The following is a 55,038-nucleotide window of genomic DNA, read 5'->3' on the forward strand; positions in this document are numbered from 1 at the left end:
CCGGCTCCTGGAGAGCCCAGATCCGCCGCAAGGGGCAATACAGAGCTGCCTCGGGAAATCTGGACAGGGGCATAGGTGGATTTTCGGCCTGAACGCGGCATGTTCGTCGTGAACAGGAACGGTTGTGACGAGACGCATGTGCCGAAACACAGCCCGGCTTTCAAGGCGATCGACGTGATCGTTGCCCAGCGCGACGGATGCTCGGCTTCCTGGTCCAGCACCATCCGCACCGCGCGGCCGCGCACCTCAGGCGAGAACTCGTTCGTCGTCTTGCTCGCCATAGCCCCATCCTCTCGGAAGTTGGGGCCTCCGGCAAAGCCGGAGTGGTTCAGAGGGCCACTGCCCTATCCAAAACCGGGCGTTCGATTGTCCTCCTGCAGGTCACTACGCTCGCAAAACTCAATAGCGACGAAACATCGGCTCGATCCGGTGCGGATCGCTTGTCCGGGTGAGTGCGAGCGCGAGGAGGATGCGGGCCTTGTGCGGCGGCAGATCGTCGGCGCTGACAAAGCCGTTCGCGACGAGCCGGCTGGTCGATGGAACGCGGCCGGAACCGGCGCGCGTCGACTGGACCACGATGATGCCGCTGGCTGCGGCCTGGCGCAGAACAGCCGCCTCGGGCTCGTGGGTCTCCCCCGGCGCAAAACCTGCCGAGACGATACCTCTGGCGCCGGCCGCGATGGCAGCCAGTGCCAGTGCGCCATCGCCACCCGCACAGGCATGGAGAACGTCGACGCGCGGCAAGGCCTCGATATCGGCGATCGCGAATTCGGTATCGAGCATCCGATTGCGCAGGGGGCGGCGATGGAACGCGACCCGATCCGCATCGGCCCGGCCCAGCGGGCCATGGCCGGGAGACTGGAAGGCGTCCAGACGCGCAGTGGAGCACTTCGACACGTCCCGGGCGGAATGGATCTCGTCGTTCATGACGACGAGTGCGCCGAGGCCGGCGGCCTCCGGGCAGGCGGCGACGCGAATGGCATTGCGCAGGTTCAGCGCCGCATCGCTCGACAGGCCGTTCCAGGGACGCATCGCGCCGGTGAGGACAACCGGAATCCCGACTTTCACAGTGAGGTGGAGGAAATAGGCCGTCTCCTCCAGTGTCGCCGTGCCGTGCGTGATCACGATCCCCGTCAGCTCAGGATCACGATCGACGAGCTCACCGCACAGCAAGGTGAGCTTGCGCCATTCCGCGAACCCGATTGCGGTGCTGGAGACCGCGCTGAACGGAACGGCGTAACAGTCGGGGTCCCCCTCTGCGCGCGGGCACCGCGCCAGCAGCTCCGCCGCATCGAGCATGGTGCCGTTCGCATCGTAGTCCTGGAGGTCGAAGGCATCACGCCCGATGGCGCTGATCGTCCCTCCGGTGCCGATGACTGCGACGCGGCCCTTGCCCATAAGCCCCTCCCCTGGTTCGCAGCTCATCAGGCGGCAGCGTTCGCCCTCGCTGGCAGGCTGCCGCGTTCGGCGAGAATCCGCACGAAACGGTCGACGTCTTCGGCGAGGTTGAACAGACCGAACGAGACGCGGATACCGTCCCGCTCCGGTGAAACACGCACCTCTCGGCTGGTCAGATAGGCCAGCCACTCCTGCGCCGGCAGATCCAGCACATAGATGTGCGGCGAGCGTTCGGCACGGGCGCGCGGCCCCACCAACCGGATGCCGAGATCATCGATGCGTTCGATCAGGCGGTCGCCGAGATCGTAGAGATGCGCCTCGATCGCGGGCACGCCGACGCTTTCGATCAGTGCCAGCGAGGCATCGAGCGCGTGGATGTCGGGAAGGTTGAAATTGCCGATCTCGAAGCGACCGGCACCCGGCTTCAGCGTCATGTTGTCGGCTCGCGCGATGTAATCCCCCGGCGGCTTGGCGAGGCTGGACATCGCCATATAGGCCGGCTGCAGCTCGTCGAGATCCTGCCGGCAATAGAGGATGCCGAGGCCCTGCGGCACCAGCAGGCCCTTGTGACAACCCGAGCCGATCAGGCTCGCGCCGCTCGCCCTGGCGTCGAGCGGCACGACGCCCGTCGACTGCATCGCGTCGATGACGAAATAGAGGCCCTTCTGCGTGCAGAGCGCGCCGATCGAGGCGATGTCGAAGCGGTGTCCGGCGTGGAAGGTGACATGGGAGAGCGAGATCGCGCGGGTCCGCGCGTCGATATGGGGCGTGAACATCTCGGCCCGTGCGGTCTCGCCCGCCAACGGCACGAACCGCACTTCGACGCCCTTCCGCCGCAGGTTTAGGAAGGCATAGGCGTTGTTGGGATGATCGCCCTCGACGAGCAGCACATTGTCGCCGGCCGCCAGCGGCAAGGCATTGGCGGCAATGTTCATGCCTTCCGAGGTATTCTTGGTGAAGGCGATCTCGGAAGGCTGCGCACCGAGGAGGTTGGCCACGCGGGCACGGACCCGCTCGACACGGTCGAGCCAGACCGCCTTGGGCCCGGCGGTTTCGTTGCCCTCCTGATAGAAGCGCACCAGCGCATCGCGCACGCTCGTAGCCAGCGGCGTCTGGTGGGCGGAATCGAGGTATAGCATGCGCTCGGTCACCGGAAACTGGCGGCGTATCGCGGCGACGTCGTAGTGACGGGACATTGGTGGCTCCGAAGTGGCCAGGCAAGGCGGGACAAGCGCGCCGGCGACCGAGCTCGACAGCTCGTCACGCTCGAACCGGCGGAAGCTTGCCTCAGTCGGCGAAGGACGGGACGGGATGCGCGGCGGCGAGTGCCTGCAGCCGGCGCAGGCGCCCCGGGTCGGCGGGAGCGCCTGGACCGGCGCGCAGGATCGCGGCGACCTCCCGGCCGAGCAGCATCGTCTCGGCCGTGTCGAGACCGCGGATGGTCAGAGCGACGCTGCCGAAGCGGAAGGCGGTCCGCGGTTCTCCCGACCGGCCAGGCGCGCGCATGGCGTTGCCGAGAATGCCATGGGCGCCGAGCCCTGCGACCAGCTGCGGCTGGGTCCAGCTCTCGCCGGTATAGGCCATGACCATGTGGGAGTCGGTGCCGCCCGTGTAGAGCTCGATCCCGCCCTCCTCCAGGCCCGCGGCGAACGCTTGCGCATTCGCGACGACGTCGCGCATCAGCTGCGCGAAGGCGGGACGAGCGATCATCTCCATCTGCACGGCGCGAGCCGCGATCATGTTCGACGCTGCCGGGCCTTGCAGGCCGGGGAAGACTGCCGCGTCGATGGCGGCGCCGAAACGCTCTTTGGCGAAGACGAAGGCGCCGTTGCGCGGCCCGCACATCGTCTTCTGCGTCGAGGTGGTGGAGACGTCCGAGAACGGCACGGGGTTGGCATGGATGCCGGCGGCGATCAGGCCGGCGACATGGGCGATATCAGTGAAGAGCAGTGCCCCGACCTCGTCGGCAATCGCGCGCAGCGCCGCGAAGTCGATCTCGCGCGGATAGGAGGACGGGCCGGCGATCAGGACATGCGGCCTCGTCCTGCGGGCGAGGTCGCGGGCCTGGTCGAGGTCGACGATGCCGTTGCCTGTCACGCCGAAGGAGACGACCTCGCGGTTCGCTCCGGTGATGTGGCGCATGGCGCCGTGGCTGACATGGCCACCGGCGAGCTCGTCGAAGGTGAGAAGCCGCGCGCCGTCGGCCGGCAGGATCGCGCGCAGCACGGCGACATTGGCGATGGTCGAGGAGAGTGCCTGTACGTTGACGTATTCGGCGCCGAAGATCGCCTTCGCCCGTTCGATCGCCAGGTTCTCGATCGCGTCGAGCTGCTCGCAATTGGCGACACTGCGGCGGCCAGGCAGGCCCATCGGCGCTCGGTTGACGAGATGGGTCCCCTCGATCTGGCGCAGCCCGAGCGGCGCGTAGGAAGCCGAGGCGATCATGTTGAGGGATTGCAGCTCCTTCTCGCGATCCTGGTCGATCAGCGCGCTGACATCGGGGCCGAGTTGCCGGGCATCGGCATTGAAGAAGCCATGCCAGCCGGCGTCCGGGGACATGGCCTGCAAGGCAGCCGTTGAGGGGGGCATCGCATATCCTTTTCGAACTGAAGGGGCTCGCTCGCGACGCGGCGAGATGGAAGCGTGCGCAGTGTCAGTGCCGGAGCACGCGCGACAGGAAGGTCCGGGTTCGCTCATGCGACGGCCGGTCGAAGATCTCGGCCGGCGAGCCGACCTCGAGGATGCGGCCGTGGTCGATGTAGACGACGCGGTCGGCGACCTCGCGGGCGAAGCCCATCTCGTGGGTCACGATCATCATGGTCATGCCCTCGCGTGCGAGCTCGCGCATGACGTCGAGCACCTCGCCGACCATCTCGGGGTCGAGCGCCGAGGTCGGCTCGTCGAACAGCATGATGCGCGGCTCCATCGCCAGCGACCGGGCGATGGCGACACGCTGCTGCTGGCCGCCGGAGAGCTGGCCCGGGAACTTGTGAGCGTGCTCGCGCAGGCCGACACGATCCAGCAGGCGCAGCGCGATGGCCTTCGCCTCATCCGGCTTGCGGCCGCGGACGCGGATCGGCGCGATGGCGACATTGTCGAGCGCGCTCATGTGCGGGAACAGGTTGAACTGCTGGAACACCATGCCGACCCCCCTGCGGATCTCGGCCAGTTCCCTGTCGCCGCCGATCTCGCGGTCGGCCTGCGTCGGCATGTGGAAGCCATCGACCGTCAGGCGGCCGCTCTGGTACATCTCCAGGCCGTTGACGCAGCGGATCAGGGTCGACTTGCCCGAGCCGCTGGCGCCGATGACGACGAGGACCTCGCCGCGCCCGACATCGAGGTCGACATCCTTCAGGACATGGAACGAACCGAAGGACTTGTTGAGCCGGGCGATGCTGACGATCGCCTCGCGGGACGAAGCGGCAGGCAGGTTCTGGATGGCGCTCATCGCGACCCCCTTGCGAGATGGGCTTCGAGCCGGCGCGAGGCGAAGGTGATCGCCCCGCCGATGGCGAAGTAGACGGCGAAGAGGAAGACGTAGATCTCGTAGGTCCGACCGCTGTTCTGCGGATCGGCGAGGATCATCTGGCCGGCGCGCAGGAAATCGGTCAGGCCAATGATGAAGACCAGCGTCGCGCCGTTGAAGATGTCGAGGATCTGGCCGACCAGCGAGGGTACGACGACACGCAGCGCCTGCGGCAGGACGATGTCGACATTGACGGTCCAGCTGCTCATGCCGAGCGAGCGCGCCGCCTCGACCTGGCCCTTCGGCACGGCCTGCAGGCCGCTGCGGACGTATTCCGCGACATAGGCGGCAAAGAACAGCGCATAGCCGGCCATGCCGCGCAGCAAGCTCGGGATCGAGGCGTCCGGCGCCAGCAGCGGCACGATGATCCAGATCCAATAGACCACCAGGATCAGCGGGACCGACCGCATCGTCTCGATATAGGCCGTGCAGATCACGCGCAGGCTGGCGATGCGGCTCTGCCGCCCGAGCGCGAGCAGGATGCCGAAGGGCACGGTCAGGATCGAGACGGTGATGGTCAGCACGACGCTAAGCAGCAGGCCACCCCAGAGCTCGAAGCCCGGCGGCGACAATACGGCGAAGATCGCCACCACGCCGGCAAGCAGCCCAGGCAGGACGAGGCGCCTGGCGCTGGCCGAGCGATGGACGCCGACCCAGGCCGCGATGCCGAGTGCGGCACTGCCGGCTGTGAGCGCGCCGGCGCCTGCACCGACGACGGCTGCGGCAGATGCGGCGACGACGGCGCCGGCCAGGGCGACGACCGTCAATGCCGTTCGGCCGGGGCGGACCGAGAGGCCGAGGCCCGCTCCGAACATGGCGCAGAGCATCGCCAGGGCGAACCAGGCGCGCCAGAGCTGTTCAGCGGGGTAGATGCCGGTCATCAGCACCTTGAGGCTGCCGCCGATCACCTCCCAGCGTGCTTCGGCGAGCACCCAGACCGCAAAGGCGTAGAGCACCCAGGCCAGGACCGGGATGACGATCAGTGACAGCGCCGTGTCGAACGGCTTGGCGAAGAGATTGCGGTGCGCCCACCGCAGCGCGGCGGCGTTCATCGCGTCTCTCCCTGTCCGTTGATGCGGGCGTTGAGCGCGTTCACGCAGACGCTGATGATCCAGCTCAGGGCGAGATAGACCAGCATCACGATCACGACGCCTTCGAGGTTCCGCCCGGTCTGGTTCGAGACGGTGCCGTAGACGTTGAACAGGTCCGGAAAGCCGATCGCGATGCCGAGCGAAGTGTCCTTCGTCAGGCTGATATAGCGGTTGGCGAGCGAGGGCAGGACGATGCGGAAGACCTGCGGAAGGATGATGTCGCGCAGCGTGTCGGGGCGCGACAGACCAAGTGATGCGGCAGCCTCCCACTGCCCCTTCGGCAGGGAATCGATCGCGCCACGGACGATCTCGGCGACATAGGCCGAGCTGTTGACGGTGATCGCCAAGAGGATCGCAGTCATTTCCGGCGAGAGGGCGATGCCGCCTCGCGCACCGAAGCGGGTCGCGACCGGCAGGTCGAAGCTCAACGGGAAGCCGAGTGCGCCCGCAGCCGAGAGAGCCCCGATCGCGACGGCCAGGATAGTCAGCTTGCGCCGCATTCCCCCGACAACGAGCACGGCAATTGCCGAAGCGACGGCCGCGGCAAGCAGCGCCCAGGATGCAAGGCCCACGTCCTCGGATATCGCCAGGCCCGGCAGGAACACGCCCGAACGGCTGGCGATGAGGCCGCCGAACCAGTTCGAGGCGGCATTGGCCGGCGGAAAGCGCAGGACCACGGCGAAATACCAGAACACGATCTGGATCAGCAGCGGCGTATTGCGCACGCACTCCACCAGCGCGAAGGACAGGTTGCGCACCAGCCAGTTCGTCGAGAGGCGGCCGATGCCGACCAGCGTGCCGAACACCGTGCACAGCGCGATCGCGGACAGCGCGACCTTGAGCGAGTTCCAAAGGCCCGCAACCAGCGCCTGCGCATTGCTGTGGGACGGGCTGAACGGCTCCAGGATCGGCCAGACGCCGTCGAGCGACGGGACGAGCCCCTCGCTGAGGCTGATATTGGCGGCGTTCGAGAGATAGCCGAAGGAGAACTGGATGCCCTTGCGCCCCAGCGCATCACGGACCGCAAGGGCGAGCCAGATGGCGAGGCCGGCCACCACGGCCACGATCGCGGCCTGCAGAAGCCATCTGGAGGCGACCAGGAACCGGCGGCGTGTCGGGGCGATATAATGGGTTTGCGCGATCTGCATCGTCATGACCCGCTCTCCGAAGGTCGGGGCGAACCGGAAGGCCCGCCCCGGTTTCCCGGCTCAGTTCCACGGAGGCGAGTATTCGGCGCCGCCCTTGGTCCACGAGGCATTGGGGGTGCCGGCGCGATCGATGAAATACGGCGTCTTCGGCCCGAGATTGCGGTCGTAGATCTCGCCGTAATTGCCGACGGACTTGATCATCGACGCGATGAAGTCATCCGAGACGCCGAAGTCCTTGCCGAAGCCGCCCTTTGCGCCGAGGAATTTCTGGATGAAGGGATTTTCGTCCTTCAGCTTCTCGGCGAGGTTGGCCGAGGTGATCTCCCATTCCTCGGCCTGGAACAGCGCATAGGTCGCCCAGCGCAGGAGGTTTCGCCATTTGGAGTCGTTCGCGACGACGAAGCCGGCGAAGGGCGACTTGTCGAGCGTCTCCGACAGGATCGTATACTCGGACGGATTGGCCGAATTGCCGCGCCAGGCGGCGAGCGCCGACTTGTCGGTCGACATCGCATTGCAGCGCCCGCTTTGCAGGGCGGCGAACAGCTTCTCGAGGTTCTCGAAGGTCAGTACCTTCGTGCCCTTGAAGCCGCGCTGCCTGATGACACCGGCGAGCGTGCTTTCGGTGCCGGAGCCCTGCGTGGTGCAGATCGTCGCACCATCGAGTTCGGCGACCGACTTCACCCCGGCACTGGCCTTCACCATCACGCCGGTGCCGTCATAGAAATTGATCGGCAGGAAATCGATGCCGATGGCGGATTCGCGCACCGGCTTGACCGTGGTGTGCGCGAAGACGACGTCGACCTGTCCGGTCTGCAGGGCGTTGAAGCGGCTCTTGTCGGTGACGACGACGAAATTGACCTTGCTGCCGTCACCGAGAATGGCGCCGGCCATGGCGCGGCAGAAATCAGCGTCGAGCCCCTCGATCTTGCCGGTCCTGGTGTTGAGATAGCCGAAGCCCGGCGCGGTGTTGTCGGTGCCGCAATTCAGGACACCGCGCTGCTTGACGGCGTCGAGGACGGTTGCGGAGGCGCCGGTGGCCGCCAGCGACGCCGTAAAGGCAACCGCGGCCATGAGGCGTTTCGAGCAGGACATATGAATACCCCTCTTTTCGTTGTCGTTGGACTTGGTCGTCGCAGGCCGTCGAGATCACGGGCGAGGACAGGACCGGCGCCTTCACGCCGGACCCGGACTTCAGTCGCGCCATTGTCGCCGGGCGCATCTCCGGAGCTGCGGCCATCACCCTCGCAGCGCTCCTCCCGCTTGCGAGGCTTCGACCGTGCTCCGTGGGAAAGAGGCTACAGTCGGAAAACAATTCTGGTCTACTTAATTATCTTTGAGATATACGTTAGAAAAAATGTATGATTTGATCTCGAGGAAATGAGGAGGCTTGCGATGGATCTGGCGCGGCTTCGCACGCTTCGCGAGTTGTCCCTGCGAAAGACGATGGCCTCGGTGGCGGAGGCGCTGCTGATCTCGCCTTCGGCGGTTTCGCAGCAGATCGCCTTGCTCGAGGACGAGACGGGGATCGAACTGGTGGAGCGCCGCGGCCGGGGCGTGCGGCTCACGCCGGCCGGAGAACGGCTGGTCGAGCACGCGGGCCGCGTCATCGGGATCCTGGAAGAGGCGAAGACCGACCTCGCGGAACTCAAGAAGACCGTAGCCGGCGAGCTGCGCGTGGCCGCCTTTCCCTCCGTCGCCGCCTCGCTGATCCCGCCGACCATCCGCGCCATGGCAGCGCGCTTCCCCGATCTCGTGACGACATTCGAGGAGCTGGAGCCGACAGACAGTCTCGCCGCATTGCGGGCGTGGCAGACGGATGTCGCGATCGTCGACGACCTGACCACCTCGGCCGGCCTGCCGGAGGCGCAGGTCGAGAGGCTGCATCTGCTCGATGACGAACTCCATGTCCTGCTGCCGCCCGATCACAGGCTGGCCGGCGAACCGCATGTCGCGCTGCAGGACCTTGCTGCCGAGCGCTGGGCGCTCGACACGACGTCGGCGACCTATTCGAACGTGATCGTCGACGCCTGCCGGGATGCCGGGTTCGATCCCATCATCAATGGCCGCTGCCACAGCTTCGAGGTGGTCCGTGCCATGGTCGAGGCGGGCTGCTCGGTCTCGATCAATCCCGGGCTGCGCGGTCGCGACTATATCGGCACATTGCTGCTGAAGGAGATCCGGCCGGCGATCCGGCGGCAGATCTCCGTGGCGTTCCGCAATGGCGAACGACGCAATCCGGCCGTCGCCGGGTTCGTCGCCGAACTCCAGGCGGTCGCGGCGTCGATCGGCACTCCGATGCGGCCGACACCGCCACCTGGCCGCACTTCTCGGCCGGGGCGGATCATCGTGCTGGATTCGCTGCCATGATCAACGCTGCAGCAAACGCCGATGCCGGGGACACCCATTCATGAGCATCCTGGTGTGCGGCGAGGCGATCGTCGACCTGTTCGTGAGCCTGGACGATGGAAACATGCAGGCGCAACCGGTCCTGGGCGGTTCGCCATACAATGTGGCCGTCGGCCTTGCCAGGCTCGGCGTGCCGACGTCCTTCTTCGGTGGACTATCTTCCGACGTGTTCGGTGCGGCCATCCGTTCACGCCTCATCGCGGAAGGGATCGACGTCGCTCAAGCGGTCGAAACCGAGCGCTTGACCACGATCAGCGTCGTCGGGACGGACACGGACGAACACCCCGCCTACGCGTTCCATGGCGAAGGCAAGGCCGATCGCAGCGTTAGCGTCGCCGACCTGCCGAGGGAACTCGACAAGGATACCCGCGCCATTGTCATGGGCTCCTTCACGCTCGTCGTCGAGCCGGTCGCGAGCGCGCATCTTGCCCTCGCCCGGCGCGAGATGGGCAAGCGGCTGATCTCCATCGACCCCAACCTGCGACCGACGGTAACCCCTGATCTTGCCCGCTGGCGCCAGCAGTTCGCCGAATTCCTTCCCTGCGCCGACATTATCAAGGCCAGCGACGAGGATCTCGGCATCGCCTACCCAGGCATGTCCCATCGCGAGGTGACGGCGAACTGGTTTGCTGCCGGCGCCGCGCTTTGCATCATCACCCATGGTGCCAAAGGTGCGGTTGCCTGGCGTCCGGGGCGGGACCCCATCATCGAAGCGGGGCGACCGGTCGAGATCGTGGACACTGTGGGCGCGGGCGACAGCTTCCACGCGGCCCTGCTCGCGCGACTTGATCAATACGGCCTTCTGACACGCGAAGGCGTGACCGCGCTCGGCGATGCGCATGTGTCCGAAGTCCTTGCCTTCGCCGTGACCGCCGCCGCGCTGACCTGTTCTCGCCGTGGAGCCGATCCGCCGCGACTGGCCGAGATGCCGCCGAATGCAACCGCCCCAGGCGCAGCCGGTTAGAGATTGCCCGTTCGCCGCAGCCGGCAATCGCGAGGCAGCCGCGCGCCTCCTACGAGACGCGTTCTCGGGCACCGACTAAAGTGCGCTTCGGCTGGCAAGCTCCCAAACGACATCAGCAAGGACCTGTGCGCCGGCGGTCAGATGCTCAGGCTCCGCCCATTCGTCGGGGTTATGGGATACCCCGCCCCGGCACGGCACGAAGATCATTCCGGCCGGACAGACATAGTGCAGCTGGCGCGCATCATGGCCGGCCGCCGAGTAGACATCCATGGCGGGAATACCCCGGGCCGCAGCCGCTTCGGCAATCGCGCGACGAACCGAAGGCGCGAAGTTCAGCGAGGGCGAGTGCTGGATCTGCTTGAGCTCGACGCTGCACTCGCCTTTCAGTTCCTCGACGATGCGGCGGATCGCGGCATCGACCCGGTCGACCACGGCATTGTCCGGGTGGCGGAGATCGATGGAAAAGAAGGCTTCCGCCGGCACGACTGACGGGGCGTTCGGCGTGACCTGCAACATGCCGACCGTCAGCAAGGTGTCGGCCGGCTCCATGGCGGCTTCGTCGACGGCGCGGATCATGCGGACGGCAGCCATCAGCGCGTCTCGCCGATCCCTCCTCAGGGCGGTGCCGGCATGGGCTGCCTCGCCCAGGACACGAACCCGATAGCGCCGCGTGCCCTGGATGCCTGTCACGACGCCGACAGGGATGCCCGCCCGTTCGAGCACGGAGGCCTGTTCGATATGCGGCTCGACATAGGCCGCGATCGGCAGGCCGAACGCCCGCAGCGGCACATTGTCGTCGGCCGCGAGGATCGACGACACCGCCTCGCCGATGCTGATGCCGTCTGCATCGCGGATGGGTAGCACCGCTTCGAGCGCCTTGGTTCCGGTGAAGAGGTCGGAACCCGTCATGCCCGGTGCGAAGCGCGAGCCCTCCTCATTGGTCCAGGCCACAATCTCGACCGGGCGGAGCGGTCGCTCGCCACAGGCCATGATCGCCTCCGCCGTTTCCAACGCGGCGAGCACACCGAAAACGCCATCGAACTTGCCGCCCGTCGGCTGCGAATCGATATGCGAGCCCGCCACGACGGGGGCGAGCGAGGGATCGCGCCCCTCCAGGCGCAGGAACAGGTTCGCGGCCCTGTCGGTGAATGCCTCCAGGCCGATCGCCCTGCCCCAGGCGATCACCTGCGCGCGCGCCTGTGCTTCCTGCGGCGACAGGGTTGGACGATCGACGCCGCCATCGGCGCGGGCACCGAAGGCGGCCAGCGCCATATGGCGGAGCCAGAGACGCTCGCCATCGACAAGATCGGACAGAGGTTGCCTGATTGTCATGCTCAGTCGGTCCGCATGATCTGGGCCGGGTTGGCGCGTGGATCGCGCACGCCCCAGCGCCCGGCCTCGACCTGCGCGATGAACTCGGCGAGCAAGCGATTGAACAGTTCAGGCTCTTCGAGATTCAGCGTATGGCCGGATTTCGGGAACACGGCGAGGCCGCAGCGCGGCACGACCCGCTTCAGATAGAGCCCGGGCTGGATGCAATGGTCATCCTCGTCGCCTGTCATGACCAGCAGCGGCGCCTGCATGGCGCGGAACTCGGCCTCGAGATCGTAAAGCGAGGGCCGGCGCATCTGCACGCCGCGCATGGTGTTCGCCGCGCCCATTGAATCGTGCTGGCCGAGCCTCTCGGCAAAGAGCGCCCATCCGCGCGGATCCTTGTCCTGGAACTGCACGCGCGACGCGCCCTCGGCATAGGTCGGCGCGAAGTCCCTGGCTCCACGCTGCTCGAAGTTCCGGGCGACCTGCTCGGAGATGCCCTTGAAGTACTCCTCATGGAGCTTCTCGGCGCCGTACCCGGCCCCGGCGGCGACCACCGACAAGACGCGGCCAGGATGGCGCAACGCTGCATGGAGCGAGGCGAACCCGCCCATCGAGAGCCCGACGACATGGGCCTTGTCGATGCCGGCGGCGCTCAGCACATCGACGATGTCGTCGGCCGCCCGCGCCTGCGAGTAGCTTTCGACGTTCTCCGGCACATCGGACGGTGGATAGCCGCGCGCGGCAAAGGTGATGCAGCGATGCCGGCGCGCAAAGAAATTGAGCTGCGGCTCCCAGCTCCAGTGGCTGCCGCCGAATTCGTGCACGAAGATGATCGGCGTGCCGGAGCCGGCTTCCTCGTAGAAGAGCTTCACGCCATCGCTGGCCGTGGCAAGAGCCATGTCGCGTCTCCCCTCAGATCACGGAACGGCGCGAGGCGATGCCGCCATCGACGGTGAAGATCGTGCCCGACGTATAGCCGGAACGGTACGAGGCGAGGAACACGATCAGGTCGGTGACCTCGTGGATATGGGCCGGGCGCTTGAGCGGATAGCGTTGTTGCAGTTCCTCGTAGCGGCCGGCATCGCCGAGCCAGTCCGCGGCGCGCTTCTTCAGCATGTTGTAGATGCGGTCGGTATCGACGGGCCCCGGATTGACGCCCACCACCCGGATATTGTCGTCGAGCGAGTGGCCGCCCATGGCGCGGGTGAAGGCCATCAGGCTGGCATTGCCGGTCGTACCCGCGACATAGGCGGGATCGAAGACCTCGCCGCCATTGCCGATGTTGTTGATGATGACGCCGCCGCCGCGCGCCTTCATGCGCGGATAGAGCGCACGGGTGAGGTTGATGTAGCCGAAGACCTTGAGCTCCCAGCCGGCACGCCATTTCGCCTCGTCGACGTCCCACAAGGTGCCGCTGGGAATGACGCCGGCATTGTTGACGAGAATGTCGATGTCGCCGACGGAATCGACCAGGCGCTCCACCGTGCCTTCCTTGGTCAGATCGAGCGCATGCGCCGTGACCGTCACGCCATGACCGGCCTCCAGCTCGCGCTTGAGCGCATCGAGCCTGTCGCCGGACCGCGCCACGACATGGAGGTTGCAGCCCTCCTCGGCGAATGAGCGCGCCAGCCCCTCGCCGATGCCCTGGGACGCACCGGTGATCAGGACCGTCTTGCCCTTCAGCTTAAGATCCATCTTTGATTTCTCCTTTTACGAGCGCTGCGGCGGACAGGCCTGCTCAGAACAGTTTCACGTCTTCGTTTTGGCCGCGGGCCTGCTCGACCATGGTCGGCAGCAGGTCGACGAACTCCTCCACCCAGGCAGTCGGGACCGTGGTACTGATCTTGACGAAGCGGTCGCCGAAATTGGGCGTGTGGTAGGCGCCCTGGCGGATCATGATGCTGTGCTTCTGATAGGCGGCGACGAGCGCCTCCGGCTTCACGCCGGCCCGCTCGCATTCGAGCACGACGAAATTGCCGTTCGACGGAAAGACCGGCATGGACAAGCCCGGAATCCTGTCCGCAGCATCCTTGATCAGCTTCTGGTTGGCGCGCTGCTGCGAGAGGACCCCTGGAAACCACTCGGCCTTGATCCCTAGGCCGGCCAGCGCCGCACGCTGGGACAGGATGTTCGAGCCGAGATTGTTCGGCGGCGCGGCCGAAAGTTTCTCGATGATGTCGGGATGGGCCACGACCGCGCCGACGCGCATGCCGGCCAGGCCCAGCCATTTCGAGAAGCTGTAGATGGTCAGCGTCCGCTCGGGGTAGCGCGTGGCCGCCAGCGTGTGCTCATGGGCGAAATGACGATAGGTGCAGTCGTGGATCAGGTAGGCCCCGGCCTCGCGCGCGGCCGCCACGATGCCGTCGATCTCGGCCGCCGTGCAGGCTGAGCCGAGCGGGTTGTTCGGATCGACGATGTAGATGACCTTGGTCTTCGGCGTGATCGCCGCCTTCAGCCGCTCCGGCGCCAAGCGATAGCCGTACTCCTCGCCATAGATCGGAATCTGCGTGACCTTGGCCCCGACGGCCCGCGCGAAGGCCATCGGCCAGTTCCAGGTCGGGTCGGTGGTGATGAACTCGTCTCCCGGCCCGAGCAGGCTGTGGCAGACATGGTAGAGCGAGGCGACCGCGCCGTCGGAGACCAGCGCGGCTTGCCCGTCCAGGCCAAGATCGGCGACGATGCCGTGGCGCAACTCCTCGAGCCCCGCCGGCGGCGCGTAGATGTGAAACTCCTCGTCGCGGATGCACTTCTCCATCGCCGCCAGCACCGCGGAATGCGGGGTCGCGTGATTGGTGTTCTGCCCCATCCATCGCAGGCCGGCCGTGTTCACGAGCCGGTCGAAATGGGCATTGCGAGCCTCGAAGGATTTCATGACATCTCCGTGCCGTATCGCTATTTTGGTATAATGAAAGAGCTATTTTGGCTCCATGTCGCGAGTCGTTGCACAAAATTCGTATTCACGACAGCCCATAATTACGCCTTTCTGGCAAAATCGTATGCAAGATCATGTTTTTTGCATAATGTCGCTTGCGTCCCGCCGAGATCACGGTGATGGTTGTGCCTGTGCCGCCGACCGGGGCGCGCGATGGATCGAAGGGGAGACTTGGATGCTTGTTTCACGTCGCAGCGCCCTCAAGGGCTTCGGTGCCGCAGCAGCAGCGGCCGCAACCGGCTCTCTCGCCATGCCCGCGCTCTCGCAGGGCCTGAAGAAGGTCTCCTTCACGACCTCCTGGATCCCGGAAGGCCCGAACCTTTTCGCCTATGTCGCGCGCGACAAGGGCTTCTGGAAGCGCCATGGCCTCGACGTTTCGGTGGCGCGTGGCTCGGGTTCCGGGGCGGCGGCGCAGGCGGTCAGCGCCGGCACCTTCGATTTCGGCATGGCGGCCACGCCGACGGTGATCGTGCAGGCGGCGAAGAAGCTGCCGATCACCTGCATCGGCCAGATCAACTATGACGCGCTGATGGGGGTCGGCGTCCTGTCCGGCTCGCCGATCCGCGCGCCGAAGGATCTCGAGGGCAAGAAGCTGGGCGCCAGCGTGACCTCCGGCGAGTATCCGTTCCTGCCGCTCTATGCCGACAAGGCCGGCATCGACCTCTCCAAGGTCCAGATCCTCCAGGTCGACGGCAAGGTTCGCGAACGCACGCTGGTCGAGAAGCAGGTCGATGCGGTCTCCGCCTTCGCCACCAGCACCGTGCCGTCACTGGCGCCACTCGGCACCGACGTCCGCTTCATGCTGTTCTCGGCAGTCGGGATCGAGTTCTACGGCCAGTCCCTGACGACCCAGCCGGCCCGGCTTGAGCAGGACCGGGCGCTTTGCGAGGCCTTCGTCCAGGGCGCGATGGAGGCCATCCAGTTCACGATGACCAATTTCGACGAAGCGATCGACATCTTCCTCAAGGCCAATAGCGAGGTCGCGATCTCCTCGACCGGCAAGGAATATGCGCGCATCGGGCTTGGGCTGACGAACCTCACCAATCTCGTGCCCGAGGTGAAGCAGAACGGTTTCGGCTGGGCCGACCCGGCCAAGGTCGCCACGATGGCCGATCTCGTGATGAAATACGCGGCGGGTGAAGGCTCGGTGAAACCCGATGTCGGCAAGCTGTTCACCAACGACTTCGTCGGCAAGATCAAGCTTTCGCCCGCAGAGCTGGCGAGCGCGGAGAAGAGCGCCGCGCCGTTCCGTCGATATGTCGGTTCCTGACCGGCCAAGCGAACGAGGCGACCACTGATGCTGAGTTTGGCACCGAAGGCAGAGCTTGCCGTGGCCGAGACACCTCTCGTATCGGCCATGGATGTCCAGAAGACCTATTTCACCCGGCACTCGCCGATCCATGCGGTCGCCTCCGCATCCGTCGACGTGGCGAGGGGCGAGTTCGTGTCGCTGCTCGGCCCTTCGGGATGCGGAAAATCGACGCTGCTGATGATGATCGCCGGGCTGGAACGGCCGACGGCGGGCACGATCATGCTTGCCGGCGAGCCGGTCGCGGCGCCGCGCCGCGACATCGGCATCATCTTCCAGGACGCGACCCTGCTGCCGTGGAAGAGCACGCTCGAGAACGTGCTTTTCCCGATCCGCATCCTGCGCCTGCCGGTCGCGCAATACATCGACCGGGCTCACAGCCTGCTCAAGATGGTCGGCCTTGCCGGCTTCGAGCACAAGAAGCCGGGCGAGCTCTCGGGCGGCATGCGCCAGCGCGTCGCGATCTGCCGGGCGCTGATCCACGATCCCGAGATCCTGCTGATGGACGAGCCGTTCAGCGCGCTCGACGCCATCACGCGCGACCAGATGAATGTCGCGCTCTCGGAGATTCTCGAGACTTACCGCAAGACCGTGATCTTCGTGACCCATTCGATCCGTGAGGCCGCATTCCTCTCCGATCGGGTGGTGGTGATGGGTGGACGCCCCTCGACGATCATCCTCGACATGAAGATGCCCTTCTCGCGGCCGCGTCGGTTCGAGATCGAGGAAACCCAGGAATTCGCGCAGGTCTGCCGGACATTGCGCCTCACCATCGAGGCCGCCCACGGCCATGGCGAGGCTTCCGCGCGGCCGGAACACGGCAAGGCGAACACCACCGCCGGCAGCGTCATCGAGTGAGGTCCAGCATGGCAAAGGCCACCATCGGCACCGAAACCGGTGCCGCCCTCCCGGCTTCCGGAGCCAATCGCTTCCAGGGCGCCGCCGGTCTGAGCAGCATCATTCTGCCGCTTGGCCTGGCCTTCGTCGTGCTGGCGGCCTGGCAGCTCTACGTCACGATCTGGCAGGTCCCCTCGGTCATCCTTCCGTCCCCGGTCTCGATCGCGAAATACATCGTCGCGCGTTACGATATCCTGCTGACGCATGCGGTGCCGACAACGCTGGAATCCGCGGCCGGTTTCCTGCTCGCACTGCTGCTCGGCGTCGCGCTCGCCATCCTCATCACCTATTCGGACATGGCGCGCGAGGCGCTCTATCCGAACCTGATCTTCTTCCAGCTCATCCCCAAGATCGCACTCGCGCCGCTCTTCATCATCTGGCTCGGGGTCGGCTCGCAGTCGCGCATCGCGTTTTCGGTGTTCATCGCCTTCTTCCCCGTGGTCATCGCGACGACCGCCGGCTTCCTGAGCGTCGACCGGGGCATCCTGAGACTATGCCGCTCGCTGACCGCCACGGAATGGCAGGTCTTCACCAGCGTGCGGTTTCCGATGGCCCTGCCTCACATCTTCAGCGGCATGAAGATCGCGATCACGCTGGCCATCATCGGCGTCATCATCGGCGAGTTCATCACTGCGCAGGCGGGGCTGGGCTATCTCATCATCTTCGCGACGGCGCGCGCCGATACGGAGGTGTCGATGGCCGCCATCGTGGTGCTTTGCATCTGCGGCCTGCTCCTCTATGGGCTTGTGGCTCTCGCGGAGATGGTCGCGAACAGATTTTATTCGGCAGACAGCCGGTGAGGCGCTGAGCGTGATGGCGCGAGTGAACGGATCGATGACGCCGGAAGAGCCTGAATCGCTTTCGGCCGGAGTGGTCACCCGCCTCGAGGAAGAGATCCTCAAGGGGATCCGGAGGCCGGGCGACAAGCTGGACGAGCGCCAGCTCGCCGAGCAGTTCGGCATGTCGCGCACGCCCGTGCGCGAGGCGCTGCAACGTCTGGCCGCCAGCGGCCTCGTGGTGTCGCGCGGACGCCAGGGGCTGCAGGTCTCGCAGATGTCGCTCGCCGACCTCCTCGACGCGTTCGGGGTCGTGGCCGAGCTGGAAGCGTTCGCCTCCTCGCAGGCCGCCCGTCGCATCCAGCCGGAACAGCGGGCTCGTCTCCAGGCCGCACACAGGGCCTGTGCCGATGCCGCCACGGCTGAGGATGCAGAGGCCTTTTATGCGGCCAATCTCGATTTCCACGAGCTGATCGCCGCCGCGAGCCATAACCGCATTCTGCAGGACGAGCTGCGGCGGCTGACACTCAAGATCTCACCGTACCGCCGCACCATCACCTACCAGCCCGGGCGGATGCACTCGTCCATCCCCGAGCATGAGCGCGTCATGGAGGCGATCCTGCGAGGCGATGGCGTCCAGGCGGCGCAAACGATGCGCTCGCATGTGACCCTGCTCGGCGAAGGATTGTCGGACCTGCTGCATTTCCTGCGAACGTCCGGGCAGCATGGGCTGCTGACCGAGATCTCATAGCGTCCATCATCCCACGCGCTGCAACTCTCTCGCCATGTGCTGGCCGCGCCATACAGCTGGCGTCAGCGCATTCCGCAAAGCGGACATTCCTGGCTTTGCGAGATCTGGGTCCCAGGTCGTGATATGCGGGCACATGGTTGCACGCCTGACCCTCGTCGACATCGCCATCTGTCAGCAGGAAATCAAGAAAAGCCGCTTCACCGCGGTCGCCGGTCCCATCAGGGACGAAACGGCAGCAAAAGACTTCGTTGCGGGACAGTCGGATCGGTCCGCCAACCACAATTGCTGGGCATGGCGCCTGGGGAACAGGTACCGTTTCAACGACGACGGTGAGCCCAGCGGGACGGCAGGCAAGCCGATCCTTGCCGCGATCGACGGGCAAGGCCTCGATGGCGTCGTTGTTGTCGTGACACGCTGGTTCGGTGGCATCCTGCTCGGTAGCGGCGGTCTGATCCGTGCCTATGGTGGAACGGCGGCCCTATGCTTGCGCGAGGCTGAAAAGGAGGCACTCGTCGAGACCGTCTCCGGGACGGTCACCTGCGGCTTCAGCGATCTGGCACTGGTCCAAGCGCGCCTGGGCGCGCTTTCGAGCGTGCAGGCGAGTGTCCAGGCCTTCACGGAGGGTGGCGCGATCCTGTCGGTGCTGGCGCCGAAGTCGGAAGCCAGCGTCGTAGAGCGGCTGTTGGCGGATCTGACCAGCGGACGGTCAATGATCGGATGGAGCCGATGAGCACGGCATGCCAGCCGCTGGCGGCGAACTCGCGCCAGGACGAGCAGGCCGCCCCCGGGCCAGAGGACACCTTCCAGCCCACTGTAGCGGTTGGCTCAGGGAGGCGCGCACCATCTTTCCGTCGAGCGATCAAGCCCGACGGATGGTGTTCGCATTGGCGATAGAGCCGACGGGACCGATGCGGGACTATCGGGAGGCGATCGCCGTCATCTCGACGAGGAGGTCGGGATGGGCAAGGCGCGCCTCGACGGTCGCGCGGGCCGGCGCGTGGCCTTTTGCCACCCAGGCGTCCCAAGCTTCGTTCATGGCGGCGAATCCCACCATGTCGGCGAGGTAAATGGTCACGCTGACCAAGTTGTTCTTGGAGACGCCGGCCTGGGCCAGCGTCTCGTCGAGGCTGAGCAGAACTTCCTCGGTCTGCACCTTGACGGATTGCCCGCGCGTCTGCTCGGCGACATGGCCCGCGAGGAAGATCAGACCCCCAACGACAACCGCGTCGCTCCAGCGGTCCGTCATGCCAATTCGTTCAATCATGGGGGCAGCTCCATCCATTCGGCTTTCGGCCGATTTCCCGCCCTCCATATAGCGCGCCGCTCTCTTACTGGAATGTGAGGTTCGCCTTGGCGACGATCTCGGCATAGACGGCCCGGTCGGCGGCGATGCGCGCGGCGAACTCGGCCGGGCTGGAGAAGTTCGGCAGGACGCCGAGCGTCTTGAGCTGCTCCTGCGCCTTCGGATCGGCCAGCGCCTTGCCTGCGGCCGTGTTGAGCTTGGTGACGATCTCCGGGTTCATGCCGGCGGGACCTGCGAGCCCGATCCAGGAATGCGCGGTGAATTGCGGGAAGCCGCTCTCCTTCATCGTCGGGACGTCAGGCAGTTCGAACCAGCGCCGCTCATTGGTGGTCGCGAGGATACGCACCTTGCCGGCTTTGGCGAGCTCGACCAATTCGCCCGCCATCATCAGCGGGACGTGGCCGGCGGCGATGTCGTTCAACGCCGGGCCGCTGCCGCGATAGGGCACATGCATCAGGTCGGCGCCGGAGGAGATCTTGAGCAACTCGCCGGCGAAATGGCCGTAGGTGCCGATGCCAGAGCTGGCGAAGCCGATCGTGCCGGGCTTGGCCTTGGCCAGCGCGACGAGCTCGGCGACCGTCCTGGCCTCGACCGACGGATGCGCGCCGAGGAAGGTGAAGCCTTCGACGAGATTGGCGATCGGCGTGAAATCCTTCACCGAGTCATAGGGCAGCTTCTTGTCGACATTGGGCAGGATGGCGTGGGTGCCGGCCGAGACGAGCAGCAGCGTGTAGCCGTCCGGCGCCGCCTTGGCGACGAAGTCGGAGCCAATCGCGCCACCAGCGCCGGCGCGGCTTTCGACAACGAAGGGCTGGCCGAGATCGATGCTCATGCTGTTGGCGAGCAGGCGGGCGATACCCTCGACGCGCCCGCCCGGCGCGAACGGCACGATGATCTTGACCGGCTTCGCCGGATAGGCCTGCGCCACGGCCTCGACGGCGCCTATGCCGAGCGCTCCCGCGACGGCGAGCAGCAGCGCCATGCGGCGCGTCAGTTGTCCCTTGAGCATCGCTTCCCTCCCCTTTTCTCGCCGAGTGTTCCGGATCGTCCGCCCGGTTACTCCTCGAACTTCATGTTGGTCTGCTTGGCGACGTCGCCGAAGGCTTTCTGCTCGGCCTTGATCAGGCTGGCGAAGGCGTCGGCGCTCTCGGTGCGCACGATGCTCGCCGCCGCCTTGACGCGCTCGACGGTCTTCGGGTCGCTCATCGCCTTGTTGGCGGCCTGGTTGAGTTTCTCGACGAGTTCGCGCGGCATGCCGCCCGGCCCGAGCAGGCCAAACCAGAGCGGCGGCGCCGAGAATTCGGCCAGGCCCGCTTCCTTCATGGTCGGGATGTCCGGCAGGCCGGGCCAGCGCTGCGGATTGGTCGTCGCGAGGATGCGGACCTTGCCGGCCTGCGCGACCTCGACGAATTCGCCGCCGATCATCATCTGGACATGGCCGGCGACGAGATCGTTCACCGAGGGGCCGCTGCCGCGATAGGCGATATGGGTGATCTTCGATCCGGCGGCGATGTTGAAGAACTCGCCGGCGAAGTGGTTGTAGGTGCCGACGCCGGAGCTGGCATAGTTGAATTCGCCTGGCTTGGCGCGGGCGAGATCGACGAACTCCTTGAGGTTCGCCGCCTTCACGCCGGGATGCACGCCGATGAAGCTGTAGCTCTCGACCATCAATGCGATCGGCGTGAAATCGCGATCGGCATCGTAGGGCAGCTTGGCGGTGATCTTCGGCAGGATGGCCTGCGTGCCGGTCGAGGCGAGCAGCAGGGTGTAGCCGTCGGGCGGCGCCTTCGCGACGAGGTCGGAGCCGAGGCTGCCGCTGGCGCCGCCGCGGTTCTCGACGACGAAGGGCTGGCCCATCTGCTCCTGCAGGCCCTGCGCCAGCATCCGCGCCAGCGCGTCGGCCCGCCCGCCGGCGGCGAAGGGCACGATGATCTTCACCGGCTTGGTCGGATAGGACTGCGCCGTCGCGACCTGCGGAAGAACCATGAGAGAGGCGGCGGCGATAAGGCCGAGCGCGCGGCGCCTGCTGGATTTCATCATCATCGTCCTCCCCTTCTCCAAGAACTCAGGCTTCCGTCGCCGCCTCGCGGGCCCGGCGGAAATTCGGCATGAGCAGCAGGGCGATCACCAGCGCGCAGGCAATGAGCAATCCCAGGCTGATCGGCCGCGACAGGAAGATCGCAGGATCGCCGCGCGAGAGCAGCATGGCGCGGCGCAGGTTCTCCTCCATCATCGGTCCGAGGATGAAGGCGAGCACGAGCGGCGCCAGCGGGCATTCGAGCTTGGCCAGCACCACGCCGAGCAGGCCGAACAGGGCGACGAGGCCGACCTCGAAGGCACTGTTGTTCACCGTGTAGATGCCGATGCAGCAGAACAGCAGGATCGCCGGGAAGAGCATGCGGTAGGGCGCGGCGAGCAGCTTCACCCACAACCCGATCAGCGGCAGGTTGATGACGAGCAGCATCAGGTTGCCGAACCACATGCTCGCGATCAGCCCCCAGAACAGCTGAGGCTGGGTCGAGGCGAGGTTGGGGCTGGGTGCGATGCCGTGGATCAGCATGGCACCGGCCATCATCGCCATCACCGAATTGCCGGGGATGCCGAGGGCCAGCATCGGGATGAAGGAGGATTGCGCGCCAGCGTTGTTCGCCGCCTCCGGCCCGGCAACGCCCTCGATCGCGCCCTCGCCGAAGCGTTCCGGCGTATCCGAGACCCGCTTCTCCACCGCATAGGAGGCGAAGGAGCCGAGCATGGCGCCGCCACCGGGCAGGATGCCGAGCAACGCGCCGATCCCCGTGCCGCGCAAGGTCGCCGGCCAGGCGGCGCGGAAATCGTCCTTTGTCAGCCAGAGCCGCGACAGCCTGGTGCGCTCGCCCTGCCCTTCCGGCCCGCCGGAGAGGTTGAGCATGATCTCGGCGATGCCGAAGAGACCCATCGAGACGACAACGACGCCGATGCCGTCGCGCAATTCCGGCCGGTCGAAGGTGAAGCGGTCGAAGCCGGTGTTCACGTCGGCGCCGATCAGTCCGAGCAGCAGGCCAAGGAAGATCGCGCCGACCGCACGCAAGGGCGAGCCCTGCGCAAAGACGACGGCGGCGACGAGGCCGAGCGCCATCAGCGAGAAATACTCGGCCGGGCCGAATTTCTGCGCGAGTTCGGTCAGGGCCGGGCTGGCGATCGCGATCAGCAGCGTGACGACCGTGCCGGCAAAGAATGAGGCGAGCGCCGCCGTCGCGAGCGCCGTGCCGGCGCGGCCCTTGCGCGCCATGGCATAGCCGTCGAGGCAGGTGACGACGGAGGAGGACTCGCCCGGCAGGCGCATCAGCACCGCCGTGGTCGAGCCGCCATATTGCGCGCCGTAATAGATGCCGGCGAGCATGATCAGCGCTTCGGTCGGCTGCAGATAATAGGTCAGCGGCAGCAGCATCGCCATGGTCGCGATCGGGCCGATGCCGGGCAGGACACCGATCAGCGTACCGATTAGCGCGCCGAGGAAGCAGTACCAGAGATTGCTGAGCGAGGCGGCAACGCCGAAGCCGAGCGCCAGCGATTGGACGATCTCGCTCATTGCGGCCACACCGGCATCGAGATCTTCAGGAGATAGCCGAACAGGACGGTGCAGAAGACCGCGAGCCCGAGCGCGACGAAAGACAATTCCTTCCAGCGGATCTCCTGCGCAGCGCAGGCGCCGATCGCCACGCTCAGAAGGCTCGCGACGAAGAGGCCGAGCCGGTCGATCGTCGCGGCGAAGACGATCACGGCCAGCGAGATCAGGAGGATCGGCCGCCAGCCGATCACGGGCAGCGCCCAGCCGCCGGCGAGGATGCCGCGGAGGACGAGCACGAGCCCGAGCAGGACGAGACCTCCGGCGACGATGCGCGGCAGGAAGCCCGGCCCCATGCGCAGGCTGGTGCCGAAGACATAGTCGCGGCCGATATAGAGAGCGGCAGCCCCGATCGTGGCGAAGAGCAGGCCGAGAAGCACATCGTTCGCGCCCGATGCGGGAGCCGGCTCGGGCGCCGCGGCAGCTCGCACGTCGCTGTCGTTCAGCGGGCTCATCGCTCCTCCCCGGCGTGACGGCGCCTTCCGACCGGAGTCGGGCGTCGCGCTTTCATTTATATATGAATATCTGTCTTATATGCAAAACATTGTCAATCTGCGGCACCTTTGCGAACCACCGTTTGGGAGGTGGCCGGGCTCAGACCAAATTCAGGCCGCAAGCGGCAGCGAAAGCCGCCAGTGCGGCCAGGCTGGTGAGCAGCGCCAGCGGGAAGCGCATCAGGCTGCGCTTCGTCCAGTCACGGGCGGCGGCCTCGTCGACCGTCTCCGCTTTCTCGAAGGCGATCGCCTTCGGGATCATGTCGAAGGCCGACCAGAACCGCATCGCCAGATGCGCGGCCAGAGCCACAAGCAAGGCCCGGCGGACCCCGCCATGGCCCCAGCCGAAATAGAGCGTGACGAACAGGCTGAGCTCGAACAGCGAATGAGCGGGAATCCAGAACCGGACGCGGCTGATCCCGCCCTTCCGGGGCTGGACGATCTCCGGCTTGCGGGGCCAGGCACGGTCGATAACGCTATGCTCGAAGATTCCGCCGCCCAGCCCGATATTGGCCAGAAGCGCCGTCAACGCCGTAGACAGGACGATCGCATCCATGATTTTATCTCATTTACTAATTATCTTATCAACTAAGATATGAGGCAGATGGCACCTTCAAGTCAAGACGAGGCGATCTCGCGCCTGACGACGGCCCTGCGCCGCATGGGCGCCGCCAGCGCACTGCACAGCCAGGCCGTCGCCAGGCGGGCCGGCCTAGCCTCGGTCGATCTCGAATGCCTGGACATGATCCTGCTGGCCGGCCCCGTGACCGCCGGGCAGATCATGGAGCACACCAAGCTGACCAGCGGCGCCGTGACCGGCCTGATCGATCGCCTCGCCAGGAAGGGTTATGTCGAACGGGCGGCCGACCCGCAGGATCGCCGCAAGGTCCTCGTCCGGATCGTGCCGGAGGCGGTCAGGCCGCTCCAGGAGCTGTTCGCGCCGATGGCGGAACGCTCGGCCGCACTGATGCGGCAATACAGCGCCGAGGAACTCGCGCTGATCGCGGGTTTCGTCGAGAAGGGCACGACGATCGCATTGGAACGCGCCAGCGAGCTGGAAGGCGGCTGAGCCCCTTCGACACAGAGCCGGCGCTCAGCCTCTTAGGCCGCTTCGCGGATGAAGCGGCTGAGGAAGAGGCGGGTGCGCGGATGGCTCGGATTGGCGAGCACCTCTTCCGGCCTGCCCTGCTCGACCACGAGGCCGCCATCCATGAAGACGACGCGGTCGGCCGCCTCGCGGGCAAAGCCGATCTCGTGGGTGACGACGATCATGGTCAGGCCCTGGCCGGCGAGATCGCGCATCGTCGCCAGCACCTCGCCGACGAGCTCGGGATCGAGCGCCGAGGTCGGCTCGTCGAACAGCATCAGCTTCGGCCGGATCGCCAGCGCGCGGGCGATGGCGACGCGCTGCTGCTGGCCGCCGGAGAGCTGGCGCGGATAGGCGTTGGCCTTCTCGGTCAGCCCGATGCGGGCGAGCAGCTCCATCGCATAATCGGTCGCGTCCTTGCGGGAGTGACCGTGAACGCCGACCGGCGCCTCGATGATGTTCTCCAGCGCCGTCATATGCGGAAAGAGATTGAACTGCTGGAAGACCATGCCGATCTGACGGCGCTGCGCGGCAATGGCGCGCGGCGAGAGCTTGGTCAGTCGCTCGCCGCTCAGCCGGTAGCCGATCTGCTCGCCCGCGACCATGATCGAGCCGCGATCGATCGCTTCGAGATGGTTGATGCAGCGCAGGAAGGTCGACTTGCCCGAGCCGGACGGGCCGAGCACGACGACGACCTCGCCCGGCATGACGTCGAGGTCGATGCCCTTCAGCACCTCGTTATAGCCGAAGGATTTGTGGACGTTGCGGGCGCTGACCAGCGGCGCGGCATCGGTCGCGATCCGGCTCATGGTGTCGCCTCCGCGATGACGGGCGCTCGCTCCGTCGCGCCACGCTCGCCGCGGGCATAATAACGCTCAATGAAGCCTTGGCCGATGTTCAGCACGGTGGTGATGACGAGATACCAGATCACCGCGACCATCAGCATCGGGATGACCTCGAAGGTGCGGTTGTAGACCGCCTGCACCGAATAGAGCAGATCGGCCATGGCGATGACACTGACCAGCGAGGTCGCCTTGATCATGCTGATCAGCTGGTTGCCGGTCGGCGGCACGATCGAGCGCATCGCCTGTGGGATGATGACCCGCCACAGCGCCCGCGCCCGGGTCATGCCGAAGGCGTCGCTCGCCTCGGTCTGGCCCTTGTCGACCGAGAGCAGGCCGCCGCGGATGATCTCGGCCATATAGGCGGCCTCATTGAGCGAAAGGCCGGCGATCGCCGCCGTCATCGGCGTGATTAGGTCGTTGGTGTGCCAGCTGACCAGCGTCGGCCCGAACGGGATCGAAATCGAGATCTCCGGGAAGAGCGTCGAGAGATTGTACCAGAAGATCAGCTGGACCAGCAGCGGCGTGCCGCGGAAGAACCAGATGAAGAGCCCGGCAAGGCCGCTAAACAGCCGGTCATCGGAGAGCCGCGCGATCGCCAGCAGGAGGCCGATGATGACGCCGATCACCATCGCCACCACGGTGAGCCCGAGCGTGACGTAGAGCCCGCGCAGGATCGACTCGGCCGTGAACCATTGCGCCACGACCGGCCAGCCGAAATTCGGGTTCCAGGCGACGATCCAGGCGAAATTGACGGCGACCGCGAGCACGAAGGCCCAGAGCAGCCAGCGCCCCCATTCGGGAGGGCGGTGGGCGTTGGCGACGTCGCGCAGCGCCGCCTGCCGGTCGTTCATCGGCTCTGCCGCGCTGTTCATGGCCCCTGCCCGCTCAGTTCTTCGAGAGGTTGATGCCGGGCTCGCCGATCATGTTGTTCTCGAGCCCCCATTTCTTGAAGATCGCCTCATAGGTGCCGTTCGCCTTGAGCACCTTGATGGCGGAGACCAGAACCTCGCCGAGCGGTGAGCCCTTCGGCACGACCGCGCCCTGGAACAGATCCTGGAAGCCGTTGGCCTTGCCGACCGCGGCGAGTTCGAGATCGCCCTTGGCCTGCTGGACGAAGTAGGTCAGCGGTGCCTGCGAAGAGAAGAAGCCGTCGGAGCGCTTCGACCGGACCGAGAGGATCGAGGTCGGCTGGTCGGTGAAGGACATCACCTCCAGCGTCGGCTTGCCCTTGGCGGCGCATTTCTCGGCCTGCGCCTTGATCACCTTCTCGGCCGAGCCGGCCGACATCACCGCGATCTTCTTGCCGCAGGTGTCGTCGAGGCTGGCGATCGCCTTCGGATTGCCCTTCTGCACTGCGAAGATCACGTATTCGCGGACATAGTCGACGAAGTCGTTGGCCTCCTGGCGCGACTTGAAGTCACCGATCGGCCCCATGGCGAACTGGAAGCGGCCGGCAGCAATGCCGCTCAGCGCCGCGGCAAGCCCGCTCACCGTCGCATGCTCGATCTTGACGCCGAGCAGCTGGCCGATGGCGTCGGAGAGCTCGGCACTGGCGCCGGTCATGGTCTTGGCGTCGGTGACGATCTCATAGGGCGGGAAGGAGCCGTTGTTGACCGAGATCATCTTGCCGGCCGTGCGGATCGCCTCCGGCAATTTGGCACGCAGGGCTTCGTCGACCTTCTGCTCGGGAATCTTGATGCTGGCGTCCTGGGCGAAGGCCGGGCCGTGCAGGAGTGCCGCGGCCAGCGCGGCCGCTCCGGCGAATTTCACGATCATGTTCATGGCGACGTTCCCTTTTATCGTTGTCTGGAGACCGGCGGCCCGCTCTTAAGCGGCGAGCTCGGGACCGGCGAACCGGCGATTGACGAGAACCGGCAGCGCGGCGCGCGCCGCGGCGATACGGGCCGGATCGATCTCGGCATAGATCAGCGCCGGCGCCTCGCCGGCGCGTGCGACGGCGACGCCGAGCGGATCGACCACCATGCTGGCGCCGATGTTGCGCGGGCCGCACTCGCCGGTGGCGACGACGTAGCAGGTATTCTCAAGGGCGCGGGCCGTGACCAGCACATCCCAATGCGCCTCCTTGCCGAGACCGCGCACCCAGGCGGCCGGCAGCAGCAGGACATCGGCGCCATCGAGCGCGAGACGCCGGGCAAGCTCGGGGAAGCGCACGTCGTAGCAGGTCATCAGCCCGCATTTCAGGCCGGCTATCTCCAGCAGCGGCGGCACTTCGCTGCCGGGCTCGACATTGGTCGATTCCAGCGCCGAGAAGGCGTCGTAGAGATGGAGCTTGCGATAGGCCGCGACGATCGCGCCGTCGCGGACCGCGACATGGACGTTGAAGACGCGGCCCTTGCCGTTCGGCACATGGATGCAGAACAGCGTGGTCAGCGCCGAGCCCTTGCTGGCCTGAAGCACGCCCTGCATGAACGGGCCGTCGAGCGGCTGCGCCGTCTTCAGCACGATGTCGGGATCGGTGATGTCGCGGGCCAGGATGCCCTCCGGCAGCAACAGCAGATCGGCGCCGGCGGCCTTGGCCTCGCCCATCAGGCGGACGGAGGTGGAAAGGTTCTCCTGCCATTCGCGGCTGACGGCGAATTGTCCGAGCGCGGCTTTCATCGATTGGCTCCTTCCAGCGCGGATGCGGCCGGGAACAGGGTCTCCGGCGTCAGATCGGTCTCGGCGAGCTGCTGGATGCGTAGCTGCTCGATGAACGCGGTGATCATCGTCCGGTTCGCGGCCAGCCCGCTCTCGTTCCAGCTCTCGGGCAGATCATGCCCGCTGCGCACCAGCTCGTCGATCAGCCAGGGCGTGGTGTCGGCGTAGCGGCGGCGCTTCTCCAGCCAGACGCGCTGGCTTTCGTCGAGGAGATCGCTCAGCGCCTGTGCCAACCAGGGCTCGCGAGCGGCGAGCTCGGGCTTGAGGCCGATGATGTGCATGCCCGGGACGAAGCCGACCTTGCCGAAATAGTCGCGCTCGGCGGCGCGGATATCCGGCAGCAGCGCCCGGAAGCGCGAGCCCTTGCTGAAGAAGCCCTTCGGCATGAACGGCATCAGCACGGCATCGATCTCGCCGGCGGCGAGCAGGTCGAGCAGCGGCGGCTGGCCGGGCAGCGCCTCGATCACGCCGGGACAGCCATAGCGCCCGACGCGGTCGGTGATCGGATGGTCGGCGGCAAGGCGGCTGACCGCCCAGAAGGCATCGTCGATGCCAAGGCCGCCCTCGGCCATGGCGGCGCGCGTCCAGGTGTTGCCGGAATCCTGCCAGCCGGCGATGCCGATGCGTTTGCCGTGCAATTCGTCGAAGCGGGTCAGCTTGCTGTCGGCGGCGGTGACGACGCAGCGATGGCGGAAGCCGCGCATGATGAAGTTCGGAATGCCGACGACGCCGGTCTCGCCGCGAGCGCGGCCGGTGGTGTAGCGGCTGAACGAGATCTCGCTGGCATCGAAGCGTGGATCGCTGGCGAAGTCGTCGGGCAGCGTGGCGAGACGCTCGATCTTCAGCTCGAAACGGTCGGATACGAGGTCGCCGAGCAGCAGCGGCGTGATGAAATCCCAGTCGCGCAGGGCCAGCCGGATCACAGGTTTCAAGCAGGTGCCTCGCTGAACAGAAAACCTTGGACGAGGGGCACGATAAATGTTCAATCTATCTGATCAATTGCTATTATGTTCCTGAACATTCATTTTTGAGTCGATGAACGACGAACCCGACGCCTCCTGGCTGGCCAGCCGCCTGACGCAGCGCACCGCGCGCGGCCTCGCGCTCGACCTCAGCCAGATGATCCGTTCAGGCTTGCTCCCGGTTGGCACGAAGCTGCCCACCGTGCGCGACCTCGCCTACCGGCTCGGCGTCAGCCCCGGCACGGTCTCGGAAGCCTGGAGCGAACTGAAACGACAGAAGATCGTCTCGGGACGCGGGCGCGGCGGCGCCTGGGTCAGCGGCGACAATGCGACGCCGCGGCCGACACGGATGGCGAGCGTCGCCGATTTCGGGCCGGATGCGCTCGATCTCTCGCTGGCGGTCCCGGATGCGGCACTGCTGCCGCCGCTGCGCGAGGCGCTGGCGCAAGCGGCGAGCGCGGAGAACCTCAACAGCTATGAGCGCACGCCGATCCTGCCCATGCTGCGCGAGGCGGTGGCGCCGGACTGGCCCTATGAGCCGGCCGCCTTCCTCGCCACCAATGGCGGCTACAACGCGGTCTATTCGGTGCTGCACGCGACCGTCCTGCCCGGCTCCTGCATCGCGATCGAGGATCCGACCGCGATGCGGCTGCTCGACATCATCGAGGATCTCGGCGCCGAGATCCTGCCGGTCGGCCGCGATGCGCAGGGTCCCCTGCCCGCGGAGCTCGCCACAGCGCTGGAGCGAAGGCCCTCCGCCTTCATCTTCCAGCCGCGCACCCATTCGGTCACCGGCCAGCATGTCAGCCCCGCGCGTCTGGCCGAACTCGGCCGGGTGCTCGCCGGCAGCGACACACTGGTGATCGAGGATGACGGCCTCGGCGACGTCTCGATCCATCCGCCGATCAGCCTGGGCCGGGCGATGCCGGAGCGGGTCGTGCATATCCGCTCCTTCTCCAAATCGCTGGGGCCGGACCTGCGGATCGCCGTGCTGTCGGCCCCGGCCATGGTGATCCGGCAGATCCAGTCCTATCGTAGCTTCTCCTCGGGCTGGACCAGCCGGCTGCTGCAGGCCGCGACCGCCTGGCTGCTGACCGATGCCGAGACCGGCCAGAGGGTCGCCGAAGCCCGCACCGTCTATGCCGATCGCCGGCGGGCACTCGTCGCTTGCCTCGCCGAGCGCGGGCTCGCCATGCCGGAGAGCGACGGGCTGTGCATCTGGGTGCCCGTGGAAAACGAGCAGTTCGCGCTGGTGACATTGGCGGCGCACGGCATCGCCGTGCTGCCCGGAAGCAAATGCGCGGCGAGGCCGACCGAGCATGTCCGGGTCGCGACCGCGATCCTGGCCGAAGGATACGAACGCGTCGCCGAGGCGCTGATCAAGGCGGCGCAGCTCAGCGATCAGCGCTGACGCGGCGCCCTGGTATGGGCCGGCAGCTCCTCATCCTCGAACAGGTCCGGGTGTTCAGCGGCGATGCGCGGCAGCGCATTCAGGATTTCGCGCAGATGGATGCGCATCGCTGTCGCAGCCGTGTCGGCATCGCCGGTCTCGATCGCGTCGACGATGGCGTTGTGCTGGGTGATCAGCAGCGGGATCGGCGAGGTGCCGGGCAGTGAGAGATAGCGTACCCGGTCGGTCTGGGCGCGGGCGCTCTCGACCACCTTGCCGGCATAGTCGCAATCGACGATCTCGGCGATCGCCTGGTGGAAAGCCTCGTCCAATACGGTGAAGCCGGAATAATCACCGCGCCCGGCGGCAGCAGCCTGCTCGGCGATGAGGCGGCGCAGGCGAGCGACGCCGTCAGGGTTGATCAGTCGGCTCGCAGCCCGCGCCAGAGAGCATTCCACCGCCTCGCGCACGAAGCGGGCATTGGCGACCTCGCGCATCGAGATCTTCATGACGAAGGTGCCGCGGCTCGGCAGGATCTGTACCAGCCCGGCCTCGGAGAGCTTGATGAAGGCCTCGCGCACCGGCTGACGGCTGACGCCGAAGCGCCCGGCGATCTCCTTCTCCGACAGCGCCTCGCCGGGTCGAAGCTCGCTGACGATGATCGCCTGGCGCAGCGCTGTGACGAGCTGCGGCGCGATCGGATCGCGAAGCCGGAGCGAGATTTCCATGGGCAATCCTCCTCCGCCAGCCAGCGACATCATACCGGTATGGTGGCTTGGAGCCAAACGCCGGACTACGATTTCCGCTGGCGCAGCAGATAAGTGTCCATGATCCAGCCGTTCTGCGCGCGGGCAGCTTCGCGGGTGCGGACGATCTCGTCGGAGATTTCGGCGAGCGGGCCCGAGGCAATGATCTCCTGCGGCGCGCCGAGATAGGCGCCCCACCAGATGTCGAGTCCGGCAGGATCGATCTTGGCGAAGGCCTGCTCGCCATCGAGCATGACCACCGTGCTGCCGTCCTCCTTCCGGAAGCCACCCTCTGCGAGCTTGCGGCCGGTGGTGATGGTGACGGGCTCGCCGATCCGGTTCAGCACCAGACGATGCGCCGCCGCCAGCGCCTGGACGGAGGTGATGCCGGGGATGACGTCGTAGTCGAATGCGAGCCCGCGGGCGCGCACGGCCTCGATGATGCGCAGCGTGCTGTCGTAGAGCGAGGGGTCGCCCCAGACCAGCAGCGCACCGGTCTGATCCTCGCCGAGCTCGTCGCGGAACAGGCGCTCATAGCTTTCGGCGAGCGCAGCGTGCCAGTCGTCGACGCTGCCGCGGTAGTCGTCGCCCGCAGCAGCCCGCTTCGGCACAGTCAATGGCACGGTGCGCCAGTTGCCATGCTCGATATAGCGCCGGCAGATCTCCTCGCGCAGCTCGCGCAAGGCCGATTTCTCGGCGCCCTTGTCGGGCACGAAGACGACATCGACCGTGTTGAGCGCCTTGATCGCCTGGATCGTGACGTGCTCGGGATTGCCGGCGCCGATGCCGATGATCCTGATCCTGCGCATGGGCACCTCTGCTGTGTTCGAAGCGCCGCATAGCACGCAGGAGCAGGCGACGGCTAACCCAGCAGATTGCGGACCGCCCGCATGAAGACGCGGGCGCCGGGTGCGATGATTGCGTCGGGAAAGTCGTAATCGGGATTGTGCAGCGGCGGGCTGTCCTCGCCGGAGCCGAGCAGGAACATCGCCGATTTCGACGAGCGGCCGAACAGGCCGAAATCCTCGGAACCGCGCTGCGGCGGCGTCTCGCCACGCGCGATGCCCTCCTCGTCGCAGGCCCGGCGCAGATGCGCCACCGCCTCGGGATGGTTTTCGCAGTGATGGAAGACGTCGTGGTAGTCCATCGCCACGGAGAGGCCACCGTCTGAGGCAGCTTCGCGCACCAACGCCTCGGCCTCGGCGCAGAGCGAGCCCATCAGGGAATCATTGAGCGTGCGCAAGGTCGCCCAGAGTTCGGCGCGGCCGGGAGTGATGCCGAAGGCCGGCTCGCCCATGCTGGCATGGGTGACGGTGACGAGGCGATAATTGCCCTCGAGCGCGCCGCCCGGGCCAAGCGCAGTCAGCTCCGGCATCAGGCGGGCGAGCGCCTTCATCGGCGAGACCGCGTGCTCCGGCGTCGCAGCATGCGAAGTGTGGCCGGTCAGCACGATCTTGAGGCCGCGCGAGGCGCAATTGGCCGGCCCCTCGGAAATCCGGACCGCTCCAAGCGGCAGGCCGGGCTTGTTGTGCAGCGAGAACGAGAAATCGGGCGCGATCTCCGGAAATTTCGGATCGGCGATCACGGCAGCGGCGCCCGCCCCGGTCTCCTCGGCCGGCTGGAAGAGGAGGATGGCGCGTCCACGCTGCGGCCGCTGCCGGCCGAGCCCGCGCGACAGCGCCGCGACCGTGGTCATATGGCCGTCATGGCCGCAGAGATGGCCCTTGCCCGGCACTTGCGAAGAGTGCGGCACACCGGAGAGGTCCTCGATCGGCAGGGCGTCGAGCTCGCAGCGGATCAGCACGGTCGGGCCGGGCTCGACGCCTTCATAGATCGCAGCGACGCCATGGCCGCCGAGCTCGGTGACGATACGGTCGGGCGCGCTCGGTGAGAGGAAGCCGACGATCGCCTTGGCCGTCTCGCGCTCCTCGCCGGAAATCTCGGGCGCGCGGTGGAGAGCGTGACGCAGCTCGATGAGCTCGACCATGTCGGAATTGGTGAGAAACATGCCTGGCGCTTCCTCGGATGATTTGCTCCGAGCATCACCAGTGTGGCGGCGGGTTCAACCCCCGGCGCCGCCCGGTTCAGGCAGGCGGCCATGCATCCCGCTCACGCCGCCAGCAATCCCAGCGCCCGCTCGATGCGCGAGCAGCCGCCGCGCGCCCGCGCCTTGCGATAGGCGCGGCTGAGGCGGCCGCTGGCATAGGCATCGACGACGATGGCGTGGACATAGCTTTTGCGCACCACGGCCGGCGTGTTGACCAGCCGCTCGGCGATGGCGCGCATGATGTCGGCGAGCTGGCGCTTGCGGCCGCGCTCGCTGGCGGCGATGTCGGTCGAGAGCAGCAGCTCGGCCGCGGCGGCATTGGCAGCGAGCATGCGCAGATCCTTGCTGGACACCGGCAAGCGTGCCGCCTCCTTCAAATAGGCGTTGATGTCGGCGGCATTGATCGCGCCGACCGAGCCGTCCTCGGCGCGATACTGGAACAGGCGTTTGCCGGGCAGCGTCTTCAAGCGCGTCAGGGCGCGGGCGAGCGGCGCGTCGTCGCGGCCGCAGACGATGTCCTTGCCGCCCTTGCCTCGGAAGGAGAGCACAACATGCTTGCCGGTGACGGAGACGTGGCGCTTCAGCAAGGTTGAAGCCCCATGGCTGCCATTGGTGCGGGCATAGACCTCGTTGCCGACGCGGATATGGCAGCGGTCGATCACTGCGGCGGCGCAGGCGAGCGCCTTGGCGCGCGAGAGCGTGCGGTCCTTGAGATCGTTGGCGATGCGCTCGCGCAGTTTCGGCAGCGCGTCGATCAGGCGGCCGAGGCGCTTGAGCTTGCGCCGCTCGCGGACCTTTTCCCAGTCGGGATGGTAGCGATGCTGGATGCGCCCGGCATCGTCGCGGCCGGCGGCCTGGAGATGGGCGCGCGGATCACTGGCGATCAGCACGTCCTCATAAGCCGGCGGGATCGCGAGCGAGCGGATGCGGACGAGCGTCTCTTCGTCGGTGATCTTGCCGCCCTCGGCGTTGCGATAGCCGAAATTGCGACCCACCCTGACGCGGCGGATGGTGAGATCGTCGATGGTCACGCGGCGCAGGCGACCCTGGCTCGCCTTGGCGTCTTCCCTGCCCTTGGTGACCATCCAACCCCTCCGCAGCACGACCGGCTGCGGAGGAATGCGGGACGGCCTGCTTGGTTCCCTACCGCTTCGCCCTTGCCACGATCTGCGTCGGGTTCACGAAGCGCAGTGCGATGATGAGCCAGACCAGCGTCGTCACCATGTAGATCACCGCCATGGCGTCGATCGACTGCACGGCGCGCACGCCTGCGGCGAAGACCGCATAGTAGAGCGCGACCACCAGTGTCTGGCTGGTTGGCCCTGCCGTGAGGAAGGTCAGCTCGAACATCGCGATCGTGCGGACCAGCACCAATAGCAGTGCAGCGAGGATGCCGGGCATCAGCAGCGGCAGCAGGACATGGATGAAGAGCTTGAAGGTGTTGGCGCCGAAGACGCGCGCCGCCGCCTCGATCTTGGTGTCGATCTGCTCGATGAACGGGATCATCACCAGGATGACGAAAGGCACCGTCGGCACGAGATTGGCGAGCACCACGCCCGACATCGAGCCGGCGAGCCCGGTGCGATAGAGCACCGTCGCCAGCGGGATGCCGAAGGTGATCGGCGGCACCAGAAGCGGCAACAGGAAGAGCAGCATCACCAGCTTCTTGCCGGGGAAATCGCGCCGCGCCAGCGCATAGGCGGCCGGCACGCCGATCAATCCCGACAGGAAGACGACGAGGAAGACGATCTGGAAGGTGACCGTCAGCACGTCGCCGAGCTGGAACTCGCTCCAGGCGGCGCCGTACCAGCGCGTCGTCCAGCCGTCAGGGAGCCAGGAGCGCAGCCAGCGCGTCGAGAACGAACTCGTCACCACCGCGGCGATCATGCCGAACAGGTTGACGATGAAGAAGCCGATCAGCGTCCAGTTGGCCGCAGCCCAGAGCTTGGTGGAAAGGCGGGTATCCTTGACCATCGGTTCAGCCCTTCCCGCCGCCGGCCGGGCCGCGATAGAGCATGCCCCGCAGGCCGAGCACCGCGACGACGATGGCAAGCTGGACCATGCCCATGATCATCGCGACCGCCGAGGCCATCGAGTAGTCGTATTCCTCGAAGGCGGCCTGGTAGGCCGCGATCGAGATCACGCGCGTCGGGCCTGCCGGCGCCCCCAGCAGCACCGCCGAGGGGAAGACAGAGAAGGCCTGCACGAAGCTGAGGCAGAAGGTGATGGCGAGGCCGGGCAGCAGCAGCGGGAAGAGGATATGCTTGAAGCGCTGCCAGGGCCCGGCGCCGAGCGTCGCGCCGGCCTGCTCCAGCGCCGGATCGACGCCGGTGAGGTAGGACAGGGTCAGAAGGAAGGTGAAGGGGAAGCCGGTGATGACCAGCGAGAGCATCACGCCCCAGTAGTTATGCAGCAGCTTCACCGGCGAGGAGATCAGGCCGATGGTCATCAGCGTCCGGTTGAACCAGCCTTGCGGGCCGAGATAGTTCAGCAGCCCCTGCGCAACCAGCACGGTCCCGAGCGTGATCGGGATCACCAGGATGGTGGTGAGCAGGCGCTGGTTCTTCATCAACCTGACGCGGAAGGCGATCGGGATCGCCAGCAGCAACGTGACGATCGTCACCGGCAGCGCCAGCCAGAGCGTGGTCGCGATCGTGTCGTAGAGGAACGAATCCGAGAAGAAGCGCTGATAGTTCGCCAGCGCCCCGCCCGCCTTCGGATTGAAGGACAGGAAGAGCCCGTAGAGGAACGGGTAGATGAACAACGCCAGCAGGAAGAAGACCGCCGGCAGGACGAGCAGCGTCAGCCCGTCGAGGCCGCGCGCGGCGAGGCGCTGCTTGAGCGGAATCTCGGCAGCGGTTGCGGACAGAGTGCTCATGCGCCCCCTCCGAAGACCAGGACGCGATCCGGCGCGGCCGCGAGGCGAATCTCGGTGCCGGGCGCGATGCGGCTATCGGCGAGGAAGGTCAGCGGCGTGTCATCCGCCATGCGGGCGAAGCCGACGAATTCGCGGCCGTGGAATTCGGTCGAGATGACCTTGGCCTTGAGGCCCGGCGCGCCATCGGCCACCGGGTGCAGGTCCTCAGGGCGGATCGAGATATGGGCGCCCTGCCCGGCCGTGACCGGCGAACGCACTCGCCCGGCGACGCCGACCTCACCGACGGTGACCGTCGCCTGATCGCCGGTGGCGGAGGCGACGCGGCCGGCGACCTTGTTGCGGAAGCCCATGAACTCGGCGACATCGAGATGGTCCGGCCGCGAGAACAGGTCCTCGGGACCACCGACCTGGCGGATCTCGCCATCGCGCATCACCACGATCCTGTCGGCGAGCGAGAGCGCCTCCTCCTGATCGTGGGTGACGTAGATGGTGGTGGCGCCGAGCGTGTTGTGGATGCGCCTGATCTCGGCGCGCATCTCGAGGCGCAGCTTGGCGTCGAGATTGGAGAGCGGCTCGTCCATCAGCACCAAAGGCGGCTGCACCGCGATGGCACGGGCGATGGCGACGCGCTGCTGCTGGCCGCCGGAGAGCTGGCCGGGGAGCTTGTCCTCCTGGCCCTGCAACCTGACCAGCGCCACTGCCTCGGCGACGCGCTGCTCGCTCTCGGCCCTGGGCATGCCGCGCATCTTCAGGCCGAAGCCGACATTCTTGCGCACGCTCATATGCGGGAAGAGCGCATAGCTCTGGAAGACCATGCCGAAGCCGCGCTCCTCGGGGCGGAGCGGATCGATGCGCTTCTCGTCCAGCCAGATGCCGCCGCCCGTCGCCGGCAGGAGGCCGGCGATCAGGTTGAGCGTCGTCGACTTGCCGCAACCTGACGGGCCAAGCAATGCGATGAACTCGCCCTGCCTGATCGTCAGCGTGACATCCTTGACAGCGTTATGCGTCCCGAAGTCGCGGCAAAGCCGGTCGAGCCTGAGTTCGCGGAAATTCGCGGCATGTATCGACATGAAGGACCATCGGGTTCGAACGGATGGGTTGGTCAGCTGCCGACAGGCGACAGCGAGACGGCAGGCCGGTCAAGGACCGGCCTGCCTGGCGATTTGCAGCAGGCTACTTGCGCTTGGCGCCGCCGACCTGCTCGTCCCAGATGCGGAAGGCGACGACCATCCTGTCGGGGTTGAGCGGGGTTTCCATGGGATTGTCGGCGATCAGCTTCTCGTACTCGGGCCGGCCGAACTCGGCGATGGCCTTCTGGCTCGATTCCGGCGCCATCGAGAGCGGCACGTCCTTCACCGCCGGGCCCGGATAGAAATAGCCCTCGTCATAGGTATAGGCCTGCTGCGCCGGCGTCAGCATGTGGCGGATCAGATCGAGCAGCACGTTGAGCTTCTCGTCGGAGACACCCTTCGGGATCATCATGTACTGGGCGTCGGTGACCCAGTGGAAGCCCTTCAAGGTCTGGATCTTCGCTTCCTTCGGCACGATGCCGAGCGCGCGCGGATTGATGTCCCAGCCGGTGGTCGAGACGATGATGTCGCGCGAGCCGTCGCCGAGCTCCTTCATCGTCTGGCCGGTGCCGCCCGGATAGTACTCGATGTTCTCGCCGAGGGCCTTGAGATAGGCCCAGGTCTTGTCCCAGCCCTTCTCCGGATCCTTCGGATCCTTGTCACCGAGGAGATAGGGCAGGCCCATGATCCAGGTGCGGCCGGGGCCGGAGTTGGCCGGGCGGCCATAGAAGAAGCGGTTCTTGTTCTGCTTGGTCCAGGCCAGCAGCTCCTCGGCCGTGGTCGGCACCTGCTTGACGCGGTCCGGCATGTATTCGAGCAGCGGACCGGAGGGGTAATAGACCATCGCCATGGCCTGGCCCTGCCCGAGATTATGCATGGCGAGCGCCGGCTTGAGGTAGATGTCCTCCGGCTTCGGCAATTCGGCCTGCAGACGCGGCAGCAGATCGACCCAGAGCTTCTGGTCGATGCCGGCCGAGAGCACGTCGAGGCCGCCGATGACCATGTCGATATCGAGCCGGCCGGCGTTCTGCTGAGCCTTGATCTTGGCCGGCAGCTCGGGCGCCGGCGCCTTGGTGAAGACCATCCGCGAGACGGCCTTGGGATTTGCCTTGGGGTAGTTCTCCAGCGGCGTCTGGACCAGCGCGAGCGCCCCGCCGACGTCGATGACGCTGATCGTCAGCGGAGACGCAGGCAGCTTGAGCGCCTGGGCGAAGGCTCCGGGCGCGGCCGCGATACCGGCCATGCCAGCGACGCCGCCGAGGAATGTACGGCGATGGATCGTATCCTGGACCATGATCTCCCCTCCCGGCGGCCTTGCCGCCTGCTGTTTCCCCAGCCCATGAAAAGCGGGCCCTTGCGGCACTTTTAGCACCGGCTTCTACTGAAATCGCGGCTTTCGGAGTTGACGCCTCCGTTCGAGCCGGTATCCTAGTATACTAGTGAACAAGAGCTTGGCAATGGGCATCGCCGCGGCGAGACAGAGCACCGACCAGATCTACCGGGCGTTGCGCGGCGATGTGCTGAACGCGGTCCTGCGCCCCGGCGAGGCGATCTCGGAAGCGCGCATGGCGCTGCAGTTCGGCGTCAGCCGCACGCCGGTGCGTGAATCGTTCAAGCGGCTGGTCGAGGACGGCTTTCTCGTCGTCGTGCCGCAGGTCGGCACCTTCGTCGCGCCGATCGACCTTGCCGCGGTCTATGACAGCCAGTTCGTGCGCGAGACGCTGGAATGCCGCACGGTCGCGCTGGCGGCCAAGAACATCGACGAGGCCGGACGGTCTGCCCTCTCCACTCTGATCGCACAGCAGGAGCAGGCGCTCGCCGATGGTGACCGGGTCGCCTTCTTCCGCGGCGACGAGGAGTTCCATGCCGAGCTGGCGCGGCTCTCCGGCCACCCTTCGGTCTGGGGACTGATCGAGAGCGTCAAGGCCCAGCTCGACCGCGTGCGCTGCCTGTCGCTCGACACCGGCGGCTGGTCGGAGATGATCCTGGGCGAGCACCGCGAGATCGCAGAGGCCGTCAGTGCCGGCGACGAGACCCGGGCCGAGCGCACCATGCGGGCGCATCTGCGCACCGTCTTCGACGCGATCGAGACGATCGCGCGCGACCATGTCGACGCCTTCGCCGCCAGCGGCGGGCTCAGCAAACCCACCTGACGACGGCCACGCAGCAGGCCGCCTCCTAAAAGACCCGGACGAGGAAACGCGACGATGGAACAGACCTGGCGCTGGTTCGGCCCGGATGATGTGGTGACTCTCGCCCAGGCCCGGCAGGCGGGTGCCCGCGGCATCGTCAACGCACTCCACCAGATTCCCTATGGCGTGGTCTGGAGCGTCGAGGAGATCGAGAAACGCAAGGCCATCATCGAGGCCGACAAGAGCCTCGGGCTGCGCTGGTCGGTGGTCGAGAGCCTGCCCATCCACGAGGACGTCAAGATCGGCGAAGGCGACCTGGAGACGATCTTCGCCAACTATCGCCAGTCGCTGCGCAACCTTGCTGCCTGCGGCATCGAGGTGGTCTGCTACAACTTCATGCCCGTGCTGGACTGGACCCGCACCGACCTCGCCCAGCCCCTCCCCGGCGGCGGCACGGCGCTGCGCTTCAACCTGCACGAATACGTCGTCGTCGATCATTTCATGCTGCAGCGGCCAGGCGCCGACGAAGGCCATCCCGCCGAGGTGCTGGACAGGGCCAAGGCCTGGTTCGAGCGCTCCTCGGAGGCCGACCGGACCAAGCTGATGGCCAACATCATGGCGGGCCTGCCCGGCGCCTATGACCGCTACGACGTGCCGGGGCTGAAGCGCATCCTCGCGCGCTATGCCGATATGAGCCATGACGGGTTGCGCGCCAACCTGAAACGCTTCCTCGAGGCGGTGATCCCGACCGCCGAAGAGGTCGGGATCCGCATGTGCATCCATCCGGACGATCCGCCGCGGTCCCTCTTCGGCCTGCCGCGCATCTGCTCGACCGAGGACGACATCGCCTTCATCCTCGGCGCGGTCGACTCACCCTCGAACGGCCTCACCCTGTGCTCCGGCTCGCTCGGCGCCAACCCGAAGAACGACGTGCCGGCCATCGCCCGCCGCTTCGCCGACCGGATCTGGTTCGCGCATCTGCGCAACGTCGCCAAGGATCCGGACGGCTCCTTCATGGAGGCAGAGCATCTCGGCGGCGACACCGACATGGTCGGGCTGGTCGACGCGCTGATGGCCGAGCAGACCCGGCGCAAGGCCGCCGGCTGGGCGCACTGGCGCATCCCGATGCGCCCCGACCATGGCCACGAACTGCTCGACGACGCCAAGAAGGGCTCGTTCCCGGGCTATCCGGCGGTCGGCCGGCTGCGCGGCCTGGCGGAATTGCGCGGGGTGATGACGGCGCTGTCGAGCGTGAAGGGGTATGCCAGCTGAGGGAGCCACCGGACCGACGATGCTCGCGCTCGATCATCTGACGGTCATCGCGCCCACGCTGGCCGAGGGTGTCGCGCATGTGCGGGCCTGCCTCGACCTCGACGTGCCTTTCGGCCAACGGCACGCTTATATGGGCACGCACAACCACCTGCTTCAGCTCGGTGGCGCGACCTATCTGGAGATCGTCGCCCTCGACCCGCAGGGTGACGGACCGCCCTGCCCGCGCTGGTTCGGACTGGACGATCAGAGGCAGGTCCGGGCGGATTGGGATGACGGTCGGCGTCTGCGCGGCTGGGTGGCGAGGACCGACGCGATCGACGCGGTCATTGCCGGGCACGGACATGTCTTCGGCAGGAAGGTTGCCCTGCCCTGGGCCGGGCCGCTGTTTGACTTCGCCATCCCTGAGGACGGCTCGCTTCCACTGGGCGGGGCCGCTCCATCGCTCATCGACCGACGCGGCAAGCCGCGTTCGATGGCGACGATGGCCGATCTCGGCGCCCGGCTTGCGTCATTCTCCCTGGAGCACCCCGACGCGGCTGCGATCGCCAGGCTTCACCGGGAACTCGGCATCGATCGTGCTCCGGTGATCACCCAGGGCAGCGAGCTGCGCTATCGCGCGCAGATCGAGACGCCAGCCGGCCTGAAGGAGCTGTCCTGACGCGGTGATGCCCGTTCAGGTTCCGGCTGGCTGGGGCCGGCTCCTCAGCAGCGGCAGCGCCGTGACGACGACCGGGATGATCAGGAGCGCCCAGGCGCAGGCATAGCCGAACCGGTCGGCGACCACTCCGAAGAGCCAGGGACCGAGCGCCATGACGATCAGGCACAGCGTCGAGGCGAAACTCACGGTCGAGGCGATCGAACTACGCGGCGCCATCTCGGCGATATCGAGCAGGTAGAGCGGGAACCAGCCGATTCCGAAGATGCCAAAGAGCACGAGCACGGCCGCCGCCAATGGCGCTGGCACGCCAGCCGGCAGCGCGGCGAGCGCCGCGGCGGCAGCGGCCCCGAGCAGCGCAGTCACGGAGAAGGACTGGGAGCGCCGCCCAGGCCTCAGCCTGTCGCTGAGCCAGGGCAGCAGCACGCGGCCGGGAATGCCGGCCAATTGCGTCAGCGCGAACAGGCTGGCCGCACCGAGCATGCCGAGCGCGAGCGCGTCGGCCATGTAGCCGATCGCATGGGCAGTGAAGGTGAACTGGAAGGCGGACATGGCGATGCCGAGACGCAGCACCGGCCAGAACCGTGGATTTTCGCCGACGACCCGGATCAGCTCGCGCAAGGCCAGCGGCGCCTCGCGCTTTGCCTGCACCGCCCCGCCTTCCTTGTAGAAGAGCAAAAACAGCAGCGCCCCCAGCAGCGACACCGCCGCGCTCGACCAGGCGGCTGCAGGCAGGCCGAAGCGTACGGCGAGCAGTGGCAGCAGCGCGGCTGCGATCATCGTACCCAAGGGCACCGCCGCCTGGCGGAAGCCGGTCGCGAGGCCACGATGCTGCGGCGGAAACCAGCGCATGATCGCCCGCGTCCCGCCCGGCTGCACCGCCGCGTAGGTGCCGCCCAAAACGCTCATGCAGATCAGGAGCCCGATCAATTCGCGGGCGAAGGCCGCCGCGACCATCGCGAGCGCCATGCCGGCCATGGCGATGCCGACCACGGCCCGCTCACCATGGCGATCGATCGCGCGGCCGAGCGAAACCATCGTCAGGATCTGGGTGCCGTTCATGGCGGTGACCGCGAGTGCGGCAGAAGCGAGCGATACGCCGAACGCATCCCGCCAGAACGGCACAAGGATGTAGACGCCCTGCGAGACGAACGACCCCGCCGTCTGCGTGGCGACCGCCACGGTCAGCACAGTCCAGATGTAGGGATCGGTCCCGGCGCGGCTCGCGGCCGCCTCGGGAGTGAGGCTCGGGCTGGTCTTCGACATGGGCAACAGGGCTTTCGCAGGACGCTGCCGCCACAGAACACTCTCTAACGAGCGAACGAAACTGTCGCTATTTCTGTTTCAATGATATTATCCTGTTATGGATATACGCCCTACGCTCGACCCGGATGCCGTCGAGACCTTCGTCCTTGTGGCGGAGCATCGCTCCTTCACCCGCGCCGCCGGCATTCTCAACACCACTCAGGCGGCCGCCTCGCTGCGGCTGCGCCGGCTGGAAGAGCGGCTGGGCCAGCGCCTGCTCGAACGGACGCCGAGGCGGGTCACCCTCACCTCCGCCGGCGAGCGCTTCCTCGGCCCGGCGCGCGAATTCCTGGCGGCGCATCGCCGGGCGACCGACGCCCTCTCCGGCGACAGCATTCGCCTCTCGGTCGGCATCACGCATCATCTCGTCGGTCCGGACCTCGCCCGCATGCTTCAGGCCGCGAGCAAGCGCGATGGCGGAGTCACCTTGAACCTGCGGATCGGCGCGACCCGGACGCTGCTCCAGCGCTACGACGCCGGCGAGCTCGATGCGGTCGTCGCCCTGCGCTATGATGAGAGCCGCCGCGATGGAGAAGTGCTGACGGATGCACAGTTCGGCTGGTTCTGCGCGCCGGATCTCCCGATCTCCCGGGGCCAGCCACTGCCCCTGGCGGCCCAACCGGAGCCCTGCAAGCTGCGCCTGATGGCGGTCATGGCACTGGAAGCGGCCGGTATTTCCTGGCGCGAGGCTTTCACCGGCGAAGGCGCCGCGGCGGTCGGCGCTGCCGCGATGGCGGGCCTCGGCGTTGCCCTGCTCGCCCGACAGGCCGTGCCCACGGGCCTCAGCGAGATCGGCGCACGCCTATCGCTCCCAACCGTGCCGACCCGGCCGATCATCCTGCATTCCAGCGTCAGCCAGAGCCGGGCAGCAGCGACGCTCAGCGCGATCGCGGCAGCGTTTCGCTCGTGAAGTCGCCGACTATCTCAGCACATAGCCCGCCTCGGTCAGCGGCGCATATTCGTAGCGGCAGTTCCACTCGTAGAGGCCGCCCTCCCCGATGCTCAACCGGTTCATGAGCAAAGCCTCCCGCAGCGCCGCACCGCCAGGACGGCTGACGCGGATGACGTGAAACCAGAGGCGGTGATAGTTGACCTCGACCAGCTCACGGATGAAGCGGTTGTGGGAGCTGCGCCCAAGGTCGCGCCCGTAGGTTCGGATGCGCTGGTACAGCGTCACCGGTGCCTTGCCGATGTATTTCGGGTAGAAGGTCTCGCGCTGGATGTAGCCGATCTCGTAGACGCCGGGGACTTGCAGGTAGGTTTCGTACTCCTTGTAGTCCGAGAGCTTCATCGCGTCCGACCAGCGCGCCATAATCCCCTCCCAGTCCCTGCGGGCTTAAATCCTAGGTTGCAGCACGCCGATCGGCAATCGTCAGGCCAGTATCCGCTGATCCGCCAGATGCACCAGCCGTCCGCCGGCAACCGTCGCGACCACGCGCGGCTGCGGCTCCGGCGCGACGAGGATGAGGTCAGCGCGCTTGCCGGAGGCGATGACGCCGCGATCGGCCAGGCCGAGCGCCTGTGCCGGCCGCTCCGAAACCAGCCGCCATGCCGTGGCGAAATCGGCTGCGCCCTTGCGCGCCAGGATGAACGGCGCCAGCGGCAGGGCCGGATAATAGTAGTCGGAGGCCAGGATCGTGCAGAGGCCCTCGCGCACCATCGCCTCGGCCGCCGGGCAATCGAGATGCGAGCCGCCGCGCACGACGTTCGGCGCGCCGAAGACGATCGCTTCGCCATGGGCTGCGGCCTCGCGGGTCGTCGCTTCGTTGATCGGAAACTCGGCGACGGTCACACCGAGGCCGCGATACCAGCGCCGCATCTCCGGGCTCATGTCGTCATGCGACATCGTCGGGATGCCGGCAGCGCGCGCCGCCACCGCGAGCCGCTCGATCGAGGCCGGAACCTCTTCCCTGCGCGCCCAGACGTTCCCGGCGAGCGCCATGAAATCCTCATGCGTCAGCCCCGTGCGCTCGACCGTCTTGGCGAGCTTGTCCGGCCGCGCGGTCGATTTCAGGATGCCGCCGGTATGGTCGTTGAAGGCGAGCACGCCGACGCGGCCGCCAGCCAGCCAGTCGATGATCTCGGCCTCGGCATCGAGGTTGAAGGTCTCGTGGCGGAGATGAAAGCGCGTGTCGGCACCGAGCTCGGGCTTCAGCGCCGCGATCCGCTCGATAAGCCGACGCGCGTTGTCGGCGCCGCGCAGCCCCGGCTCCCAGGACCAGGTGACGCCATGGAAGGCGGTGGTGATGCCGCTCGCCAGCATGGTGCGGTCGGCGTCGCGCAGCGCCAGGTCGATATCGAAGGCGACGCCCGGCCGCGGCATGATGTGCCGCTCGAAGGCGTCGCCATGACAATCGACGATGCCAGGCAGAACGTAGAGGCCGGTCGCGTCGAGGCGGAGTGCATCGGCAGGAGCGGCATCGTCGAGACCCGCAATGGTCTCGCCGTTCGTAGACAGGTCGGCGCGGACGAGCGTGTCGGCCAGCACCTCGCCGCCGGTGATATGCAGACTCATGCCCCGCCTCCGTCGCTGAAAGGACGGCGCGCTTGGCGGTTCCTTATGACAGGGCGATGACGGCCTCAGCCGGCGAGGAGCGCGACGCCTGCGAGCACGAGCCCGCCGCCGGCGATGCGGGCGATCAGCGGCGCGCGGGTGGCGATCACGCCGGCCAGCATGATGCCGGCGAGATGGAGCGCCGCCGTCGCGAGCATGAAGCCAATGGCATAGGCGAGACCGCTGGCGTTCTCGGGCAATTCGGCGCCATGGGCGAAACCGTGGAAGATGGCGAGGATGCCGCAGGCGAGCGTGCCTGCCGCGAGTGGCGGCGACGCCTTCAGAGCGACCGCCGCGCCGAGGATGACAACCGAGAAGGCGATGCCGATCTCGACGCCGGGCAAGGTGCCGCCGGACATGCCCCAGGCGCCGGCCAGTGCCATAGCGGCGACAAAGGCGATGGGATAGGCAATGCGCGCCCTTCCGCCGACCAACCCGGCCCAGAGGCCGACCGCGACCATGGCCAGGACATGGTCGAGCCCGGTCAGCGGATGCAGCAGGCCATGCATCAAACCATCGACCGGCCCGGCGCCGGTATGGGCGAAGACCGGGGTCGAGGCGAGAGCCAGCAACATGGCAAGAAATCCCGTCGCGCGCATGATCATCGTCGAAGCCACCCTCAGCTCAGAACCGGTGCCTTCGGACCACCGGCGGTCTCGGTGAAATCAAAGACCATTGCAACGACTTTCCCACCCACCCGCTGCTGAAGGCATCGTGGCGCTTGCCGCACATGGTCCCCGAATTCCCGGCCCCTTCAAGCAAGATCCGCGCCGATATGGGGCGACATCGGTCCTGTCGACGACAGACGGGTCGGCGCCGGCCTGCGCTGCCCACAGCATCGCAGTGCGAAGGGGACGCTCACCGCTCAGGATCCTTGCAGGAGCAGAATCGCATAGCCCGCGGCGATCAGCAGGCAGAGAGGCGAATAATAGCGGCGATCATTGCTGGCGAAAGGCTCGCGCGGGTGCAGCCGCTGCCAGGCCGGGAGATAGCCGGCGACGCCGCGAAACAAGAACACCGCCATGATCGCGAAACCACCGAACAGGATGAGCGGGCGCATGGCCGCCGCGCCCGATACCTGGATCAGAAGCAGCGGCCAGGCCGCCGTCACGGCAATCGCCAGGGCAACCAGCAAGCACAGACCGGGTGACGGCATGCGCCGCGCCCGTGCACTGCCGATCACGGTCGCGATCAGCTCCTGCTCGCTGGCAGCGGGCCAGAGCCCGCCCCGCCCCCAATAAGCGTGCAGGCCGGCGATGACGGCAAGGAGCAGCGTCAAGACGACGGCGATGACGGCGGTCATGAGCAGAGCGGCCGCGAATATCTCATCCCGTGCGGGGCCGGCATCAGGCGGGCGATTACCTCCCGGCGGCTGGCGGCGCCGACAGGAACCGTCGGCGTGAGCCAGATCGTCAGGGGCAAGCGCGCGTCCCGCATCGCTCAGTGGTCGTGCTTGTGGCCCTTGTGGCCATGCTCGTGGCCATGATGGCCATGGTCGTGCTTGTGGCCGTGGTCGTCATGGTGATGGTGGTGATCATGGCCGCAGCCGCAGGACGCGCCGTGCTCGTGCGTATGATGGTGCTCGTGGCCATGGTCGTGCTTGTGACCGGCATGGGAATGGCCATGATCGGGGTCATGGCCGTGATCGTGGTCATGGCCGTGATCATGACCATGGTGATGATGGCCGTGATGGCCATGGTCGTGGCCGCAGGCATCGCCATGCTCGTGATGGTGGACTTCGGGCTCGGGCTGGAACGGCCGCTCGACCTCGCTCATCGCGCAGCCCTGGCCGCGAACCAGCTCGGCCAGCGCAGCATTGTGCTCGACATAGATCGCATCGGCCGTGACCTCCGCCGCGACGTGATGCCCGCCGAGATGCCAGGCGAGGCGCGTCAGCCGCAGCGGGTTCTCGGCGGTGATCGCCATCAGCTTCTGCGCCGCTGCCCGGATCAACACCAGCCCGCCGTCTTCGAGCTTGACCGCATCGCCGTCGTTCAGCGCAGTCGGCTTGTCTAGGTCGAGCAGAATCTCCTGTCCGCGATCGCCCTTGAGCGCGGCATGGCGAGTGTTGCGGCCATGATGGTCGAGGGTGAGGGTCTCAACGACCCTGTCCTGCTTGACCGCGGCCTTGCGGACGACGGAGATGGCGCGCTGCATGGAAAAACCTGTGGCGTGATGGATCAGAGGCGATCGACCGATCGCGGTTCAACCACTTCGATCACCGGAGCAGCGCTGACGCAAGTCCCGGCGATGGCGAGGAAGGCCTGGAGATGGGCCTGCTGCATGTGCCGGTCGACATCGGAGCGCTTCTCCCAGCTCTCGACGCTGAGAAAAAAGCCGGGATCCGTGAGGCTTTCGCAGATGTCATAGCCGAGGCAACCCTGCTCGCGACGCGTTGCCGCAATGCAGTCGCGCGCGGCCACGAGGAAACGGTCGCGCTCGGCCGGAAGAACCCTGGCGCGGGCGATGACGAGGACGGGGTCGGACATGCTGGACGGAGCTCCGCAGTTGCGAACGCGCGGAATACGCCGGAGAGCAACGCCCGGATGCAGCCACCAAAACGATTAGCCGCATAAATATCACTGGCCCGTCCGCCTGCGAGCCTGTTAGATCGCCCGACCAATAATCAGGGGATCATCATGCTCAGATTTTCAGCACGCCGTGCCCGCGATATCGGCAGTGCATTGGCAGGCCTATGCCTTGCGGTGCTCATTCCGGCGGCGGCTCAGGCCCAGACGACACTGGAGCGGATCAAGCAGCGCGGCCATCTGATCTGCGGCACCAGCCAGGGCGTCGCCGGCTTCTCGCTGCCGGATGCGCAGGGACAATGGCGCGGCTTCGACACCGATCTCTGCCGGGCGCTGGCGGCGGCAATCTTCAGCGACCAGGAGAAGGCGAAATACATCTCGCTCGCCTCGAAGGACCGGCTGACGGTGCTGCAGAGCGGCGAGATCGACGTGCTCTCGCGCACCACGACCTGGACGCTCGGCCGCGACGCCGGCTTCGGCCTCAACTTCACCGCGATCAACTATTTCGACGGCCAGGGCTTTCTGGTGCGCAAGAGCACCGGCGTGAAGGACCTCAAGGCGCTGAACGGCGCCTCGATCTGCGTCGCGCAGGGCACCACGACCGAGCTTAATCTCGCCGACTATTTCCGCAACAACGGCATGAAGTACGAGGTCATCGCCTATGCCGGCCTCGACGAGACGATCCAGGCCTATGAGGCCGGGCGCTGCGACGCCTATACCACCGACCTGTCCCAGCTCGCGGCGAACCGGATGAAGCTAAAGGCCCCGGCCGAGCACGACCTGCTGCCCGAGATGATCTCGAAGGAGCCGCTCGGCCCCTGGGTCCGCCAGGGCGACGACGCCTGGTTCGATATCGTGCGCTGGACCGTCTACGCCATGCTGAACGCCGAGGAGTTCGGCATCACCCAGGCCAATGTCGACGAAATGGTGAAATCGGCCAATCCCGAGATCAAGCGGCTGCTCGGAGCTGAGGGCAAGTTCGGCGAGAGCCTCGGCCTCACCAACGACTGGGTGGTGCGCATCGTCAAGGCGGTCGGCAATTACGGCGAGAGCTTCGACCGGCATCTCGGCGCCAAGTCGCCGCTCAACCTGCCGCGCGGGATGAACAGGCTGTGGACGCAGGGCGGCCTGCAATACGCCCCGCCGGTGCGGTAATCTCCTGCGACTGGCAACAGCGGCGGTTTAGTAGCACTGGCTCAGGCCGGTGCTACTAACCGCAACCGTCCTCAGCGCGGCAGCGCCTTCACCTCGTCGTCGAACTTCTTGAGCAGGCGCGAGCGCTCGGCCGGGCTGCCCCAGCGCGGGGTGTCGTAGTCGATCAGCTTGATTTCCTCGAACTTCGGCGCGTCGGGCGAGAGCTTCGCGTTCTTGTTCGACGGAATCGAGTTGATCTTGAGCCTGGCGTTGATGTCCTGCGCCTCCGGCGACAGCGTGAAATCGACGAACTTGCGCGCGGCTTCGGGGTTCTTGCCGCCCTTGATCACCGAGACCGAGCCGGTCTCGTAGCCGGTGCCTTCGCATGGGGCGACGATGCCGATCGGCGCGCCCTGGAGCTTCTGCGTCAGCATGTCGTGCATGAAGGCGATGCCGACCGCCGTCTCGCCAAGTGCCGTCGCCTTGACCGGGGCGATGCCCGACTTTGTGTACTGGCTGATGTTCTTGTGCAGGCTCTTCAGGAACTCGAAGCCCTTGTCTTCGCCGAGGCGCTGGACGGTGGTGGCGAGGAAGACATAGGCCGTGCCCGACGAGCTGGGATCGGCGACCTGGACCTCGTCCTTGAACTTGGGATCGAGCAGGTCGGCCCAGCATTTCGGCTCGGCCAGCTTCTTGCTCTTCAGCGTCTCAAGATTGTAGCCGATCCCGAGCGCCCCGAGATAGATGCCGGACGTCCGGAACTTCGACTGCTCGGCATGGCGCCTCGCCCAGTCGTGCAGCTCCGCCAGCTTCGGCGATTTGTACTCGTCAAGCAGGCCTTCATCGGCGGCCTGCAGATGCGGCTCGCCCGGCCCGCCCCACCAGACGTCACCGCGCGGATTGGTCGCCTCGGCCTTGACCTGGGCATAGACCTCACCGGTCGACTTGCGCACCATCTGGACCTTGATGCCGGTCGCTTTCTCGAAGATCGAGGCGCCCTCGCGGCATTGCTCCTCGAGGATCGAGCAATAGACGGTGACCTGCCCCTGGGCGGCGGCAGGCGTGGCAAGGGCGACGAAAGCCGTGCCGGCGAGCAGAGCAAGGTGAGACAGACGGAACAAGGCAACCTCCCGGGAACGGCCAATTTTGTTAGCCGACACCAGAAAGAGCGCGCCTCGACCTGTCAACCGCCCTGCCCGCCTGTGATCGGATTCGACGCTGACTTCAGGCGGCAGAGCCCGACTCCGGCAGCTCCGCCGGAACCGCGACCACCTTCTTCTTGGCCGCTGGTTTCTTGCGCCGCTTCGGCTTCCGGCGCGGCAATTGCGCCTCCTGCAGCATTTCGAGCTGGACCTGCTGGATCTCGGCGAGACGCTGCCATTGCCGCGTGATCAGATGGTCGATCTTCTCGTGCAGGTGCCTGACCTCGAGCTCGGCCTTGAGGTTGACCTGGTAGTCGTTGAAGGAGCGCAGCCGGTCCTTCGCCTCCTGCCGCTTCTGGCTCATCATGATGATCGGCGCCTGGATCGCGGCGATGCAGGACAGCACGAGGTTGAGCAGGATGAACGGGTAAGGGTCGAAAGCGCCCGTCCCGGCGACGACATTGACCACCATCCAGACCGCCAGCACGACGCCGAAGCTGATCAGGAAGGCCCATGAGCCGCCGAAGCTGGCGAGCCCGTCCGAAAGGCGCTCGCCGAGGGTGCGATGCTCCTCGAAATCGTCTTCGATATTCTCCGCGATCGTGTCCTGCCGGGCGATGCTCTCGGCGACCTCGCGATCGAGATCGGTGTACTCGCCATGCTCCTCGCGCAGGATCTCCTCGACATAGCGGGTACGATAGCGTGCCAGCTCCTTGAGGCTGATCAGACTGTTATCGTCGAGATCGGGGAAGTCGCGCCGGATATGCTCGACCAGCGAGGGCCGCAGCGTCCCGAGCGCGATCAGGTTCTTGCGGCTGAGCTCGACGCCGCTGATGGCGCAGACGCCGCGCTTGAGCTTGCCGGCTTCGAGCGTCGGGAGAGACGGGAACACAACGTCGTCTTGCATCGCGGCCTGGCCTGGGATCGTTCGATTGTGCGGCGGCCGGCACCTGCGGAAGATAAGGACCAGCAGCAACGCATCGTTACGCTGGAACAGGATCGCGTCGCAAATACGTCGTCGCGGACCATCGCGTCTTCGTCTTTCAGAGGCGGGCATTGCCGCCGCGCGCGCGGCCATGAAGTCGCGGGCCGGCGCGGCGGCTTCGGGATGACTGGGCGTGACGCCGCGCTCGACATTCCCGCGCGGCCTCGGCCTCAGGCCTTGACCTTCTCGCCCTCGTCTTCGGCGGCTTCGTCTTCGTCGTCCTCGGCGACTTCGGCGTCCTCGTCTTCTTCCTCGTCCGCCTCGTCGTCGCCTTCAACCTCGTCCTCATCCTCGTCTTCGTCGTCGAGGGTGGCGTATTCATAGGCGAAGACGATCTCGCCCGTCGCCGGATCGAAGCTGCTCGCGGTCGACTCGTCGAAGGCCTCGATCAGCATCTCGGCATCCTCGGGGCCGTCGACATCGAAGCGGCGCACGGCTTCCTCGCCCTCGCCCTTCAGCGCGAGCTCGATCGCCCAGCCGCGGGAGCCGGTATCATAGACGCATTTCAGTCCCTGGATCGCCAGCATGACGCTCTCCTCAGATTGACCAGGTGCGCGGCAGCGCACGGCCAATCAGATGCCCGAACAGCGTGACGAGGGCGCGACGCAGGCTTTACGCATCGACGACAGCCGCGATCGGTTGGCGGTTCCTCAGGGATGCGCGGCCAGGAAGCTCTCGACTTCCTCGCGTGTCGGCGTACCCGCCCGGCCGCCGAAGCGGGTGCATTTGATCGCCGCCACCGCCGTAGCGAAACGCACGGCCTGACGCTCCCCCTGCCCCTCGGCCAGCGCCAGCGCAAAGGCGCCATGCCAGACATCGCCGGCGCCGAGCGTATCGACCGCCTCGATCGGGAAAGCCGGCAGATGGGCGATGCCGCCCTTCTCCATGAAGAGCACGCCGCGCGGGCCGAGCGTCACCGCCAGCCAGTTCTGCGCACCGAGTGCCAGCGCTTCCAGCGCCGCCCTCGGCTCCTGCCCGCCCGAGATCTCGTTCAGCGCCTTCTCGCTGAAGGCGACATGGCTGGCCGTGGTGACCATCTCCGGATGGGTCGGCTGGCGATCACCGTCGATCACGCCGGGCACACCGGCCTTGCGAGCCAGCTTCAGCGCCGCCAGCGAGCCCTCGCCCCAGCGCGTATCGACCAGCACGCCGTCGCAACCATCAGGCAGCATATCGGGCAGCCAATCGGGCGAGAGCGGCGTCTTCGGGTCGGTATAGGAGACGACCATGCGCTCGCCCTGGGCATCGATCAGGATCGAGGAGACCGGCGAGCGCAGGCCCTTGAAGCGCGGCGAGAGCGAGGTGTCGACGCCGTCCTGCTGCAATTGCCCGACGATCGTATCGCCGACCGCGTCATCGCCAAGCCGCGTCGCCAGCCAGGCCTTGCCGCCGAGACGGCCGATCGCGGCTGAGCCGCTGCCGGCGCAGCCGCCGCCAGTGACGACAAGATCGCGCGCCCGGTCCTTCTCGCCGGGATTGGGCACGCGCTCGACGCTGTAGACATAGTCGAGCGTCGCGATACCCAAACAGAAGACACCGGCCATGCGACTTACGCTCCGAACCTGAATTCGCTGATCTGGCGATAGACCTCGCCGGGGCGCAGCACCGTCGAGGGGAAATGCGGGAGATTGGGCGAGTCCGGCACGTGCTGCGGCTCCAGCGCGATGCCGGCGCAGGCGCCGTAGCGGACGCCATCCAGCCCCACGACGGGCGTATCCAGCTTGAAGCCGTCATAGACCTGCAGCGCCGGCTCGGTCGTCCAGACCTCCATGGCAAGGCCTGAGCGATGCGAGCGCAAGGTCGCGGCATGGGCGATGTCGAGGCCCGTCGCCGCCGCTGGCTCGCGGCGGTCGCGCCGAAGCAGATAGTTGTGATCGTACCAGAAGCGCGAACCGTCAGGATTGGCGAAGCGGATCGGCCGGCTCTTTCGGAAATCGAACGGCGTGCCCGCGACCGAGGCGACCGAGCCGTCCGGGATCAGGTCGGCATCGACCGGCGTGATCAGGTTGGCGCGGACCTCGAATTCGTGATCGAGGATGTCCGGAGCGTCGTCGAGGCGAAAATAGGAGTGATGCGCCAGGTTGACGATGGTCGGCGCATCGGTGGTGGCGCTGAGCTCGATCCGCAGGGTCGCTGCGCCGACGAGGCTGTAGCGGCAGACGACGTCGAGCGTGCCGGGATAGCCGGCATCGCCGGCGGGCGAGACCAGCGCCAAGGTCGCGCTCGCCTCGTCATGATGCACCAGCGTCCAGGGCCGCTTGCCGAAGCCCTGCCCGCCGCCATGCAGCGAGTTACGGCCATGTTCGTTCAGCGGGGTCTGGTATTCAGCGCCGTCGAGCACGAAGCGGCCGCCGCCGATGCGGTTGGCGAAGCGGCCGGCGATCGCGCCCATATGCGGGGAATGCCTGGGGTAGTCAGCGAAATCGGGGAAGCCGAGCACGACGCGCTGACGCCCGCCATTCGGCAGCGGCACGACGAGATCGCGCAGCACCGCGCCCCACTCCATCACCCGCGCCTCGGCGCCAGCAGGAGAGCGGAGCACGGCCTCATGGATCGGCGTGCCGTCATCGAGCGTACCGAACAGCGTCTTGGTCAAGGCCAGCCTCCCGCCGCGCCGCCCCTTCATCAAGGCGGTTGCGGTTCCTTCGCTAGTCGCAGATGTGCTGCGGGCACAAGCCCCGCAATCTACGTCCTCACCACGCCCCGGTGTTCGGCATGCTCAGCCAGGGTTCGGCCGGCGCCTTGGGATCGCCCTTCTGCAGGATCTCGATCGAGATGTTGTCGGGCGAGCGGACGAAGGCCATGTTGCCGTCGCGCGGCGGCCGGTTGATGGTGATACCGGCCTTCATCAGCTTGTCGCAGGTCGCGTAGATGTCGTCGACCTCATAGGCGAGATGGCCGAAATTGCGCCCGCCGGTATAGACCTCCGGATCCCAGTTATAGGTCAGCTCCAGCGTCGGGCGGCCGCGGCTGCCTTGCTCTTTCACGGTGGCGGCATCGTCGGGCGCAGCGAGGAAGACCAGGGTGAAGCGGCCCTTCTCGCTCTCCATGCGGCGGGTTTCGACCAGACCGAACTTGGTCACGTAGAAATCGAGGGCGGCATCGAGGTCGGTGACGCGAACCATGGTGTGGAGATAGCGCATCGTTTGTCTCCCGGGGTTGATCTGGTTGATGGATCGGGCCAAACCGGCGCCATTCCAAGAGGGCTCGCGCGGACCTATCATGAGCGAAACGCAGGATCGCACGCCGAACCCGGCCGGCCCGGTGTCGCCCACCGAGGTCTCCCGGGTCAAGCAGAAGGCGGCGACGCTGTCGGTGATCGCCAGCGTCGTGCTGACGCTCGCCAAGTTCGGCGCGGCGATCCTCTCGGGCTCGCTCGCGCTGATGACCGACGCGCTGCAGGGGCTGATCGACATCGGCTCGACCATGTTCACCTGGTTCGCGGTGCGCGCCGCCGACAAGCCGGCCGATGATGAGCACCATTACGGCCATGGCAAGTTCGAGGCGCTGGCGGCGCTGCTGGAGACCGCGATCCTGTTCGGGCTCTCGGGCGCGATCCTGTGGGAGGCCGCCAACCGGCTGTGGAGCGGGACCGAGCCGCATGTCGCGGTGACGCCGCTGGTCATCGGCGTGCTGCTGTTCTCGCTGATGGTCGACGCGACGCGCTGGCGCACGCTGACCATGGTCGCAAAGGAAACCCGCAGCGAGGCGCTCTCGGCCGAGGCGCTGCAC

58 protein-coding genes and 1 pseudogene (1 of these 59 cut by a window edge) are annotated in these 55,038 nt (G+C 66.7%); 15 read left to right on the forward strand and 44 right to left on the reverse strand.

The window, feature by feature from the left end:
* Positions 1-152 precede the first annotated feature (152 nt).
* From VGV58_RS27320 to VGV58_RS27355, 8 genes and pseudogenes are all read right to left on the reverse strand, one after another.
* A pseudogene (locus tag VGV58_RS27320) lies at positions 153-281 on the reverse strand (IS3 family transposase); the annotation flags it as partial.
* 118 nt (positions 282-399) lie between these two features.
* Complete coding sequence (locus VGV58_RS27325; protein WP_326877216.1) at positions 400-1,398, reverse strand: asparaginase; 999 nt, start codon at positions 1,396-1,398, stop codon at positions 400-402.
* A 26-nt stretch (positions 1,399-1,424) separates the two neighbouring features.
* The gene (locus VGV58_RS27330; RefSeq protein ID WP_326877217.1) at positions 1,425-2,594 is read right to left on the reverse strand and encodes an aminotransferase class V-fold PLP-dependent enzyme; all 1,170 of its coding nucleotides are present in this window, start codon (positions 2,592-2,594) and stop codon (positions 1,425-1,427) included.
* Positions 2,595-2,685: 91 nt separating this feature from the next.
* Positions 2,686-3,987, reverse strand: coding sequence for a serine hydroxymethyltransferase (locus VGV58_RS27335; protein ID WP_326877218.1), 1,302 nt, complete (start codon positions 3,985-3,987; stop codon positions 2,686-2,688).
* A 64-nt stretch (positions 3,988-4,051) separates the two neighbouring features.
* Positions 4,052-4,846, reverse strand: a complete 795-nt coding sequence (locus tag VGV58_RS27340; RefSeq protein WP_326877219.1) for an amino acid ABC transporter ATP-binding protein — start codon at positions 4,844-4,846, stop codon at positions 4,052-4,054.
* Entirely contained in the window at positions 4,843-5,976 is a 1,134-nt protein-coding gene (locus tag VGV58_RS27345; protein WP_326877220.1) for an amino acid ABC transporter permease, read from the reverse strand. Before VGV58_RS27345 ends, VGV58_RS27340 begins: the two co-directional genes overlap by 4 nt.
* Positions 5,973-7,169, reverse strand: coding sequence for an ABC transporter permease subunit (locus tag VGV58_RS27350; protein WP_326877221.1), 1,197 nt, complete (start codon positions 7,167-7,169; stop codon positions 5,973-5,975). Before VGV58_RS27350 ends, VGV58_RS27345 begins: the two co-directional genes overlap by 4 nt.
* 54 nt (positions 7,170-7,223) lie before the next feature.
* Complete coding sequence (locus VGV58_RS27355; protein ID WP_414644136.1) at positions 7,224-8,255, reverse strand: transporter substrate-binding domain-containing protein; 1,032 nt, start codon at positions 8,253-8,255, stop codon at positions 7,224-7,226.
* Between the two features lie 300 nt (positions 8,256-8,555).
* Between VGV58_RS27355 and VGV58_RS27360 the strand changes: the two genes are divergently transcribed.
* Both VGV58_RS27360 and VGV58_RS27365 read left to right on the forward strand, forming a co-directional pair.
* Positions 8,556-9,530: a LysR family transcriptional regulator gene (locus tag VGV58_RS27360; protein WP_326877224.1), complete on the forward strand. Its 975-nt coding sequence runs from the start codon at positions 8,556-8,558 to the stop codon at positions 9,528-9,530.
* 40 nt (positions 9,531-9,570) lie between these two features.
* Entirely contained in the window at positions 9,571-10,533 is a 963-nt protein-coding gene (locus VGV58_RS27365; RefSeq protein ID WP_326877225.1) for a carbohydrate kinase family protein, read from the forward strand.
* A 75-nt stretch (positions 10,534-10,608) separates the two neighbouring features.
* Here the strand turns inward: VGV58_RS27365 and VGV58_RS27370 are convergent, their stop codons facing one another.
* Genes VGV58_RS27370 through VGV58_RS27385 form a run of 4 tightly spaced genes read right to left on the reverse strand, consistent with a single transcriptional unit; the run spans position 10,609 to position 14,722 of the window.
* Positions 10,609-11,865 carry a M20 family metallo-hydrolase gene (locus VGV58_RS27370; protein ID WP_326877226.1) on the reverse strand — a complete coding sequence of 419 codons (1,257 nt, stop codon included), beginning with the start codon at positions 11,863-11,865 and terminating at the stop codon, positions 10,609-10,611.
* A 2-nt stretch (positions 11,866-11,867) separates the two neighbouring features.
* Entirely contained in the window at positions 11,868-12,749 is an 882-nt protein-coding gene (locus VGV58_RS27375; protein ID WP_326877227.1) for an alpha/beta fold hydrolase, read from the reverse strand.
* A gap of 13 nt (positions 12,750-12,762) precedes the next feature.
* On the reverse strand, positions 12,763-13,545 hold the full coding sequence (locus tag VGV58_RS27380) for an SDR family oxidoreductase (RefSeq protein WP_326877228.1): 783 nt from the start codon (positions 13,543-13,545) through the stop codon (positions 12,763-12,765).
* Between the two features lie 43 nt (positions 13,546-13,588).
* Positions 13,589-14,722: a pyridoxal phosphate-dependent aminotransferase gene (locus VGV58_RS27385; RefSeq protein ID WP_326877229.1), complete on the reverse strand. Its 1,134-nt coding sequence runs from the start codon at positions 14,720-14,722 to the stop codon at positions 13,589-13,591.
* A 235-nt stretch (positions 14,723-14,957) separates the two neighbouring features.
* On the opposite strand from VGV58_RS27385, the gene VGV58_RS27390 reads away from it, so the two are divergent.
* The 5 genes from VGV58_RS27390 (at position 14,958) to VGV58_RS27410 (ending at position 19,245) form a co-directional block, all read left to right on the forward strand.
* Positions 14,958-16,052 (forward strand): ABC transporter substrate-binding protein, encoded by a 1,095-nt coding sequence (locus tag VGV58_RS27390; RefSeq protein ID WP_326877230.1) that lies wholly within the window; start codon positions 14,958-14,960, stop codon positions 16,050-16,052.
* Positions 16,053-16,112: 60 nt separating this feature from the next.
* Positions 16,113-16,949, forward strand: coding sequence for an ABC transporter ATP-binding protein (locus VGV58_RS27395; protein ID WP_326877231.1), 837 nt, complete (start codon positions 16,113-16,115; stop codon positions 16,947-16,949).
* Between the two features lie 8 nt (positions 16,950-16,957).
* Positions 16,958-17,788, forward strand: coding sequence for an ABC transporter permease (locus VGV58_RS27400; protein WP_326877232.1), 831 nt, complete (start codon positions 16,958-16,960; stop codon positions 17,786-17,788).
* Between the two features lie 34 nt (positions 17,789-17,822).
* Positions 17,823-18,515 (forward strand): GntR family transcriptional regulator, encoded by a 693-nt coding sequence (locus VGV58_RS27405; RefSeq protein ID WP_326877233.1) that lies wholly within the window; start codon positions 17,823-17,825, stop codon positions 18,513-18,515.
* Positions 18,516-18,648: 133 nt separating this feature from the next.
* Positions 18,649-19,245, forward strand: a complete 597-nt coding sequence (locus VGV58_RS27410; RefSeq protein WP_326877234.1) for an IMPACT family protein — start codon at positions 18,649-18,651, stop codon at positions 19,243-19,245.
* 186 nt (positions 19,246-19,431) lie between these two features.
* Here the strand turns inward: VGV58_RS27410 and VGV58_RS27415 are convergent, their stop codons facing one another.
* The 6 genes from VGV58_RS27415 to VGV58_RS27440 form a co-directional block, all read right to left on the reverse strand.
* Positions 19,432-19,779 (reverse strand): RidA family protein, encoded by a 348-nt coding sequence (locus VGV58_RS27415; protein WP_326877235.1) that lies wholly within the window; start codon positions 19,777-19,779, stop codon positions 19,432-19,434.
* 64 nt (positions 19,780-19,843) lie between these two features.
* Entirely contained in the window at positions 19,844-20,827 is a 984-nt protein-coding gene (locus VGV58_RS27420; protein WP_326877236.1) for a Bug family tripartite tricarboxylate transporter substrate binding protein, read from the reverse strand.
* Between the two features lie 47 nt (positions 20,828-20,874).
* Positions 20,875-21,855, reverse strand: coding sequence for a Bug family tripartite tricarboxylate transporter substrate binding protein (locus VGV58_RS27425; RefSeq protein ID WP_326877237.1), 981 nt, complete (start codon positions 21,853-21,855; stop codon positions 20,875-20,877).
* Positions 21,856-21,883: 28 nt separating this feature from the next.
* A complete protein-coding gene (locus VGV58_RS27430; RefSeq protein WP_326877238.1) occupies positions 21,884-23,386 on the reverse strand; it encodes a tripartite tricarboxylate transporter permease in 1,503 nt (500 codons plus the stop codon).
* Entirely contained in the window at positions 23,383-23,877 is a 495-nt protein-coding gene (locus VGV58_RS27435; protein ID WP_326877239.1) for a tripartite tricarboxylate transporter TctB family protein, read from the reverse strand. Before VGV58_RS27435 ends, VGV58_RS27430 begins: the two co-directional genes overlap by 4 nt.
* A 139-nt stretch (positions 23,878-24,016) precedes the next feature.
* Positions 24,017-24,472 carry a hypothetical protein gene (locus VGV58_RS27440; protein ID WP_326877240.1) on the reverse strand — a complete coding sequence of 152 codons (456 nt, stop codon included), beginning with the start codon at positions 24,470-24,472 and terminating at the stop codon, positions 24,017-24,019.
* A gap of 48 nt (positions 24,473-24,520) precedes the next feature.
* On the opposite strand from VGV58_RS27440, the gene VGV58_RS27445 reads away from it, so the two are divergent.
* Positions 24,521-24,985, forward strand: coding sequence for a MarR family winged helix-turn-helix transcriptional regulator (locus VGV58_RS27445; RefSeq protein WP_326877241.1), 465 nt, complete (start codon positions 24,521-24,523; stop codon positions 24,983-24,985).
* Positions 24,986-25,017: 32 nt separating this feature from the next.
* On the opposite strand, the gene VGV58_RS27450 is transcribed toward VGV58_RS27445, so the two are convergent.
* Genes VGV58_RS27450 through VGV58_RS27470 form a run of 5 tightly spaced genes read right to left on the reverse strand, consistent with a single transcriptional unit; the run spans position 25,018 to position 29,429 of the window.
* Positions 25,018-25,812, reverse strand: a complete 795-nt coding sequence (locus VGV58_RS27450) for an amino acid ABC transporter ATP-binding protein (protein WP_326877242.1) — start codon at positions 25,810-25,812, stop codon at positions 25,018-25,020.
* Positions 25,809-26,720: an amino acid ABC transporter permease gene (locus VGV58_RS27455; protein WP_326877243.1), complete on the reverse strand. Its 912-nt coding sequence runs from the start codon at positions 26,718-26,720 to the stop codon at positions 25,809-25,811. The genes VGV58_RS27450 and VGV58_RS27455 overlap by 4 nt, the downstream gene beginning before the upstream one ends.
* 13 nt (positions 26,721-26,733) lie before the next feature.
* Entirely contained in the window at positions 26,734-27,630 is an 897-nt protein-coding gene (locus VGV58_RS27460; protein WP_414644140.1) for an ABC transporter substrate-binding protein, read from the reverse strand.
* Positions 27,631-27,675: 45 nt separating this feature from the next.
* Positions 27,676-28,467, reverse strand: coding sequence for a deaminated glutathione amidase (locus VGV58_RS27465; RefSeq protein ID WP_326877244.1), 792 nt, complete (start codon positions 28,465-28,467; stop codon positions 27,676-27,678).
* The gene (locus VGV58_RS27470; RefSeq protein WP_326877400.1) at positions 28,464-29,429 is read right to left on the reverse strand and encodes a substrate-binding domain-containing protein; all 966 of its coding nucleotides are present in this window, start codon (positions 29,427-29,429) and stop codon (positions 28,464-28,466) included. The genes VGV58_RS27465 and VGV58_RS27470 overlap by 4 nt, the downstream gene beginning before the upstream one ends.
* A gap of 112 nt (positions 29,430-29,541) precedes the next feature.
* Here VGV58_RS27470 and VGV58_RS27475 point away from each other — a divergent pair, with 112 nt between their 5' ends.
* Positions 29,542-30,879 carry an aminotransferase-like domain-containing protein gene (locus VGV58_RS27475; RefSeq protein WP_326877245.1) on the forward strand — a complete coding sequence of 446 codons (1,338 nt, stop codon included), beginning with the start codon at positions 29,542-29,544 and terminating at the stop codon, positions 30,877-30,879.
* Here the strand turns inward: VGV58_RS27475 and VGV58_RS27480 are convergent.
* The 8 genes from VGV58_RS27480 to VGV58_RS27515 form a co-directional block, all read right to left on the reverse strand.
* On the reverse strand, positions 30,870-31,586 hold the full coding sequence (locus VGV58_RS27480) for a GntR family transcriptional regulator (protein ID WP_326877246.1): 717 nt from the start codon (positions 31,584-31,586) through the stop codon (positions 30,870-30,872). The genes VGV58_RS27475 and VGV58_RS27480 overlap by 10 nt on opposite strands.
* 65 nt (positions 31,587-31,651) lie before the next feature.
* Positions 31,652-32,413 carry a precorrin-6A synthase (deacetylating) gene (gene cobF / locus VGV58_RS27485; protein WP_326877247.1) on the reverse strand — a complete coding sequence of 254 codons (762 nt, stop codon included), beginning with the start codon at positions 32,411-32,413 and terminating at the stop codon, positions 31,652-31,654.
* A 53-nt stretch (positions 32,414-32,466) separates the two neighbouring features.
* The gene (locus VGV58_RS27490) at positions 32,467-33,612 is read right to left on the reverse strand and encodes an amidohydrolase (protein ID WP_326877248.1); all 1,146 of its coding nucleotides are present in this window, start codon (positions 33,610-33,612) and stop codon (positions 32,467-32,469) included.
* A 101-nt stretch (positions 33,613-33,713) separates the two neighbouring features.
* Entirely contained in the window at positions 33,714-34,736 is a 1,023-nt protein-coding gene (locus VGV58_RS27495) for a DNA topoisomerase IB (RefSeq protein WP_326877249.1), read from the reverse strand.
* Positions 34,737-34,794: 58 nt separating this feature from the next.
* Positions 34,795-35,625 carry an ABC transporter permease gene (locus VGV58_RS27500; protein WP_091830929.1) on the reverse strand — a complete coding sequence of 277 codons (831 nt, stop codon included), beginning with the start codon at positions 35,623-35,625 and terminating at the stop codon, positions 34,795-34,797.
* A gap of 4 nt (positions 35,626-35,629) precedes the next feature.
* Positions 35,630-36,529, reverse strand: a complete 900-nt coding sequence (locus tag VGV58_RS27505; protein WP_326877250.1) for an ABC transporter permease — start codon at positions 36,527-36,529, stop codon at positions 35,630-35,632.
* On the reverse strand, positions 36,526-37,599 hold the full coding sequence (locus VGV58_RS27510) for an ABC transporter ATP-binding protein (RefSeq protein ID WP_326877251.1): 1,074 nt from the start codon (positions 37,597-37,599) through the stop codon (positions 36,526-36,528). Before VGV58_RS27510 ends, VGV58_RS27505 begins: the two co-directional genes overlap by 4 nt.
* Before the next feature lie 103 nt (positions 37,600-37,702).
* Positions 37,703-38,893 (reverse strand): extracellular solute-binding protein, encoded by a 1,191-nt coding sequence (locus tag VGV58_RS27515; RefSeq protein ID WP_326877252.1) that lies wholly within the window; start codon positions 38,891-38,893, stop codon positions 37,703-37,705.
* Positions 38,894-39,056: 163 nt separating this feature from the next.
* Between VGV58_RS27515 and VGV58_RS27520 the strand changes: the two genes are divergently transcribed.
* From VGV58_RS27520 to VGV58_RS27530, 3 genes are read left to right on the forward strand one after another with little or no spacing between them, the layout of a single operon-like run.
* A complete protein-coding gene (locus VGV58_RS27520) occupies positions 39,057-39,752 on the forward strand; it encodes a GntR family transcriptional regulator (protein ID WP_326877253.1) in 696 nt (231 codons plus the stop codon).
* Between the two features lie 54 nt (positions 39,753-39,806).
* Entirely contained in the window at positions 39,807-41,003 is a 1,197-nt protein-coding gene (gene uxuA, locus VGV58_RS27525) for a mannonate dehydratase (protein WP_326877254.1), read from the forward strand.
* Between the two features lie 19 nt (positions 41,004-41,022).
* Entirely contained in the window at positions 41,023-41,661 is a 639-nt protein-coding gene (locus VGV58_RS27530; RefSeq protein ID WP_326877255.1) for a VOC family protein, read from the forward strand.
* A gap of 15 nt (positions 41,662-41,676) precedes the next feature.
* On the opposite strand, the gene VGV58_RS27535 is transcribed toward VGV58_RS27530, so the two are convergent.
* A complete protein-coding gene (locus VGV58_RS27535) occupies positions 41,677-42,924 on the reverse strand; it encodes an MFS transporter (protein ID WP_326877256.1) in 1,248 nt (415 codons plus the stop codon).
* Between the two features lie 97 nt (positions 42,925-43,021).
* Here VGV58_RS27535 and VGV58_RS27540 point away from each other — a divergent pair, with 97 nt between their 5' ends.
* A complete protein-coding gene (locus VGV58_RS27540; protein ID WP_326877257.1) occupies positions 43,022-43,873 on the forward strand; it encodes a LysR family transcriptional regulator in 852 nt (283 codons plus the stop codon).
* Positions 43,874-43,882: 9 nt separating this feature from the next.
* Here the strand turns inward: VGV58_RS27540 and VGV58_RS27545 are convergent, their stop codons facing one another.
* The 6 genes from VGV58_RS27545 to VGV58_RS27570 all read right to left on the reverse strand — a co-directional run bounded on the left by VGV58_RS27545 (position 43,883) and on the right by VGV58_RS27570 (position 48,006).
* The gene (locus VGV58_RS27545; RefSeq protein ID WP_326877258.1) at positions 43,883-44,275 is read right to left on the reverse strand and encodes a hypothetical protein; all 393 of its coding nucleotides are present in this window, start codon (positions 44,273-44,275) and stop codon (positions 43,883-43,885) included.
* 60 nt (positions 44,276-44,335) lie between these two features.
* Positions 44,336-45,478, reverse strand: a complete 1,143-nt coding sequence (locus tag VGV58_RS27550; RefSeq protein WP_326877259.1) for an alpha-D-ribose 1-methylphosphonate 5-triphosphate diphosphatase — start codon at positions 45,476-45,478, stop codon at positions 44,336-44,338.
* A 65-nt stretch (positions 45,479-45,543) separates the two neighbouring features.
* On the reverse strand, positions 45,544-46,092 hold the full coding sequence (locus VGV58_RS27555) for a HupE/UreJ family protein (protein ID WP_326877260.1): 549 nt from the start codon (positions 46,090-46,092) through the stop codon (positions 45,544-45,546).
* Positions 46,093-46,382: 290 nt separating this feature from the next.
* Entirely contained in the window at positions 46,383-46,820 is a 438-nt protein-coding gene (locus VGV58_RS27560) for a DUF3995 domain-containing protein (protein WP_326877261.1), read from the reverse strand.
* Between the two features lie 137 nt (positions 46,821-46,957).
* Complete coding sequence (locus tag VGV58_RS27565) at positions 46,958-47,674, reverse strand: urease accessory protein UreE (protein WP_326877262.1); 717 nt, start codon at positions 47,672-47,674, stop codon at positions 46,958-46,960.
* A gap of 23 nt (positions 47,675-47,697) precedes the next feature.
* The gene (locus VGV58_RS27570; protein ID WP_326877263.1) at positions 47,698-48,006 is read right to left on the reverse strand and encodes a putative quinol monooxygenase; all 309 of its coding nucleotides are present in this window, start codon (positions 48,004-48,006) and stop codon (positions 47,698-47,700) included.
* Between the two features lie 150 nt (positions 48,007-48,156).
* Between VGV58_RS27570 and VGV58_RS27575 the strand changes: the two genes are divergently transcribed.
* A complete protein-coding gene (locus VGV58_RS27575) occupies positions 48,157-49,200 on the forward strand; it encodes an amino acid ABC transporter substrate-binding protein (protein WP_326877264.1) in 1,044 nt (347 codons plus the stop codon).
* A gap of 71 nt (positions 49,201-49,271) precedes the next feature.
* Here VGV58_RS27575 and VGV58_RS27580 read toward each other — a convergent pair whose 3' ends face one another.
* From VGV58_RS27580 to VGV58_RS27605, 6 genes are all read right to left on the reverse strand, one after another.
* Positions 49,272-50,300, reverse strand: a complete 1,029-nt coding sequence (locus tag VGV58_RS27580; RefSeq protein ID WP_326877265.1) for an ABC transporter substrate-binding protein — start codon at positions 50,298-50,300, stop codon at positions 49,272-49,274.
* A gap of 103 nt (positions 50,301-50,403) precedes the next feature.
* Positions 50,404-51,228, reverse strand: coding sequence for a DUF1003 domain-containing protein (locus tag VGV58_RS27585; RefSeq protein ID WP_326877266.1), 825 nt, complete (start codon positions 51,226-51,228; stop codon positions 50,404-50,406).
* 248 nt (positions 51,229-51,476) lie between these two features.
* The gene (locus tag VGV58_RS27590; protein ID WP_326877267.1) at positions 51,477-51,833 is read right to left on the reverse strand and encodes a hypothetical protein; all 357 of its coding nucleotides are present in this window, start codon (positions 51,831-51,833) and stop codon (positions 51,477-51,479) included.
* 123 nt (positions 51,834-51,956) lie between these two features.
* Positions 51,957-52,850 (reverse strand): PfkB family carbohydrate kinase, encoded by an 894-nt coding sequence (locus tag VGV58_RS27595; RefSeq protein WP_326877268.1) that lies wholly within the window; start codon positions 52,848-52,850, stop codon positions 51,957-51,959.
* Between the two features lie 5 nt (positions 52,851-52,855).
* On the reverse strand, positions 52,856-53,902 hold the full coding sequence (locus VGV58_RS27600) for an aldose epimerase family protein (protein ID WP_326877269.1): 1,047 nt from the start codon (positions 53,900-53,902) through the stop codon (positions 52,856-52,858).
* A 97-nt stretch (positions 53,903-53,999) separates the two neighbouring features.
* Positions 54,000-54,449: a VOC family protein gene (locus tag VGV58_RS27605; protein WP_326877270.1), complete on the reverse strand. Its 450-nt coding sequence runs from the start codon at positions 54,447-54,449 to the stop codon at positions 54,000-54,002.
* Between the two features lie 79 nt (positions 54,450-54,528).
* On the opposite strand from VGV58_RS27605, the gene VGV58_RS27610 reads away from it, so the two are divergent.
* Positions 54,529-55,038 carry the 5' end (the start) of a cation diffusion facilitator family transporter gene (locus VGV58_RS27610; RefSeq protein WP_326877271.1) on the forward strand. The gene runs 945 nt beyond the window's last position, so the window shows 510 of its 1,455 coding nt (coding positions 1-510); the start codon lies at positions 54,529-54,531; its stop codon lies off the right edge, out of view.

The organism is Allobosea sp., from assembly GCF_035944895.1.
GTDB lineage: Bacteria > Pseudomonadota > Alphaproteobacteria > Rhizobiales > Beijerinckiaceae > Allobosea.

Coding starts and splice junctions, on each gene's coding strand:
- VGV58_RS27325 (WP_326877216.1), bottom strand. CDS start 1,398: ATGGGCAAGGGCCGCGTCGCAGTCATCGGCACCGGAGGGACGATCAGC.
- VGV58_RS27330 (WP_326877217.1), bottom strand. CDS start 2,594: ATGTCCCGTCACTACGACGTCGCCGCGATACGCCGCCAGTTTCCGGTG.
- VGV58_RS27335 (WP_326877218.1), bottom strand. CDS start 3,987: ATGCCCCCCTCAACGGCTGCCTTGCAGGCCATGTCCCCGGACGCCGGC.
- VGV58_RS27340 (WP_326877219.1), bottom strand. CDS start 4,846: ATGAGCGCCATCCAGAACCTGCCTGCCGCTTCGTCCCGCGAGGCGATC.
- VGV58_RS27345 (WP_326877220.1), bottom strand. CDS start 5,976: ATGAACGCCGCCGCGCTGCGGTGGGCGCACCGCAATCTCTTCGCCAAG.
- VGV58_RS27350 (WP_326877221.1), bottom strand. CDS start 7,169: ATGACGATGCAGATCGCGCAAACCCATTATATCGCCCCGACACGCCGC.
- VGV58_RS27355 (WP_414644136.1), bottom strand. CDS start 8,255: ATGTCCTGCTCGAAACGCCTCATGGCCGCGGTTGCCTTTACGGCGTCG.
- VGV58_RS27360 (WP_326877224.1), top strand. CDS start 8,556: ATGGATCTGGCGCGGCTTCGCACGCTTCGCGAGTTGTCCCTGCGAAAG.
- VGV58_RS27365 (WP_326877225.1), top strand. CDS start 9,571: ATGAGCATCCTGGTGTGCGGCGAGGCGATCGTCGACCTGTTCGTGAGC.
- VGV58_RS27370 (WP_326877226.1), bottom strand. CDS start 11,865: ATGACAATCAGGCAACCTCTGTCCGATCTTGTCGATGGCGAGCGTCTC.
- VGV58_RS27375 (WP_326877227.1), bottom strand. CDS start 12,749: ATGGCTCTTGCCACGGCCAGCGATGGCGTGAAGCTCTTCTACGAGGAA.
- VGV58_RS27380 (WP_326877228.1), bottom strand. CDS start 13,545: ATGGATCTTAAGCTGAAGGGCAAGACGGTCCTGATCACCGGTGCGTCC.
- VGV58_RS27385 (WP_326877229.1), bottom strand. CDS start 14,722: ATGAAATCCTTCGAGGCTCGCAATGCCCATTTCGACCGGCTCGTGAAC.
- VGV58_RS27390 (WP_326877230.1), top strand. CDS start 14,958: ATGCTTGTTTCACGTCGCAGCGCCCTCAAGGGCTTCGGTGCCGCAGCA.
- VGV58_RS27400 (WP_326877232.1), top strand. CDS start 16,958: ATGGCAAAGGCCACCATCGGCACCGAAACCGGTGCCGCCCTCCCGGCT.
- VGV58_RS27405 (WP_326877233.1), top strand. CDS start 17,823: ATGACGCCGGAAGAGCCTGAATCGCTTTCGGCCGGAGTGGTCACCCGC.
- VGV58_RS27410 (WP_326877234.1), top strand. CDS start 18,649: ATGGTTGCACGCCTGACCCTCGTCGACATCGCCATCTGTCAGCAGGAA.
- VGV58_RS27415 (WP_326877235.1), bottom strand. CDS start 19,779: ATGATTGAACGAATTGGCATGACGGACCGCTGGAGCGACGCGGTTGTC.
- VGV58_RS27420 (WP_326877236.1), bottom strand. CDS start 20,827: ATGCTCAAGGGACAACTGACGCGCCGCATGGCGCTGCTGCTCGCCGTC.
- VGV58_RS27425 (WP_326877237.1), bottom strand. CDS start 21,855: ATGAAATCCAGCAGGCGCCGCGCGCTCGGCCTTATCGCCGCCGCCTCT.
- VGV58_RS27430 (WP_326877238.1), bottom strand. CDS start 23,386: ATGAGCGAGATCGTCCAATCGCTGGCGCTCGGCTTCGGCGTTGCCGCC.
- VGV58_RS27435 (WP_326877239.1), bottom strand. CDS start 23,877: ATGAGCCCGCTGAACGACAGCGACGTGCGAGCTGCCGCGGCGCCCGAG.
- VGV58_RS27440 (WP_326877240.1), bottom strand. CDS start 24,472: ATGGATGCGATCGTCCTGTCTACGGCGTTGACGGCGCTTCTGGCCAAT.
- VGV58_RS27445 (WP_326877241.1), top strand. CDS start 24,521: ATGGCACCTTCAAGTCAAGACGAGGCGATCTCGCGCCTGACGACGGCC.
- VGV58_RS27450 (WP_326877242.1), bottom strand. CDS start 25,812: ATGAGCCGGATCGCGACCGATGCCGCGCCGCTGGTCAGCGCCCGCAAC.
- VGV58_RS27455 (WP_326877243.1), bottom strand. CDS start 26,720: ATGAACAGCGCGGCAGAGCCGATGAACGACCGGCAGGCGGCGCTGCGC.
- VGV58_RS27460 (WP_414644140.1), bottom strand. CDS start 27,630: ATGAACATGATCGTGAAATTCGCCGGAGCGGCCGCGCTGGCCGCGGCA.
- VGV58_RS27465 (WP_326877244.1), bottom strand. CDS start 28,467: ATGAAAGCCGCGCTCGGACAATTCGCCGTCAGCCGCGAATGGCAGGAG.
- VGV58_RS27475 (WP_326877245.1), top strand. CDS start 29,542: ATGAACGACGAACCCGACGCCTCCTGGCTGGCCAGCCGCCTGACGCAG.
- VGV58_RS27480 (WP_326877246.1), bottom strand. CDS start 31,586: ATGGAAATCTCGCTCCGGCTTCGCGATCCGATCGCGCCGCAGCTCGTC.
- cobF (WP_326877247.1), bottom strand. CDS start 32,413: ATGCGCAGGATCAGGATCATCGGCATCGGCGCCGGCAATCCCGAGCAC.
- VGV58_RS27490 (WP_326877248.1), bottom strand. CDS start 33,612: ATGTTTCTCACCAATTCCGACATGGTCGAGCTCATCGAGCTGCGTCAC.
- VGV58_RS27495 (WP_326877249.1), bottom strand. CDS start 34,736: ATGGTCACCAAGGGCAGGGAAGACGCCAAGGCGAGCCAGGGTCGCCTG.
- VGV58_RS27500 (WP_091830929.1), bottom strand. CDS start 35,625: ATGGTCAAGGATACCCGCCTTTCCACCAAGCTCTGGGCTGCGGCCAAC.
- VGV58_RS27505 (WP_326877250.1), bottom strand. CDS start 36,529: ATGAGCACTCTGTCCGCAACCGCTGCCGAGATTCCGCTCAAGCAGCGC.
- VGV58_RS27510 (WP_326877251.1), bottom strand. CDS start 37,599: ATGTCGATACATGCCGCGAATTTCCGCGAACTCAGGCTCGACCGGCTT.
- VGV58_RS27515 (WP_326877252.1), bottom strand. CDS start 38,893: ATGGTCCAGGATACGATCCATCGCCGTACATTCCTCGGCGGCGTCGCT.
- VGV58_RS27520 (WP_326877253.1), top strand. CDS start 39,057: ATGGGCATCGCCGCGGCGAGACAGAGCACCGACCAGATCTACCGGGCG.
- uxuA (WP_326877254.1), top strand. CDS start 39,807: ATGGAACAGACCTGGCGCTGGTTCGGCCCGGATGATGTGGTGACTCTC.
- VGV58_RS27530 (WP_326877255.1), top strand. CDS start 41,023: ATGCTCGCGCTCGATCATCTGACGGTCATCGCGCCCACGCTGGCCGAG.
- VGV58_RS27535 (WP_326877256.1), bottom strand. CDS start 42,924: ATGTCGAAGACCAGCCCGAGCCTCACTCCCGAGGCGGCCGCGAGCCGC.
- VGV58_RS27540 (WP_326877257.1), top strand. CDS start 43,022: ATGGATATACGCCCTACGCTCGACCCGGATGCCGTCGAGACCTTCGTC.
- VGV58_RS27545 (WP_326877258.1), bottom strand. CDS start 44,275: ATGGCGCGCTGGTCGGACGCGATGAAGCTCTCGGACTACAAGGAGTAC.
- VGV58_RS27550 (WP_326877259.1), bottom strand. CDS start 45,478: ATGAGTCTGCATATCACCGGCGGCGAGGTGCTGGCCGACACGCTCGTC.
- VGV58_RS27555 (WP_326877260.1), bottom strand. CDS start 46,092: ATGTTGCTGGCTCTCGCCTCGACCCCGGTCTTCGCCCATACCGGCGCC.
- VGV58_RS27560 (WP_326877261.1), bottom strand. CDS start 46,820: ATGACCGCCGTCATCGCCGTCGTCTTGACGCTGCTCCTTGCCGTCATC.
- VGV58_RS27565 (WP_326877262.1), bottom strand. CDS start 47,674: ATGCAGCGCGCCATCTCCGTCGTCCGCAAGGCCGCGGTCAAGCAGGAC.
- VGV58_RS27570 (WP_326877263.1), bottom strand. CDS start 48,006: ATGTCCGACCCCGTCCTCGTCATCGCCCGCGCCAGGGTTCTTCCGGCC.
- VGV58_RS27575 (WP_326877264.1), top strand. CDS start 48,157: ATGCTCAGATTTTCAGCACGCCGTGCCCGCGATATCGGCAGTGCATTG.
- VGV58_RS27585 (WP_326877266.1), bottom strand. CDS start 51,228: ATGCAAGACGACGTTGTGTTCCCGTCTCTCCCGACGCTCGAAGCCGGC.
- VGV58_RS27590 (WP_326877267.1), bottom strand. CDS start 51,833: ATGCTGGCGATCCAGGGACTGAAATGCGTCTATGATACCGGCTCCCGC.
- VGV58_RS27595 (WP_326877268.1), bottom strand. CDS start 52,850: ATGGCCGGTGTCTTCTGTTTGGGTATCGCGACGCTCGACTATGTCTAC.
- VGV58_RS27605 (WP_326877270.1), bottom strand. CDS start 54,449: ATGCGCTATCTCCACACCATGGTTCGCGTCACCGACCTCGATGCCGCC.